The 57,671-nt window shown below is 65.2% G+C and carries 47 protein-coding genes (1 of these 47 running past the window's edge); 32 read left to right on the top strand and 15 right to left on the bottom strand.

All coding sequences use genetic code 11. The features are described 5' to 3' along the window. From yidD to AC50YM_RS05665, 6 genes are all read left to right on the top strand, one after another. Positions 1-358 carry the 3' portion of a membrane protein insertion efficiency factor YidD gene (yidD, locus tag AC50YM_RS05690; protein ID WP_494956003.1) on the top strand. Its footprint begins 38 nt before the window's first position, so only the last 358 of its 396 coding nucleotides appear in the window; its start codon lies off the left edge, out of view; its stop codon occupies positions 356-358. A gap of 16 nt (positions 359-374) precedes the next feature. Continuing rightward, positions 375-1,346 (top strand): membrane protein insertase YidC, encoded by a 972-nt coding sequence (yidC, locus tag AC50YM_RS05685; protein WP_494956002.1) that lies wholly within the window; start codon positions 375-377, stop codon positions 1,344-1,346. Then, a complete protein-coding gene (locus tag AC50YM_RS05680; RefSeq protein WP_494956001.1) occupies positions 1,346-1,966 on the top strand; it encodes a Jag family protein in 621 nt (206 codons plus the stop codon). Before yidC ends, AC50YM_RS05680 begins: the two co-directional genes overlap by 1 nt. 17 nt (positions 1,967-1,983) lie before the next feature. Continuing rightward, complete coding sequence (gene rsmG, locus AC50YM_RS05675) at positions 1,984-2,667, top strand: 16S rRNA (guanine(527)-N(7))-methyltransferase RsmG (RefSeq protein ID WP_494956000.1); 684 nt, start codon at positions 1,984-1,986, stop codon at positions 2,665-2,667. 54 nt (positions 2,668-2,721) lie between these two features. Beyond that, on the top strand, positions 2,722-3,789 hold the full coding sequence (locus tag AC50YM_RS05670) for a ParA family protein (RefSeq protein WP_494955999.1): 1,068 nt from the start codon (positions 2,722-2,724) through the stop codon (positions 3,787-3,789). A gap of 68 nt (positions 3,790-3,857) precedes the next feature. Then, positions 3,858-5,078, top strand: a complete 1,221-nt coding sequence (locus tag AC50YM_RS05665) for a ParB/RepB/Spo0J family partition protein (protein ID WP_494955998.1) — start codon at positions 3,858-3,860, stop codon at positions 5,076-5,078. A 4,823-nt stretch (positions 5,079-9,901) separates the two neighbouring features. Here AC50YM_RS05665 and trxA read toward each other — a convergent pair. The 5 genes from trxA to AC50YM_RS05640 all read right to left on the bottom strand — a co-directional run bounded on the left by trxA (position 9,902) and on the right by AC50YM_RS05640 (position 15,881). Continuing rightward, positions 9,902-10,228 (bottom strand): thioredoxin, encoded by a 327-nt coding sequence (gene trxA / locus AC50YM_RS05660; RefSeq protein ID WP_024366983.1) that lies wholly within the window; start codon positions 10,226-10,228, stop codon positions 9,902-9,904. A 36-nt stretch (positions 10,229-10,264) separates the two neighbouring features. After that, on the bottom strand, positions 10,265-11,221 hold the full coding sequence (gene trxB, locus AC50YM_RS05655; RefSeq protein ID WP_494955997.1) for a thioredoxin-disulfide reductase: 957 nt from the start codon (positions 11,219-11,221) through the stop codon (positions 10,265-10,267). 173 nt (positions 11,222-11,394) lie between these two features. After that, positions 11,395-13,080, bottom strand: a complete 1,686-nt coding sequence (locus tag AC50YM_RS05650) for an ABC transporter substrate-binding protein (RefSeq protein ID WP_494955996.1) — start codon at positions 13,078-13,080, stop codon at positions 11,395-11,397. 173 nt (positions 13,081-13,253) lie between these two features. Further along, positions 13,254-15,299 carry a murein biosynthesis integral membrane protein MurJ gene (murJ, locus tag AC50YM_RS05645; protein WP_494955995.1) on the bottom strand — a complete coding sequence of 682 codons (2,046 nt, stop codon included), beginning with the start codon at positions 15,297-15,299 and terminating at the stop codon, positions 13,254-13,256. A gap of 81 nt (positions 15,300-15,380) precedes the next feature. Further along, on the bottom strand, positions 15,381-15,881 hold the full coding sequence (locus tag AC50YM_RS05640) for an NUDIX hydrolase (RefSeq protein ID WP_494890890.1): 501 nt from the start codon (positions 15,879-15,881) through the stop codon (positions 15,381-15,383). Between the two features lie 219 nt (positions 15,882-16,100). Between AC50YM_RS05640 and AC50YM_RS05635 the strand changes: the two genes are divergently transcribed. The 20 genes from AC50YM_RS05635 (at position 16,101) to AC50YM_RS05540 (ending at position 42,006) form a co-directional block, all read left to right on the top strand. Next, on the top strand, positions 16,101-17,570 hold the full coding sequence (locus AC50YM_RS05635) for a CCA tRNA nucleotidyltransferase (protein WP_494955994.1): 1,470 nt from the start codon (positions 16,101-16,103) through the stop codon (positions 17,568-17,570). Beyond that, positions 17,567-18,151: a histidine phosphatase family protein gene (locus tag AC50YM_RS05630; protein ID WP_494955993.1), complete on the top strand. Its 585-nt coding sequence runs from the start codon at positions 17,567-17,569 to the stop codon at positions 18,149-18,151. The genes AC50YM_RS05635 and AC50YM_RS05630 overlap by 4 nt, the downstream gene beginning before the upstream one ends. A 653-nt stretch (positions 18,152-18,804) precedes the next feature. Next, positions 18,805-18,945 (top strand): hypothetical protein, encoded by a 141-nt coding sequence (locus tag AC50YM_RS05625; protein WP_494955992.1) that lies wholly within the window; start codon positions 18,805-18,807, stop codon positions 18,943-18,945. A gap of 180 nt (positions 18,946-19,125) precedes the next feature. Then, entirely contained in the window at positions 19,126-20,592 is a 1,467-nt protein-coding gene (locus AC50YM_RS05620) for a glycosyltransferase family 87 protein (protein ID WP_494955991.1), read from the top strand. Then, positions 20,585-22,024 carry a phytoene desaturase family protein gene (locus AC50YM_RS05615; RefSeq protein ID WP_494955990.1) on the top strand — a complete coding sequence of 480 codons (1,440 nt, stop codon included), beginning with the start codon at positions 20,585-20,587 and terminating at the stop codon, positions 22,022-22,024. The genes AC50YM_RS05620 and AC50YM_RS05615 overlap by 8 nt, the downstream gene beginning before the upstream one ends. A gap of 181 nt (positions 22,025-22,205) precedes the next feature. Beyond that, positions 22,206-23,621 (top strand): sensor histidine kinase, encoded by a 1,416-nt coding sequence (locus AC50YM_RS05610; RefSeq protein ID WP_494955989.1) that lies wholly within the window; start codon positions 22,206-22,208, stop codon positions 23,619-23,621. Next, positions 23,618-24,274 (top strand): response regulator, encoded by a 657-nt coding sequence (locus tag AC50YM_RS05605; protein ID WP_494955988.1) that lies wholly within the window; start codon positions 23,618-23,620, stop codon positions 24,272-24,274. The genes AC50YM_RS05610 and AC50YM_RS05605 overlap by 4 nt, the downstream gene beginning before the upstream one ends. A gap of 86 nt (positions 24,275-24,360) precedes the next feature. Next, positions 24,361-26,382, top strand: coding sequence for a penicillin-binding transpeptidase domain-containing protein (locus AC50YM_RS05600; protein WP_494955987.1), 2,022 nt, complete (start codon positions 24,361-24,363; stop codon positions 26,380-26,382). A gap of 57 nt (positions 26,383-26,439) precedes the next feature. Further along, positions 26,440-28,122, top strand: a complete 1,683-nt coding sequence (locus AC50YM_RS05595) for an ABC-F family ATP-binding cassette domain-containing protein (RefSeq protein ID WP_494955986.1) — start codon at positions 26,440-26,442, stop codon at positions 28,120-28,122. A 112-nt stretch (positions 28,123-28,234) separates the two neighbouring features. Beyond that, positions 28,235-29,422, top strand: a complete 1,188-nt coding sequence (locus tag AC50YM_RS05590; RefSeq protein ID WP_494955985.1) for an MFS transporter — start codon at positions 28,235-28,237, stop codon at positions 29,420-29,422. 91 nt (positions 29,423-29,513) lie between these two features. Beyond that, entirely contained in the window at positions 29,514-31,010 is a 1,497-nt protein-coding gene (locus tag AC50YM_RS05585) for a bifunctional phosphatase PAP2/diacylglycerol kinase family protein (RefSeq protein ID WP_494955984.1), read from the top strand. 129 nt (positions 31,011-31,139) lie between these two features. After that, the gene (locus AC50YM_RS05580) at positions 31,140-32,084 is read left to right on the top strand and encodes an ABC transporter ATP-binding protein (protein WP_494955983.1); all 945 of its coding nucleotides are present in this window, start codon (positions 31,140-31,142) and stop codon (positions 32,082-32,084) included. A gap of 3 nt (positions 32,085-32,087) precedes the next feature. Beyond that, a complete protein-coding gene (locus tag AC50YM_RS05575; RefSeq protein WP_494955982.1) occupies positions 32,088-32,975 on the top strand; it encodes an ABC transporter permease in 888 nt (295 codons plus the stop codon). A 31-nt stretch (positions 32,976-33,006) separates the two neighbouring features. Beyond that, positions 33,007-34,344, top strand: a complete 1,338-nt coding sequence (locus AC50YM_RS05570; RefSeq protein ID WP_494955981.1) for a sensor histidine kinase — start codon at positions 33,007-33,009, stop codon at positions 34,342-34,344. Positions 34,345-34,354: 10 nt separating this feature from the next. Beyond that, entirely contained in the window at positions 34,355-35,122 is a 768-nt protein-coding gene (locus AC50YM_RS05565) for a response regulator (RefSeq protein ID WP_494956093.1), read from the top strand. A 285-nt stretch (positions 35,123-35,407) separates the two neighbouring features. After that, entirely contained in the window at positions 35,408-36,850 is a 1,443-nt protein-coding gene (locus AC50YM_RS05560) for an amino acid permease (protein WP_494955980.1), read from the top strand. A 229-nt stretch (positions 36,851-37,079) separates the two neighbouring features. Continuing rightward, a complete protein-coding gene (locus AC50YM_RS05555; protein ID WP_494955979.1) occupies positions 37,080-37,991 on the top strand; it encodes an intradiol ring-cleavage dioxygenase in 912 nt (303 codons plus the stop codon). Between the two features lie 40 nt (positions 37,992-38,031). After that, on the top strand, positions 38,032-39,342 hold the full coding sequence (locus AC50YM_RS05550) for a M18 family aminopeptidase (RefSeq protein ID WP_494955978.1): 1,311 nt from the start codon (positions 38,032-38,034) through the stop codon (positions 39,340-39,342). A 393-nt stretch (positions 39,343-39,735) separates the two neighbouring features. Next, a complete protein-coding gene (locus AC50YM_RS05545) occupies positions 39,736-40,623 on the top strand; it encodes a glycosyltransferase (protein ID WP_494955977.1) in 888 nt (295 codons plus the stop codon). 159 nt (positions 40,624-40,782) lie between these two features. Continuing rightward, on the top strand, positions 40,783-42,006 hold the full coding sequence (locus AC50YM_RS05540; RefSeq protein ID WP_494955976.1) for a glycosyltransferase: 1,224 nt from the start codon (positions 40,783-40,785) through the stop codon (positions 42,004-42,006). Between the two features lie 27 nt (positions 42,007-42,033). Here the strand turns inward: AC50YM_RS05540 and AC50YM_RS05535 are convergent, their stop codons facing one another. The 6 genes from AC50YM_RS05535 to AC50YM_RS05510 form a co-directional block, all read right to left on the bottom strand. Then, positions 42,034-43,647, bottom strand: a complete 1,614-nt coding sequence (locus tag AC50YM_RS05535) for a glycosyltransferase family protein (protein ID WP_494955975.1) — start codon at positions 43,645-43,647, stop codon at positions 42,034-42,036. Next, positions 43,592-45,082 carry an oligosaccharide flippase family protein gene (locus tag AC50YM_RS05530; protein WP_494955974.1) on the bottom strand — a complete coding sequence of 497 codons (1,491 nt, stop codon included), beginning with the start codon at positions 45,080-45,082 and terminating at the stop codon, positions 43,592-43,594. Before AC50YM_RS05530 ends, AC50YM_RS05535 begins: the two co-directional genes overlap by 56 nt. Further along, a complete protein-coding gene (locus AC50YM_RS05525; RefSeq protein ID WP_494955973.1) occupies positions 45,079-45,228 on the bottom strand; it encodes a hypothetical protein in 150 nt (49 codons plus the stop codon). The genes AC50YM_RS05530 and AC50YM_RS05525 overlap by 4 nt, the downstream gene beginning before the upstream one ends. Before the next feature lie 31 nt (positions 45,229-45,259). Beyond that, positions 45,260-45,916, bottom strand: a complete 657-nt coding sequence (locus tag AC50YM_RS05520) for an acetyltransferase (protein WP_494955972.1) — start codon at positions 45,914-45,916, stop codon at positions 45,260-45,262. A gap of 339 nt (positions 45,917-46,255) precedes the next feature. Continuing rightward, positions 46,256-48,961, bottom strand: a complete 2,706-nt coding sequence (locus AC50YM_RS05515; RefSeq protein WP_494955971.1) for a helix-turn-helix transcriptional regulator — start codon at positions 48,959-48,961, stop codon at positions 46,256-46,258. Positions 48,962-49,279: 318 nt separating this feature from the next. Continuing rightward, on the bottom strand, positions 49,280-49,963 hold the full coding sequence (locus AC50YM_RS05510; RefSeq protein WP_494955970.1) for a DUF1345 domain-containing protein: 684 nt from the start codon (positions 49,961-49,963) through the stop codon (positions 49,280-49,282). A 241-nt stretch (positions 49,964-50,204) separates the two neighbouring features. Between AC50YM_RS05510 and rpsF the strand changes: the two genes are divergently transcribed. The 4 genes from rpsF (at position 50,205) to rplI (ending at position 51,994) form a co-directional block, all read left to right on the top strand. Beyond that, positions 50,205-50,510 carry a 30S ribosomal protein S6 gene (gene rpsF, locus AC50YM_RS05505; protein ID WP_494955969.1) on the top strand — a complete coding sequence of 102 codons (306 nt, stop codon included), beginning with the start codon at positions 50,205-50,207 and terminating at the stop codon, positions 50,508-50,510. A 55-nt stretch (positions 50,511-50,565) separates the two neighbouring features. Next, entirely contained in the window at positions 50,566-51,159 is a 594-nt protein-coding gene (locus AC50YM_RS05500) for a single-stranded DNA-binding protein (RefSeq protein ID WP_494955968.1), read from the top strand. A gap of 125 nt (positions 51,160-51,284) precedes the next feature. Further along, positions 51,285-51,524, top strand: coding sequence for a 30S ribosomal protein S18 (gene rpsR, locus AC50YM_RS05495; protein ID WP_003800144.1), 240 nt, complete (start codon positions 51,285-51,287; stop codon positions 51,522-51,524). Positions 51,525-51,541: 17 nt separating this feature from the next. Next, entirely contained in the window at positions 51,542-51,994 is a 453-nt protein-coding gene (gene rplI, locus AC50YM_RS05490; RefSeq protein WP_307457021.1) for a 50S ribosomal protein L9, read from the top strand. Positions 51,995-52,170: 176 nt separating this feature from the next. Here the strand turns inward: rplI and AC50YM_RS05485 are convergent, their stop codons facing one another. Beyond that, on the bottom strand, positions 52,171-52,605 hold the full coding sequence (locus AC50YM_RS05485; protein WP_494955967.1) for a DUF1801 domain-containing protein: 435 nt from the start codon (positions 52,603-52,605) through the stop codon (positions 52,171-52,173). Positions 52,606-52,722: 117 nt separating this feature from the next. Between AC50YM_RS05485 and AC50YM_RS05480 the strand changes: the two genes are divergently transcribed. Continuing rightward, positions 52,723-53,349 (top strand): FMN reductase, encoded by a 627-nt coding sequence (locus AC50YM_RS05480; RefSeq protein WP_494955966.1) that lies wholly within the window; start codon positions 52,723-52,725, stop codon positions 53,347-53,349. An 83-nt stretch (positions 53,350-53,432) separates the two neighbouring features. On the opposite strand, the gene AC50YM_RS05475 is transcribed toward AC50YM_RS05480, so the two are convergent. Beyond that, positions 53,433-54,005: a hypothetical protein gene (locus AC50YM_RS05475; RefSeq protein ID WP_494955965.1), complete on the bottom strand. Its 573-nt coding sequence runs from the start codon at positions 54,003-54,005 to the stop codon at positions 53,433-53,435. Positions 54,006-54,009: 4 nt separating this feature from the next. Further along, positions 54,010-54,477, bottom strand: coding sequence for a hypothetical protein (locus AC50YM_RS05470; protein WP_494955964.1), 468 nt, complete (start codon positions 54,475-54,477; stop codon positions 54,010-54,012). Positions 54,478-55,100: 623 nt separating this feature from the next. Between AC50YM_RS05470 and dnaB the strand changes: the two genes are divergently transcribed. Further along, positions 55,101-56,483, top strand: a complete 1,383-nt coding sequence (dnaB, locus tag AC50YM_RS05465) for a replicative DNA helicase (protein ID WP_463873393.1) — start codon at positions 55,101-55,103, stop codon at positions 56,481-56,483. Between the two features lie 3 nt (positions 56,484-56,486). On the opposite strand, the gene AC50YM_RS05460 is transcribed toward dnaB, so the two are convergent. Further along, a complete protein-coding gene (locus tag AC50YM_RS05460) occupies positions 56,487-57,461 on the bottom strand; it encodes an acyl-CoA thioesterase (RefSeq protein WP_494955963.1) in 975 nt (324 codons plus the stop codon). Between the last annotated feature and the right edge of the window lie 210 nt (positions 57,462-57,671).

Here is a 57,671-nt window from a genome sequence, read left to right as displayed (position 1 = left end):
ATCCGCGGCAGAATGGCTGGGCCGGGCAATCTGGAACCTGCCCCGCAATATCCTCATTCTGTTGCTTCTGGCGTACCGCAAGGTGATCTCCCCGCTGTACGGCCAGGTTTGCCGATTCTTTCCCAGCTGCTCTGCCTATGCCCTCGAGGCGGTCACCGTTCACGGCGCGGTGAAAGGGAGCTGGCTGGCGGTCAGACGCCTGATGCGCTGCCATCCCTGGAATGCCGGCGGTGTGGACCACGTCCCCGCCGGTAAATGCGAGTGGCCCGCAGACCGCACCCCCACAATTGTTGTCCTGAATAACCCGGACAAGTACCTGGCTGCTCAGACTGATGGAGAAGGCCGCTCCGCGGCCTGACGAATAGGGATATCGTATGGACTTCTTTGAAACAATCATGTTTCCGTTCAAGTGGCTTGTGTCCGTCATTATGGTGGGGTTCCATGAGGGCCTGAGCGCCATCGGACTGCCCGAGGCGTCCGGGTGGACGTGGACTCTGTCCATCATCGGGCTGGTGCTGGTGATCCGTGCCGCCCTGATCCCCGTGTTCGTCAAACAGATCAAGGCGCAGCGTGGCATGCAGTTGTTGCAGCCGGATCTGAAGAAGCTCCAGGACAAGTACAAGGGCAAGACCGACCAGCTCTCCCGCCAGGCCATGGCGCAGGAACAGATGGGCATGTACAAGAAGCACGGCACCAACCCGTTCTCTGCCTGCCTGCCCATGCTGATCCAGATGCCGTTCTTCTTCGCGCTGTTCCAGGTTCTTTCCGGCATCAGTTCAGCCAAGACGCAGGGCAAGGGCATCGGAGCCATGAGCCAGGAGCAGGTGGTGCAGTTTGATGAGTCGAGCATCTTCGGCGCTCCTCTGTCTGCCGCCCTGTTGCATGGCGGAGCCACCAACGTGTCGGTCGTTGTCCTCTCCATCCTGATGATCCTGGCCATGACGGCCTCGCAGTTCATCACGCAGAAGCAGATCATGGCCAAGAACATGTCCGAAGAGGCCATGGCCAGCCCGTTCATGAAGCAGCAGAAGATGATGCTCTACGTCCTGCCGATCGTCTTCGGCGTGGGCGGCATCAACTTCCCCATCGGCGTCCTGATCTACTGGACCACCACCAACCTCTGGACCATGGCACAGCAGTTCTTCGTGATCCGCCGCATGCCGACGCCGGGTTCCCCCGCCGCCAAGGCCCTGGCCGAGCGCCGTGCCGCCAAGGGCCTGCCGGCCCTGCCCCTGACGGGCGCCAAGAAGGCCGAGGCCGAAGCAGCCGAAGCTGCAGCCGCTGCCGCTCTGGTGGCCAGGAGCCAGCGGGTCCAGCCACAACGTAAGAACAGGAAGAGGAAGTAATGTCCGCCGAGAGCACCGAACAGGCTATTGCCGCTGAAGCCATCGACGAGCAGGACGAGGCCCTGAGCGCAGTCCAGGACGCCGAGGCGGGCACTGAACAGGGCGCCGACGCAGGTGCGGACGGCGCCGAGGACGAGGACAAGGGCACCTCTGCCAGCCGCCTCGAGGAAGAGGGGGACGTCGCAGCGGACTACCTCGAAGAACTGCTGGACATCGCCGACATCGACGGCGACATTGACATTGAAGTCCGCAACGGCCGCACCTACATTTCGATCGTCGCTGAGGAAGAAGCGGCCGGACTCGAAAACCTGGTGGGGAAGGACGGCGAAGTCCTCGAAGCGCTCCAGGAACTGACCCGCCTCGCGGTGCTCTCCGCCACCGAAAACCGCTCCCGGCTGGTGTTGGATATTAATGGCTACCGTTCAGAGCGTGCCGGCGAGCTGCAGAAACTCGCCGAAGATGCTGTCGACACCGTCAAGCAGTCCGGTGAAGCGGTGGCGCTGGCGCCGATGAGCGCGTACGAACGGAAAATTGTGCACGACGCCGTTGCTGACCTTGGTCTCATCAGCGAGTCCGAAGGCGAAGGCGCTGACCGCCATATCGTCGTGTCCGCAGACTGAAGGCCGCGGACAGCTTGATGGTTGAGATAACCGCCGCCGAACTGCAGGCAGCCCAGACGATCTTTGGCGACCGCCTGGACCTGGCCAAACGCTATGTGGAGCACCTGGCCACGTCCGGGACGGAGCGCGGCCTGATCGGCCCCCGTGAAGTTCCCCGCCTGTGGAGCAGGCACGTGCTCAACTGCGCCGTGATCGAGAGCCAAATCGCCGCGGGAAGCCACGTGGCCGACGTCGGCAGCGGCGCCGGCCTGCCAGGCCTGTGCCTGGCGATTGCCCGTCCCGATCTGGAGCTGACTCTGATCGAACCACTCGAACGCCGCGTCATCTGGCTCCAGGAGGTGGTGGATGACCTCGGCCTGGAAAATGTCACAATAATGCGCACCCGGGCGGAGCTGGCCGTTGGGATGGTGGACGCGGACGTCGTCACGGCGCGGGCCGTGTCGGCGCTGTCGAATCTTGCCGGACTGACCATTCCGCTGCTGGCGGGCAAGGGTGAAGTTGTGGCCATCAAGGGCCGCAGCGCCGGCGAAGAAGTCGAGAAGGCCGCCAAGACAATCCGGAAGCTGGGCGGCACCCAGACGTCCGTGGTCCTGGTGGGTGAGGGGCTGCTCGAAGAACCCACGACCGTTGTCCGGATTGTTGTGAATAAGCCTCAAAAGATTGCCAAGCATCAGCCCGGTGCCCGCGGACGCCAAGGCTAAGCGGTTAGGCTAGTAACCGGCAGCTAGAAGCCGAACGAGAGTGAGTGTGTCACAGTGACCAGTAGCGAAGCCTCCACACAGCGGATTCCCCCGTTTGTGTCCTTGGGGTCAGCACGGGCCTTCAGTGTGCCTCCTGTCGGTCGCGATAGCCCTGCAAAACACCCGGTTGTGGTTGCGAAGAAAATCGGAATGATGAACGTTTCACGTGAAACATCAGTGGATGCTAGCTCAAACGTCCTGGACTCGATCGATGACTCCAGCCCCATCGCCCGGGAACTGGCCCGTGAGAACAAGCGTCGCGACCGTCTCCTTGGTCGCGAACTTCCCAAGCCTGAGAAGACTCGAATCTTCACTGTCTCGAACCAAAAGGGCGGAGTCGGCAAGACGACGACCACCGTCAATATCGCGGCCGCCCTGGCCGCCGCGGGACTGAACGTCCTGGTCATCGATATCGATCCCCAGGGAAACGCCTCCACGGCCCTTGGAGTCGAACACCACGCGGACGTTGACAGCATTTACGACGTGCTCATCAACGACTTCCCGTTGAAGGATGTCGTGGCGCCGTGCCCGGACATCGCGAATCTGATCTGCGCGCCGGCTACCATCCACCTGGCCGGTGCGGAGATCGAACTCGTCAGCCTGGTTGCCCGGGAGCAGCGCCTGCGTCGTGCCATAGATGTGTACGCCAAGCAGCGGGCAAAGGACGGTGAGGAACGGCTGGATTACATCTTCATTGACTGCCCGCCCAGCCTCGGATTACTGACTGTCAACGCCTTCTGCGCGGCCAACGAGGTGCTTATTCCGATCCAGTGCGAGTACTACGCGCTCGAGGGACTGAGCCAATTGCTTAAGAACATCGAAATGATCCAGAAACACCTGAACGCCGATCTGGTCGTCTCCACCATCCTCTTGACGATGTACGACGGCCGTACCAACCTGGCTGCCCAGGTGGCCGCCGAGGTTCGCGAGCACTTCCCCGAGCAGGTCCTCGGCGCTGTTGTTCCCCGCTCGGTTCGTATTTCCGAAGCCCCCAGCTACCAGCAGACCGTGATGACCTACGATCCCTCATCCAGCGGCGCCCTGTCCTACCTTGAAGCCGCAGCCGAAATCGCGGAACGTTAGAATCTTTTCAAGAATTGCACTAGCTAGAGTCCGGTGATGCGCGGCTCTTCCAATGGAGGGATTTATCCATGAGCGATAAGCGACGCGGCCTCGGCCGTGGACTTGGAGCACTCATTCCAAGTTCCGCCGCGCCTTCCGGCAACGGTTCAGCGCCGTCCCGTCCCGTGGATTTGTTTTTTCCTGAGTCCCGAAAGCGTGCGCCTTCCGCCGGGATCGCGGTCCCGGACGAGACCGATCCGCATTCCGACGCGGAAATGACCGCGGCATCGCAGCCGGCTTTCCCGACGACGGCCTCCCCCGCTGCGGAAACGAAGATGACTGCCGCGGCCAAGAAGGCAGCTGCGCGTCAGCCGGCTGCCGCCAAGGGTGCGAACCAGGCGGCAGCAACGAAGCAGGGTTCGCCCAAGCAGACCGCAGAGCAGGATCTAACTGTTCGAGAAGACAACGATCCGGGAGTGGAGCTCGTGGAGGTGCCGGGTGTCCGCTTTGCGGAAATCCCGGTAAGCGACATCCACCCCAATCGAAAGCAGCCACGGTCGATCTTCGATGAGGACGACATGGCCGAGCTGGTGCATTCGGTTCGGGAAATCGGCGTCCTGCAGCCAATTGTTGTGCGCACTTCAACCGAAGAAGGTGGAGAACCGTACGAGCTCGTCATGGGCGAGCGACGGTGGCGGGCAGTACAGGCCGCAGGGCTGGAAACCATCCCGGCAATAGTCCGTGACACTACGGATGATGACCTGCTTCGCGATGCCCTCCTGGAGAACCTTCACCGGAGTCAGCTGAACCCGCTCGAAGAGGCAGCCGCCTACCAGCAATTGCTGGAGGACTTCGGAACCACCCACGAACAGCTTGCAGACAAGATCGGTCGCTCACGTCCCCAGGTGTCGAACACGCTTCGGCTGCTCAAACTCCCGCCGCTGGTACAGCGGCGCGTTGCGGCCGGCGTCATCTCTGCCGGCCACGCACGGGCGCTGCTTGCTCTTCCTGATGCCGCAGCCATGGAGCGCATGGCCCAGAAAATTGTGGCCGAAGGGATGTCGGTTCGGGCAACCGAAGAAGCCGTAACGCTGTATCAGAATCCAGCGACCACGCCGAAGAACAACATTCCCCGCCCGGGCGCTCGACACGAGCGCCTTGATTACCTCGCATCCTCGCTCTCTGACCGGCTCGATACCAACGTCAAGATATCGCTCGGTGCACGCAAGGGACGGGTCAGCATCGAGTTCGCAAGTGTCGAAGACCTCAACCGAATTATGGACGTCCTCACGCCCGGGGCCTCCGGCTAGTCCAGTAATTCGTCTCTGAGGGGCCCGTTTCACGTGAAACGGGCCCCTTTCTTATTTCTGTTAATGGGCATCGACGGAGACTGAGAACTGTTCCATTCGGGCCGCTATCGAATGTTCCAGGACAGCGTGGCCGCCTTAGGGACGGACGGGGACCTATGCCTGGCTCCCCTCCGGCGTCGAAGTCGCCGTTCCGCCAGATCACCCGCCGTAGGGACTCACTGATCGGGGCTTCTGCCCTGTATCGCAGTGGATGAGACGCGGACCGTGTGATGAAAGCAGCACATTCGTCGCGTTGGGCCGACAACAGTCCCTTGGGACTGACGGAATGCTGCCCGCTGTCCTGGGCGGAGCCGCCACCTCGTCGGGTGCCCGGATTCACAGGCGCGGGATTCTGCTGCTTATCCCTTTTTACTCGTCCGAGCTCATAGGCACTGGAGCGCAAGGTCAACTGCCTGGGCCTGGGGCGCGCCACTACGTTTCACGTGAAACATCAAACCTTCGGACGAGGAACTCCTGCCCTGGCCTAGGTCAGGAGCGCCGGCGTACCTGCTAGTGCCGGGCATCTGCAATCCACACTTCATCTTGCCAATGATTGTCTGTGTGGAAAGGTTTCGTCGCGTATCCGAATCGACTCCCTGTGCCTGAGGGTCTAGTCACCCCCTTCGCCTTGAGACAGTTGGAGATGCGGTCGCTGCGCCAGGAAAGTGGTCCTGTTTCACGTGAAACATCTGGTCGGGGACAACAGTGATTCGGACATCACCTGCAGGTGTCGAGCCTTTCCGGCCGGACCAGCCCTGGAATCAGATGGCTCCACGCGGATTGGGAGCCGCGCTGAGAGCCTTCTCGTCATCCACGGCTCCCGTCCTCAATCAGTCTCAACAGGGGCGCGCAGAATCCGCTGTAGAGGCCTGAGAGTCGGTCAGAAAGACACTGGCGCAGATCGGCCTTCTCTGTTGTCCACGCGTTGTTCACATCCGGCGGTTTCCCATAGGCCTGCCGATGATGTCGGGCTTGCAGGACTCCCCATTGGGCAAGCACGGTCGCCGGTAGAGGGTTACGACGTCCGGGCGGATCGGAGTTGAGTGGTCCAGTGCGTAAGGTGTCCGCTGAGGTGTCGGCAATTGGGGCCCACCATTCGGATTTCGCCGCACGACGGAATTGGATGCCTCATCCGCCAGCGGCCAACCAGTGGGTGAGCTTCAGGCGGTCTGCAGGGCCGCTGACAGTGGGCGCTCCAGAGATTCCGGTGGGGCTCGCCGTACGTGAGTCACGGACACCGGCTGAGCTGACCGTAGATGTGCCGGTATGGCCTATCAGCTGGACAGCGACGGCCCTGACACGTGGGCCGACATGGGTGGCCTTCCCGGGCCGCATGGGCTCCTCCAGTCCCCGGGCAGTTCTGTCACAGGGAAGGCCTGACCCCCTAGCTTGCGCACACACCCTGGAGAATGCCGAGGCCCCACAAGCCGGGGGCTCGAGATCCTGGGTGTACTACGGCTGCCTGGGGCGGTTTCCTTGGTCGCCTGATTAGGACGGAAGCATCACTCGTCTGACGCGTCCAGCTGGCGACGGGGACAACCGGGGTGGTGAATGCTGGGTCATCAACAGGGACTTTGCCGTCCGCACAAGACCGCGGACCAACGCGGCGCGTCTGGTCGGGACAGCGTGGACCTACCAGGTCCTTCGTCACCGCAAGACCACAGTGTTGCTGGCCCGGCCATGCAGGGTTGGCTGGATCTCCGGCACCGCCACGTGTTTGGCTGGTCGGCCAGAAACTGCTGGAGCTTGGCGGGCCCCGGCATCGGATGGGTACACCTGGACGGGCCGCCGGTCCCCACATTAGTTTTGGAGTCCGTCAGCGTCGCCCCTCAAGGTGGCCGGCTCTGGGTACTCATGCGTGGCTGTCCTTAGAAGACGGACGCGGCCGAGGTTAATTTCGCCGTAGGTTGGTGGGAGCGGCCGAACCAGAATTTCTCTAACACCCTAGTCGAGCGATTTGTGCCTCCGCCGTGGGAGGACTCAAGTGTTGGGGCGGTGGATAGCTCGGTGGATATCGCTGTGGATAACTTTGTGGATTACCGAGCGCGAGTCACCCCTTTCGTGGTCCTGACCTTGGAGGCTATATTGGCCCGGCGGAGAGATCGCACGAGGCAATCGCGTAATGCAATCCTATGTTTCACGTGAAACATGGTCCGCTCCGAAACGCCGACTCGATCTGTACTCCCCTGCGCTTCATAAATCCGCCTTTGCCGGTTAATTTCCGCACGATAGCGGGCTGTCAACTCGGGAACCGCAACCGTGCCGCCTCGTGCTGCAGCCCAACATCAAGGTGACCTAGACCGACCACTGGGCCAAAGCCCTCGGCGTTGCCGGTTCTCCTTGGACTGAAGTCAAACCGGGAGCCCGTGAGAACTGTCGCATCTTCTGTGGATAAACATGTGAATAAGTTCTGTGGAGAACTTTGTGGATATCGCCACAGGCGGCCGAGTGCGGGAAGAATTGTGGACGTGGCAGTCGGCCCCTTCAGTGTGGGGGTGGTGGCGATAGGGTCCAGTCCGAACCGGCCGCCGCGCCCTGGTGTCCTGCCGCGGTCCGGACCCATGGGCTGCATGTTCGTGGGGTCCGTTGCGGGTCCGGTGAAACAGCACGGTTGCCGAGTGGGAAACGCTCCGTGTGTCACCCAGCAGCCGAGCAAGCGCAAGCGCCAACTACTCCCCCGTGTACTTACCGGCCTTCCGGTTCATCAGCAATCGTCGATGTGGAAGCCCTCGTCACGGTCTCTAGTGTGGAGTGCTGTGGATGGGCCAAAGGTGTGTACCTCTCATCGGGAAACTCTGACGCGTGCCAATCCAGTCTCGCAAGCAACATCATGCCATCCCGGGCGGAACACAGGACCGGGCCCTCATGAGCGGGCATCCTTGTGTTGGCGACGGTCCGGCGGGGGGGGGGGGTGTTAGCTACGGTCCCAGCGGGGGCCGGCTGCTCCCTCGGTCTGTCGGCATAGGCGGTGACATCTGGATCATCGTCGATTCTCTTCCTCCCGATTGTCAGCCTTGCAGGGTCCGGCAGGATCGTCCACCCAGCGCCGAAGTGGATCTTCGGGTGTGCCGTTCGCCGCCCCCAGACCCGCTTGAAGGGCCGCAGGTCGTCCCGGGCCCGGAGGTCAGTTATGTTTACCCGATCTCAGTGAACCTCCAGCCCCGGCGGTCCGGCAGAACCTACAGGAGCCCTCCCCCTCGACTGGCCAGTCTTGGAAATGGGCGCTACGCCGTGACCGCCGGTTAGGAACCGGCTGCACAGGACAGTGACTTACGCGTTCCGGTCCAAGTATGAGCATTACCCTGGGTGTAGCCATTTGCTGGGCATTGGATGCTGCTGGCGGTGTAGGCACCTCCTCGGCCGAAGGACGATGCTGTTTCACGTGAAACCTTCATGTCCAGGCGAGGCACCGTGCAGTGGCCACAGCCGCGGATCCCCACGCAGATCGCCTGGGTGTCCATCATGGTAGCGATGGATTCCTCGCTGTGAGGGCGTCCAAGCGGTTCGACCAGCTCTGCGATTCCCTCCGGGCGCCGGCAGTTGGCTTGAGACCACAGGAGACAGATGATGCGAAATGTGAGAGTTGTATATCAAGTGTGCACCGCTCGGGCCTTGCGCACCGAATATCGAGACCGCTGGGGTCTCACGTGATTCGGCAGATCGGAAAAATATGGTTTCACGTGAAACAAAGCCCGTAGCCCGGTCGTCAATTGTCGCCCTTGGGCCCGTTTGCCCGGCACATTTATGGGTCCCCGGGGTAAATGGAGGGAAGTTTGGGGTGGCGCAGCGTTGCATATCGGCGTTGAGGGGAGGCCAGCTGGCGGATCGGCCTCGACCCCCTGGCTGATCGCCCACGAGCCGCCAACTAACAGCCAGTCCCGGAGCATGCTGCCAGCGAGCCCAGGGATCCATCCTTCAGCTGGCTCGCCGCGTTGAGCCATGCTCACGGCTTGGTTTCACGTGAAACATCTCTCGCCAGTGCCGTCGGATAGTCGGGTGGTCTGTGTCGATACCAGGTGAAGCGGGACGGCTCTACGCAGTGCGGCCGGACCCGCGGTCCACAAGCCGCTAAGGCGTTCCTTCTGAATAACGCGCCGACACGCATAGAGGTGGAGCGAGCGCCAGACCTGGAAATACCAAAAGTCGACTGATTCTCGGGGTGAGGCCACGAATGAGGCACGCCCGGATCAACATCGAACCTCAGGAGCCGGGAGGTCGAAGCGGCACTTGAACCACCCCTATCAAGCCCCGGTGTCGGGTCAGGGCCAACCGCCACAGCTCTTGCGCACACGGGGAAACACCGGGTGAAGGCCCGGATCACGTCGCTTGCGAACACGTTTCACGTGAAACATTGCCGGAGCTGCGCCTGGTGTGATTCCCCCGTGGAGCATCCCGTTCCCAAACCGAGCAGCAGTGTTTCATGTGAAACGGTGGACTAAGCTCGGCGGCATGAAACAGAATCGGCATAGGGCGGCCGCGATGGACAATGAGGGCAGTGCCAGCACGCCCCAGAACCCCGGTATGGTCCAGACACAAGAGGTGGTGCCCTTCTCCGATGGGGAAAAACGAAGATGCAGACAGAGGCGGCGATACGGCGCATTTACCGGCCGAAGACAGCCGTGAAGTGGTGATTCCACCGGAACTGGGACGCTCGGCTAAGGATCCGGGCAGCTGGCGTCGGTTCCGCAGCAGGCTGGCAACGGCAGAAAAGAAAGTGGCCCCACTTCCTGGGAAGTGAGGCCACTCGGGCTAGGTCCGCACTGGGTGCAGACCAATCCAACACGTTAGGACAGAACGTCCGCGAATTCCTTTTCGAAGAACTGCTTGGGGCGGGCTCCGATGACGGTACCCTTTACCTCGCCGCCCTGGAACAGGTAGACAGCGGGAATAGATGTAATTCCGTACTGGGCTGCGATCGCCGGGTTGTCGTCAACGTTTACCTTGACGACGTCCACCTTCTCGCTGTACTCCACGGAGATCTCGTCGAGGATCGGTCCGAGCTTGCGGCACGGTCCGCACCATTCGGCCCAGAAGTCCACGATGACCGGCTTGTCAGAAGCCAGTACATCGGTGCTGAAACTAGCATCTGTTACGTCTTTTGCGTTGCTCATTGCCCTGTCTTTCTCTTCGGTTGATTGCTGCGCCGTTTAGGCGTGGAAGTCTGCGAGGTAGTGTTCGACGTCGAGTGCGGCTACACAGCCGGAACCCGAGGCGGTGATGGCCTGACGGTAACTGGGGTCGATGACATCTCCGGCCGCGAAGACGCCCTGGACGCTTGTCTTGGAGGTCCGGCCGTCGACGGCGATCGTGCCCTCGGGGGTCAGGTCCAGTTTGCCCTTGATGAGTTCAGTGCGGGGATCGTTGCCGATCGCGACGAAGACACCACTGACGGCGAGTTCCGTCTCGGCGCCGTCCACGAGGTTCTTCAACCGTAGGCCGGTGACCTTGTCCTCACCGAGGACATCCTCGACGCCGGTGTTCCAGACGAAGCTGATCTTCTCGTGGGCCAGTGCGCGGTCGGCCATGATCTTGGACGCCCGCAGGCTGTCGCGGCGGTGAACCACGGTGACAGACTTGGCGAACTTGGTGAGGAAGAGTGCCTCTTCCATTGCGGAGTCCCCGCCGCCGATCACGGCGATGTCCTGGTTCTTGAAGAAGAAACCGTCGCAGGTTGCACACCAGCTCACGCCGTGGCCGGAGAGGCGCTTTTCGTTGGGCAGGCCGAGCTCGCGGTAGGCCGAACCTGTCGACAGAATGATTGAGCGCGCACGGAAGGTCTCCCCCGTGCCGATGGTTACGGTCTTGATGTCGCCGTCGAGATCCAGGGCGGTGACGTCCTCGAACTGGATTTCGGTACCGAACCGCGCGGCCTGCTTCTCGAAGTTCTCCATGAGGTCCGGACCCATGATGCCATCCGGGAATCCCGGGTAGTTCTCGACGTCGGTTGTGTTCATCAGTTCGCCGCCGGCGGTAACTGACCCTGCCAGGAGCAGAGGCTTAAGGTTGGCGCGCGCCGTGTACACCGCGGCGGTGTAGCCCGCGGGGCCGGAGCCTACGATGATGACATCACGTACTTCGGACGTGGTGTTTTCTGCGTTGCTCACTGAACGGTGAACCTCTTCCTTTGTCTATCCGCCCGCCTGGGTGGCCGGCCACATGGCACAACTACTACTTGTTGCTGAATATTCCGGTCGGTTCGGGCGCAGGACAAGCACACCCCTACTCAGGGGCAGTCCTGGCTGGCAGGCCGTCGGCCGATCCCGTCGTTTCGGACCGGCTACTGGACCTTGATCTCAGCCAGACGCAGGCCAAATCCGTAGCGGGTTTTTGGCGACGCCAGCTGGGGCAGGGCCTTGATCGAAACGATCACGTACTGCGCCGTAATGGGTTCCTGCAGAGGCATCGTCAGATCGGGGGAAGTGAAGCTGTTGCTGCCCACCTGCTTGGCGCCTTCGAGGGAAGGGCGGTCGTTGGTGAAGACACTGATGCTGCCACCTGAGGCTCCCAGCTGGCTCAGGGTCACCGAGGAAACCTTGGCAGGGCTCTTCAGCTTGACGACGAGCGGAACCTCACTGGCGAGGCCACCCCAGTTGTCTGTGGCGAATTCCATGTCCGACCAGTAGCTGGCGGCATTGCCGTCGAAGGTTTTGACCAGGTCACTGTCATATGTTCCGGCGAAATCGAAGTTGCCCAGCCGGGTGACGCCCGCGATCGCCGGCGGACCGGCCGCGGGTGCAGCGGAGGCGGTACCCGACGGTTGTGCCGAGCTCGGGGCCGGGGCACTGCTGGAGGTGGGGCCACCCGCCGCGGACTGCGGCGGCGTCTTGAAGAGACTGCCGAGATTGGTGACCGCAAGAACCAGACCGACCACGAGGACCGCGGCCAGCAGTCCACCCACCAGCCAGCGCATTGAGCGGGGCTCGCGCCTGGGTTCTTCATCCTCGCCGTAGTACTCCTCATCCGCCTCTGCGTCGCTCTCGCTATTTCGGGCCGAACCCGGGAAGATTCCGGGAACGCGGTCCGCGGCGGCTGCACCGCCGGCAGCGGCAGTGAGCTCAGGTGCACGACCCGGGCGGGAAGTCTGGGAGGATTCGGGAGCGGGCCGATCGTAGTCGTCATCGGACCATAGAGACACCTTGGGTGTTCTGGTTTCGGCGGCAGCGGGCGGCGTGGAGTCACGTGCGCCGGAGCTCGGCACGGTTCCCTGCACCGGCTGGGGCGCCGTGACCTCAGGCGCTGATTTGTCCGGCGCCGTTTTGTCCGGCTCCGTTTTGGAGGACTTTGCCGTGGCGGAGGCCGCGGCACCACCGGCGGCACCTGCCGCGAGTCCCGCAACCCCTGCTGCTCCGGCGCGGGCAGCCGGTGACGCCGCCGGACGCAACGGCGCACGCGCGGGCGAAACTGGCGGCACTGCGGGAGAGACTCGCGGGCCGGCGGGTGTGATTCGCGGGCCCGCAGGAGTCACCCGCGGCGCGGCGGGCGTAACACGCGGTGTCGTGGCGCCCGGCTGCTGGTTCTGCCCGTAGTTGATGTACCCGGCGTCTACTTCTTCATCGTCGTAGAGCCCGTCGTAGGTCTCCGGTTCCTGGGAGCGCGGCTGGCCGAAGATTTCACTGCCCAGCGTGTCGGTGAAGAACGGTTCGACGTAGGGCGGATGGGAGGACACAACCAGGTCGAGCAGATCGGCGGCTGAGGTGTGGTTGGTAATTAGGTACGTGGTGGCATCGCTGACCCCCAGATCGAGGATCTGCACGCTGCCGGGACGTTCGCCCGTGGCGACTTCCCGGGCGCTCTGTGCCACTTGCTCGGCATTGTCCGGCCCGGCAACCAGGATGCTCACCGATCGGTTCAGCACCTGGTCCACGCCGTCCAGCACCAGATCCTGGTCATGCGAGGTCAGCACAGTGGCAGTGACCTTGTAACGGCCGCCCAGTACTGATCCGACATCGATCGGGTGGGACACAGGTTCCTCCTAGAACTGTCCGGGAGCTGCGGGACCGATCACTTCATCAGTGGGCGCAGGTCCCCCGGTAAAGCCGGTGGAACCCTGGCCTGCAACTACCCTTGTTAGTCTTCGATCCTAGCCGATGCGGTGTCCCGGCCGCGGAAGCGCGGCGCCGCGTACCCGGCTGGAAACTATTTTTTCTTCTTGCCGCCGAAGGGGAAATAGGGGTTGCGACCCGCCGGTCCCTGGTAGGTCCTGCGACCGGGCAGCGGGACATCGCCGCGGCCCAGGCCGCCCTCTGCCGTGGTGGGCTGGTCCTCGGCCGGCAGGTAGCCGGCCTCCGGTCCCGCGTGCCCGGCCCGTTCGTCCTGTTCGTCAAGGTCCGGGCCGGCCCGGAAGGATGCGGCGTCGAACTCCCCTGAGATCCTGGGAATGAGGCCGGTGTCCACCGCAACAGTTGCCCGGTCCGGCCTCGTCCGTGTCGCAGCGGCGCCGGCGGGTGCATCCGTGGTGGGCTCCACGGCCGGGCGGCGGCGCAGGCGGCCCAGCAGCGGCTGCAGCAGGTCGCTCAGCTCGGTCACGCGGAAGAGCTTCAGCAGGAGCAGGTAGGCCGCCAGCATGACGGGTCCGACGACGACGATCGTCACCAGCGCGGCAAGGGGTGTGCTCCAGGCGAACCCATCCGGGGAGTAGCTCCCGAGCAGCCACAAAGCCACAGCACCTGCCAGCGCGGATCCCAGCGCGGCGTATCCCATCCGGATGTAGGCGTTGACGATCCGCGGACCGTCCAGATGCCCCAGGAGCCGGCGCAGGAAGATGACGCTGAGGAGCACGGACAGGATATTGCCGCCGGTGTAGAGGGCAGCGATCGCGAAGATGATCTGTTCGAACGGAAGGAACTGGATTATGAACGCGGCAACCAGGTTTACCAGGGCCAGCACCAGCTGGATGAAGAACGGTGTCCGGGCGTCCTCGTTGGCGTAAAAGACGCGGGACATCATGAAGTTGGCGCTCATGAACGGCGTGCTGAGCGCCAGGATGGTGAGGGTCTGGGCCAGCATCACGCCGTCCTGTTTCTCCCCGCCGGAGAAGAACATTCCCAGTGGTCCGGCCAGTGCAAAGAGCGCCAGCGCGCCGAACACCGTCGCCACGGCCATGGTCCGCAGCCCGTGGGAGAGCGCGCTGCGCAGTGCGGCCCGGTTACCGTCCTGGGAGGCCCGGGTCATCCGGTTGAACAGCACCGTGGCCAGCGAGAGCGCAATGATGGAGTGCGGAAGCAGGTAGAGCTGGCTCGCCACTTCCAGCACGGCGTTGCCGGGCAGTGTATCGGCGGCCGGGTCCCCTGCCTGTTCCAGACGGAGCCGTTCCGCGCCCGGGATCGTGGCGATGCGCATGACGTAGAGGAACGCCAACTGCCCGACGGCGGCCGTCGCCAGGGTCCAGACGCTCAACCTGGCGGCCTGGCCCAGGCCGACACCGCGCCAGCCGAAGCGCGGCCGCAGGCCGAGCCGGAGCCGGAACACCGGGACCAGCAGGATGGCCGTCTGGGAGATCACACCGATCGTGGAGAATCCGGCGATCAGGAGGGTCTGGGTGGAGCCCCACGTGTCCAGGGTGTGCGGGTTGGCCGCGTTGGCGCCGAACGTCCAGATGAACATGCCGAGGCCGGCAATCGCGACAATATTGTTCAGGATCGGCGCCCACATCGCGGGTCCGAAGGCGCCGTGGGCGTTCAGCACCTGGGTCAGCAGGGCGTAGAGGCCGTAGAAGAAGATCTGTGGCAGGCACCAGAAGGCGAAGGCCACCGCGAGGGCCTTCTGCTGCGGTGAATAGCCCTGGGTGGTCAGCTCAATGACCCAGGGCGCCAGCAGCGTCACCAGCAGCGTGAGGGTCAGCAGCACCAGGACCGCCAGCGTCAGGAGCCGGCTGATGTAGTCCGCTCCCTTGTCCGGAGCCTTGCTGGCCTTGATGATCTGGGGGACCAGGACGGCATTGAAGACGCCGCCGGCCACGAGCAGGAAGATCAGGTTCGGCAGGTTGTTGGCGTTGATGAACGTGTCGTTGACGGTGGACCCGAGACCCAGGGCGGCCGCCAGCATCCAGGTCTTGCCGAATCCCAGGAAACGCGAAACCAGCGTTCCGGCGGCCATAATGGCGCTGGAACGGACTTCTCCGGACTGGACAGCTTTGGAATCGGCGGGGCCGGAGGGCGCAGGGGTGGGTTTGGCAGATGACATTGTCTTCATCGTCTCACCCGGGAAAGGCTTTGGGCGCTACCGGCGTCCTATTAAACGGGTTGCGGAGCGTCTGTGGATGCCCTAGCGGCGTTCCGGCAGTACTTCCTTGGCGAGGTCCGCGATGCGGCGTTCGTTCGGGAAGGACAGCTTACGGGCCAGTTCCAGAATGGGAACCCAGGCGACGTCCACGGCTTCCTTGTCAGGATCATTCTCGATCGTCAGGTCCCCGCCTGTGGCCTGCAGCAGATAGTGGTGGACCGTCTTGTGGACGCGGTGGCCGCTGACGGTGAACCAGTAGTCGATGCTGCCCAGCGGCGCGAGGATCTTTCCCTCGATACCGGTTTCCTCCGCGATTTCACGCACGGCGGCTTCCTCGTTGCTTTCCTTGCCTTCCGGGTGGCCTTTGGGCAGGCACCATTCCAGCCGCCCGCCGCGATTAAGGCGGGCAATGATCGCAACGCGGAGTTCGGCGTCGGACGTGTCCACCACAACGCCGCCGGCGGAGATTTCCTCCACCGTGGGGAGCGAGGCCTGTCCGGAGTGCTGCACCGGCGCGACGTGGGCACCGATTGCCGAAGGCAACGGTGCGTTTGTCCTCCTGTCGGGAGCGCTCGGTACGGGATGGGCCATGAAGTCCACTCTAACGACTCTTGTCCGCTCTTGATGACCTAAACATGGCAGGAAAGTGGACGGCCGGGAAAGTGGATCGCCCGGGACGACACCGTCTTCAGCGCCGGCGGCGGGACTCCAGGAAGGATTCAGTGTGGTGCTGGCCGGGATTTCTGACAAGCTTAAGAAACTATGGCGCACGCACATCACGAGACTGACCCGCAAACTGTTGATTTCCAGGTAGACCCTGTGGTTCTGGAGCTTGGGCAGCGATTCGTCGACGCCGGCCATGAACTTTCGCTGGTGGGCGGCCCGGTGCGGGACCTCTTCCTTGGCCGGGTTTCCCCTGACCTGGACTTCACCACCGACGCCACGCCCGACCAGACGGTTGCCCTGATCAGGAAGTGGGCTGACAACTACTGGGAAATCGGGCGGGCCTTCGGCACCATCGGGATGCGCAAGGCCGGGTTCCAGATCGAAATCACCACCTATCGCGCCGATGCTTACGATCCCGACTCCCGGAAACCCGTGGTGGCCTTCGGGAAGTCCCTCACGGACGACCTGCTGCGCCGTGACTTCACAATCAACGCCATGGCGCTGCGCCTCCCGGCGCTGGAACTGGTGGATCCGTTCGGTGGTGTCCGCGACCTCCACGCTTCCCTCCTCGCCACCCCGGGCGCCCCGGAAACCTCCTTTTCCGACGATCCGCTGCGGATGATGCGCGCTGCCCGTTTCGCCGCCCAGCTGGGCATTACGGTGCACGAGGACGTCCGTGCCGCGATGACCCGGATGGCCGAACGGATCACCATGATCTCCGCGGAACGCGTCCGCGAGGAACTGGTCAAGCTCATCTGCGCCGCGCACCCCCGGGCCGGGGTGGACCTGCTCGTGGACACCGGGCTGGCCGACTTCGTGCTGCCCGAGGTCTCCGCCCTGCGCCTCGAATCGGATGAACACCACCGGCACAAGGACGTCTACCAGCACTCCCTCCAGGTCCTGGAGCAGGCCGCCGCGCTTGAAACCGGGGGCGACGGCGCCGTCCCCGGTCCGGACTTCGTGCTGCGGTTCGCGGCGTTGATGCACGACGTCGGGAAACCCGCCACGCGCCGTTTTGAGCCGGGCGGCGCGGTCAGTTTCCGGCACCACGACATGGTCGGGTCCAAACTGACGTCGAAACGGATGAAGGCGCTGCGCTTCGACAACGACACCATCAAGGCCGTGGCCAAGCTGGTGGAGCTGCACATGCGCTTCTACGGCTACGGCGAGGCCGGCTGGAGCGATTCGGCCGTGCGCCGCTACGTTACCGACGCCGGGCCGCTCCTGGAGCGCCTGCACCGTCTCACCCGTTCGGACGTCACCACCCGCAACCAGCGGAAGGCCGAGCGGCTCGCTTTCGCCTACGACGATCTGGAGACCAGGATCGCAGCCCTGCGCGAGCAGGAATCCCTCGAGGCCGTCCGCCCCGACCTGGACGGCGGCCGGATCATGGAACTCCTGGGCCTCAAGCCGGGTCCCGTCGTCGGGCGCGCCTACAAATTCCTGCTCGAGGAACGGATGGAACACGGCCCGCTGGATCCCGCCGTGGCCGAGGCCAAGTTACACGAATGGTGGGCTATCCAACCCGAGTCCGCCGATGCACTCTCAACCGAGGAGTCCAAGTGACTGCACCTTCCAACGGCCCCCGCCCGCAGCTGTGGATCCTCCGGCACGGCGAAACGGAATGGTCCAAGAGTGGCCAATACACCGGCCTTACCGACCTCCCGCTGACCGTGGAGGGTGAACAGCAGTCCGTGGAGGCACGCAAGGTGCTCGACGGCGTCGACTTCGACCTCGTGCTCACGTCCCCGTTGCGGCGGGCCCGCCGGACAGCTGAACTGGCCGGGTTCCCCGACGCGCAACTGGAACCGCTCGCGGTCGAGTGGGACTACGGCGACTACGAGGGCATCAGCTCGGACCTTATCCGCAAGGACAATCCGGAGTACCTGATCTGGACCCACGGCGTGCCGAATGGCGAAGCGCTCGATGACGTCGCCGCACGGGCTGACAAAATCGTCGCGCGCGTGCTGGAATCCGGTCTGGACAATGTGCTGATCGTGGCGCACGGCCACTTCTCCCGGATCCTCACCGCGCGGTGGCTGGGGCTCGACCCGCACGAGGGCCGGCACTTCATCCTGGGAACCGCGAAAGTCTGTACGCTCGGCTGGGATAAGAAGACCCCGGCAGTAGTCCGCTGGGGACTATAAATAGGGTTTAGAAAATAACCGAGAAAAGTTTATGAATGCGGTAGTCAGGGGCCGCATTGATGGTGTATTTTTATGTCTGACCCCAGAGCGTTCTGCCGGGGTCGAGGAGCGCGTCGCCCGGCAAATCAGCCGGAGCCTCGGAAGACAGCAAAGGAGGTTGGGAAAAATGATTACTTTGACTAGCGGATGGATGTATTTCATCACCGCCACCCCGGCCTCTGCTGCTGAACCGCGCCCAAATTTCGGCCCGCCTGCCTCCTGACCCTCCACTCCGGCCTGGTTTCTCGTTCCCAGGACCCCGGAGCCGCGGCGATACCGGCACCCCCGTTAGCGGGAGTGCCGTGACAGCGGACCGGCCCGGGCGGAACAACGCGGTCGGAACAGCATCCCCAAAATTCGGAACCAGCTTCTTGTCGGGGTTGCGGCCTTCCCGCGTTCGGTAACCGGCCTTTCGCCAGCGCGAAATCATTTAATGAGCGCCGGGTAATTCCCTGCCAAATTTAGGCCTTTTCTTCCTCAAATATTCAGAGGCCCTAATTGTCATGCCCAATTGCGCCGGCATCGCCGGCACAACCCATGAAAGGTCCATTGTGACCCTTGCCAGCAGCACCGACCGACGACGCTCCGCGAGCCACCGGCGGGAGGTGACCACCATGATGCAGAGACTCCAGCGAATCCTGCGCCTGAGCCTCCGGCAGTCCCCCAGGCGCACGACGCTGTTCAATGGACAACTCCTCGACCAGAAGCGTGAGGACGTCTATGCCGCTATGCACCAGACGGGGTTCATCCGCTGATGCAGTCCAGACCGACTGCAGTCCAGACCGACAGTCCCGATGACCACATCAGCACTGACCGCAAGGGTGCCCACGCGGCGACGCGTGGGCACCCCCTTTTAACCGCCCCGGCGACACCGGCACCGCCACTGGGCAACCCCGGACCAGGACAGCCGGAGCCGCCCCGGTATGCTCGGGGGCATGCAGGAGACAAAGCCGCCGGAGCACCGCCGACGGGTCCGATTGGTCATCCCGAGCCGCAGCGATCCCCTGCTGAGGAATTTCACGGAGGTGATTGGCGGACCCCTGGGCCGTCGTTCGGCCCCCGGTATCGTCTCCCCCGGGTTTTTCACCGTGGAACGCGTCCTGATCCTGCTGACCGTCCTGGCAGCCGTCCTCGGAATCCTCCTGAAGTCGTATTGCCGCCTCAGCGGCTGGGAAACCCCGGGCCAGTTCTACGCAAGCTGCTATTCGGACTTCCCCGAACTGTTCAAGAACCGCGGGCTCGGCGATGGCGCCTTCCCCTTCATCACCGGAGGAACGTTCTTTGAATACCCCGTTCTCATGGGGTTCATCGCGGGAGCCACGGCCCTGCTGGTGCCGGGCGACGGCGTCTCCGCCGGCCGGATCCTGGCCTACTTCGACATCAACGCCACCCTCATCGCCGCCGTCTGGATCGTCACGGTACTCGCCACGGCGCGGATGGCCCGCCGCCGGCCGTGGGACGCCGCAATGGTCGCCGTGGCCCCGGGCATCATCCTTGCCGGCACCATCAACTGGGACATGTGGGCTGTTGGGTTGCTGGCCCTCGGGATGTACTGCTTCTCGCGCAACAAACTTGTGCACGCCGGGATCTTTATCGGCCTCGGCACGGCAACCAAGCTCTACCCCGTGCTGATCCTTGGCGCTGTGCTGCTGCTGGCCCTGCGGACCGGGCGGATCCGGGCCATCCTGGTCACCGCAGGCGCCGCCGCGGCCGCCTGGCTCGCCGTCAACGTCCCGGTCGCCGTCGCCAATCCGGAGGGCTGGAAATACTTCTACCAGTTCACCGAGGACCGGCCCGCCGGCTACAGCTCCCCCTGGTTTGCCTACAACCTCGTCGCCGGGCGGCTGGGCTGGGTTCCGCTGCAGCCGGAGGCGATCAACACGCTCGCCCTGAACCTCTTTGTGCTGGCCTGCGTGCTGATCGGGATCCTGGCGCTGGCCGCGCCACGCCGTCCCCGCCTCGCACCGCTTGTCTTCCTGATCGTCGCCGCGTTTATCCTGACGAACAAGGTCTACTCGCCGCAGTTCGTCATCTGGCTCATCCCGCTCCTTGCGCTGGCCCGGCCGCGCTGGCGGGACTTTCTGATCTGGCAGACGTTCGAGGGGCTGCACTGGGCGGCCGTCTGGATGTACCTCGGGCAGGTGACGAGCGGCGGGGTGGCCCAGCACAATATTGATATGCCCTACTACGTCCTCGCCGTGGTCTTCCATATGATGGCCACCGCCTATCTGATGGCGCGGGTGGCATGGGATATCTGGGACCCCGGCCACGACGTCGTTCGCGTGTCCGGGCTGGATGATCCGCAGGGCGGGCCGTTCGAAGGTGCTCCGGACCGTTTGCGGGTGGACCTGCTCAACCCCTCCGCCTCCTTGCTGCCCTGGCGGAAGGCCGCTGATGCCTGACGTCGCAGTCGTGGGATCAGGGCCGAACGGACTCGCCGCGGCGGTAACCCTGGCCCGCGCGGGACTGAAAGTGCACGTGTACGAGGCGGCACCCACCGCGGGCGGCGGGCTTCGGACCACCGAACTGTTGGAGCCCGGCCACTTCCACGATGTGTGCTCGGCGGTGCACCCGATGGCCCTGGCCTCGCCATTCTTCCGGCAGTTCCAGCTGTCCCGGCGGATCCGGCTCGAAGTTCCCGAGGTCTCGTACGGCACTCCGCTCGACGGCGGCCGGGCAGCGCTGGCGTACCACTCACTCGAGCGGACGGTTGCCGGCCTGGGGCGGGACGGCGCCGCCTTCGGGCGGCTGATGGCCCCCCTCGTGCAGCGGGCGGATGGCATCACGGACCTGACGTTGAACCAGCTCCTGCGGATATCGAAGGACCCGCTGGCGGCTGCCCTGTTCGGCGCCCGGGTCCTGGAGCAGGGCTCGCCCCTGTGGGGGATCAGATTCCGGGAGGAACTGGCGCCCGCGCTGCTGACCGGCGTCGCGGCGCATGCGGTGGGGCGGCTCCCGGCCCCGGCGACGGCCGGCGCGGGCCTCCTGCTGGCGACGCTGGCCCACACTGTGGGCTGGCCGGTCCCGGAAGGCGGCTCCGCAGCGATCGCGCAGGCCATGGTGGCGGACATTGAAGCTCACGGCGGAGCGGTGGAAACCGGGGCGCGGATCGGATCCCTGGCCGAGCTGCCACCGGTCCGGGCCACCCTGCTGGACGTGGCACCGCCCGGGCTGCTGAGGCTCGCTGACGGCAGGCTCCCGGACCGGTACCGCCGCGCGCTGGAATCCTTCAGGTTCGGCAATGCGGCCTGCAAAGTCGACTTCATCCTTTCCGGCCCGGTCCCCTGGAGTGCGCCGGGACTGGCCGACGCCGGTTCGATCCACGTGGGTGGCACGCGTGCGGAGATGGCGGCGGCGGAGTACCAGGTCGCCACCGGACGGCATCCGGACCGGCCCTATGTGCTGGTCTCCCAGCCGTCGCGCTTCGACGCCGGACGTGCACCCGCGGGCCGGCATATCCTGTGGAGCTACTGTCACGTGCCGGCCGGTTCCACCGTGGACATGGCCGAGGCGGTGATCGCCCAACTGGAGCGCTTCGCCCCTGGATTCCGCGACCTCGTCGTGAGTTTTCACGTCACAACGGCGGCCGGACTGGCGGAATACAACGAAAACTACGTCGGCGGGGACTTCAGCGCCGGCCGGGTGGACCTCCGGGGCATCATCCGGCGGCCGGTCCTGGGCCCGGTCCCGTGGCGGACTCCGCTGCGCGGCGTCTACCTGTGCTCGTCCTCGACCCCGCCGGGCCCCGGCGTGACCGGCATGGCAGGGTTCCACGCAGCGAAATATGCCTTACGGGACATATTCGGACTCCGGGTGCCGGCGCTCGGGATCTAGGTCCTCAAATCCGGCCCGAGGCCTCAGGCCTGAGGTCAGAGGCCAGTGCCGCGCTGACCAGTCCGGGGCGGGGTGCCGGCCGGCCGGAGCGGGTGACCCGCGGGTCAAACAAAAGGTTGATCCTGCTCCGGCGGCACGCATTTAGACCGGAATCGGTTCCGCCCGGCACTACGCTGAAAGCATGGATGACAAGGACCGCAGTGCCCTGGCAGGGAACGCCGTGGCAGGCACGACGGAGGCCGCGGTGATCCTGCGCGTCCTGCGGGTGTGCCTTCACAGCGGGTTCGCCGTACTGCTGCTTGTCGCCCTCGTACGGCTGCTGGGGACGGGACCCCAGGGCGCGAACTGGCTGACCCTGGGCCTTGCGCTGATCCTTGCCGCCGTCTACGTGCTCGGCACCGTCCTGGAGAAGCGGCACTCCTCGGATCCGTCCCAGTTCGACCCCATACCGTATTCGCACCTGTGGCTCGGTGCCGTCTGCCTGCTTTGGCTGCTGCTGATCTGGGCCAGCGCCGACTTCGTGTGGCTGGCCTTCCCGCTCTTCTTTCTGCAGTTGCGAGTGCTCCCGCTGCGCCTGGCGCTGCCGGCGATCGCCCTGAGCACGGTTTTGGTCATCGTGGCGCTGTGGTTCCACAACAACGGAGCGGACGGGGAGGCCCTGCAGTTGCCCATGGTGCTGGGGCCGGCGTTCGGGGCAGCCTTTGCGGTGGTCACCGGTCTGGCGTACCGGGCGCTCTATATGGAGGCGGAAAACCAGCGGCTCGCGGCGGAAGAGCTGCGCCGCACCCGCGCCGAACTAGCGCGCAGCCAGCACAACGCGGGCATGCTCGCAGAGCGGGCCAGGCTGGCCCGCGAAATCCACGACACCCTCGCCCAGGGTTTCTCCAGCATTGTGCTGATGGGCCGGTCGGCGGAAAAGTCCCTCGACGACGGGGACACCGCCACAGCCCTCGACCGGCTCCGGACAGTCCAGGAGACGGCCTCGGCCAACCTGGCCGAGGCCCGCAACTTCGTCCGGGGCTTGCAGCCGCCCGCATTTGCGGAAAGCCAGCCGGAGAACCCAGCAGAGCAGCCAGCGGGGAACCCGGCAGACAATTCGGCTGAGATCCAGCCGGACAACTCCCACCGGGAGACGCCAGCGGATCCCCTGGTGAGCAGCCTGCGCCGGCTCTGCGAAAAAACCGAAACCGAGGCGGCCGCCCGCGGCGCCCGGCTGCGCTGCCGCTTCGACCTTGAAGGAACACCGGTGGAACTTCCCAACCCGTACCGCACCACCCTGCTCCGTGCCGCCCAGGCAAGCCTCGCGAACGTCTGGGTGCACGCCAAGGCGGGCACCGCCGTCGTGACCCTGTCCTTCCTCGGCAGCGAAGTTGCGATGGATATCTACGACGACGGCGTGGGCTTCGATCCCTCGGCGGCCACCGGCCACACCGGCCACACCGGGCGCCCCGACGGCTCCGGCTACGGGCTGAAGTCGCTCCAGGAACGGGTGGCGGCACTGGCGGGCAGCCTGGACGTCGAGTCCGCCCCCGGTGAAGGAACCGTGGTGGCCATCCGGCTGCCGCTCGGGGACTCCCCGGCAGGGAACGAACCGTGAGCGATATCCGGGTACTGCTCGTTGACGACCACCCGGTGGTCCGGGCCGGGCTGAGGGCCATGCTGAGCGATTTCGAGGGCATCTCGGTCGCGGCCGAGGCGGCCGACGGCGGCGCGGCCCTGGCCGAGCTCTCCCGGCTCCACACCCTCGGCGAGCCGGTCGACGTCGTCCTGATGGATCTGCAGATGGGCACCGGCATGGACGGCGTTACGGCGACAGGCCGGATCACGGCAGGCGATGCCGGCCAGCCCGCCCCGCCGGTGCTCATCCTCACCACCTTTGACTCCGACGCCGATATCCTCGCCGCGGTGGAAGCCGGCGCCAGCGGCTACATGCTCAAGGACGCACCGCCGGAGCAGATCCGCCGGGCGGTGCTTTCCGCCGCGGCAGGCCAGACACCGCTGGCACCCGAAGTCGCCGCGCGGCTGATGGGCCGGATCCGCAATCCCGAGCCGGTCCTGTCCGCCCGTGAGATCCAGCTGCTGGAGCTGCTCGCCACCGGCCTGGGCAACCGGGCCATCGCCAAGCAGTTGTACATCTCGGAGGCCACGGTCAAGACCCACCTCGTGCACATCTACGGCAAGCTCGGCGTGGACAACCGCACGGCCGCGATCTCCGTGGCCGCGCAGCGCAGGATCATCCGGCGTTTCTGAGTGCGGCTGCCGCAGGGGCCACCAGGGGCCCGCGGCCAACGCTGTGTGACAACGGAATTGTCTGCGGCACGGTGCATAATGGCGCGGTGGGGAACATATCAAAAATTTCAGCTGTCCTTGTTGGTCTGGTTCTTGGCGTCTCGCTGGTGGCCTGCGACGACGGCCGCGCCGGCGCCCGGGAGGCGGCCAAGCAGCTTGCTTCCGGTGTTGCGGCGCTCGACGTCGGGGCGGTGCCGTTCAACGGCAGGGACCCGGGCGCCGCCAGCGACCAGCTCAAGGAGATTTTCAAGGCACTGGACCCGGTTAAACCCGCGGTGGAAACCGGCGAGCTGACACTGGAGAAGGACACCGCCACGGTCCCGCTGAACTACAGCTGGAAGATCGGCTCCGGAGAGTGGAAATACACCACCTTCGCCGAACTGAAAAAGTCCGGCGACAAGTGGCTGACCGTCTGGAACCCGGCGACGCTCGTCCCCGGGCTGGCCGAGGGTGAAATCCTCGGCACTTTGTCCCAGTCCCCGCAGCGGGCGGAGATCCTCGGCGCCGGCGACGCCAAGCTCGTCACCTACCGCCCGGTCGTGAACGTCGGCATCGACAAACCCCTGCTGGCCTCCGCCGATCCGGCGGCGTCCGCCACCCGGCTCGCCCAGCTGGTCGGGGTGGACCCCGCGGCCTACACCCAACAGGTCCAGACGGCCGGCCCGGAGGCCTTCGTCACCGCCATCACCCTGCGCGAGGACGGCCGGACCATCACCGACAATCAGATCGGCGAGATTCCCGGCGCCCGCGCCATCCACGACTTCCTCCCCCTGGCACCCACCCGCACCTTCGCCCGCGCCCTGCTGGGCACCGCAGCGGAGGCCAACGCCGAACAGATCGAGAAATCCGGCGGAACGCTCAAAGCCGGGGACACCACCGGAACCGGTGGCCTGCAGCAGCAATACGACGCGCAACTGCGCGGCAGCAACGGAACCCAGGTTTTTGCCGAAAAAGCAGGCCTCACAGCCGAGGAACGCCAGACCTTGCTCAACGGTGGCCGCCGTGTGCTCTTCCAGGTCGAGATGAAGGTGGGGACGCCCCTGAAAACCACCCTCGACCCTGCCCTCCAGCAGCTGGCCGAGGACGTTCTGGGCAAGGTGGGTCCCGCTTCGGCCATCGTGGCGCTCCGGCCCTCGACCGGCGCCGTCCTGGCCGCAGCCTCCGGACCGGGCAGCAACGGCTACGACACCGCGTTGCTGGGGCAGTACGCCCCCGGGTCGATCTTCAAGATCGTCGACTCGCTGGCCATGTTCCGCAACGGCATGACCCCGGAATCCACGGTGGAATGCCCCGCAACCCTGACAGTTGACGGCCGGACCTTCAAAAACGCCGAAGGCTACCCGGCCTCCTCGCTGGGATCCGTAACTTTGCGCGATGCCTTTGCGCACTCCTGCAACACCGCGTTCATCAACGCCCGCGACACCGTCAGCCAGGCCCAGCTGGAAGCCGCAGCCACCTCCCTCGGCGTCGCGGTGGAAGCCCCCCTGCTGGGGGCGTCCGCGTTCCTGGGCTCCGTCCCGGGCGACGCCACGGGAACCGAGCATGCCGCCTCGATGATCGGCCAGGGCAAGGTGCTGATGTCCCCCCTGGCCGCCGCCATCATGGCGGGATCGGTCGCCAAGGGTGCGCCCGTGTCGCCGCAACTCGTTCTGAACCCAGGAGCGGGCGAAGCCGCAGCGGGCGCCGACCCCGCCGGCGCCACGGCAGCCCCGTCAGCAGGCGCCACTTCGTCAGGCGCCACTACGTCAGGCGCCGCGCCGGCGTCGTCGGCCCCCGCACCGGCGACCCCGCGCACTCCTGTCACCGTGGCGGAATCGGCCGCCCTGGCCGACATGATGCGTGCCGTCGTCACCTCCGGCCACACCGGCTTCCTCGCGTCCGTTCCGGGCGCCCCGGTGGGAGCGAAAACCGGAACCGCCGAATTCGGCTCCGACGACCCGCCCAAGACCCACGCCTGGATCGTGGCGGTGCACGGGGACCTGGCGGTCGCCGTGTTCGTCGAGGAGGGCGGGCTCGGCGCCACCGTCTCCGGCCCGCTGCTGAAGCAGTTCCTCACCGCTGCGGGCTAAACCTCAGCTGGCGCGCGGGCGCGCGGGCCTGCTTAGTGCCCGTGGGAGGATGGAAGCGTGGCTCATATTGACGTTTCCAACATCGATTACTTCCTCTCCGACGGCACCCAGCTGCTCAACGGTGTGACCTTTAAAGTCCCGGACGGGACCAAAACGGCGCTGATCGGGCCCAACGGAACGGGCAAGACGACACTTTTCCGCATCATCTCCGGAGACCTCATCGCCGACGAAGGCGTAGTCGGCCGTTCCGGCAACATGGGCATCATGCGCCAGTTCGTCGGCCAGGTCCGGGATGACTCCTCCGTCCGCGACCTGCTCGTCTCCGCCGCGCCCCCGGCGCTGGCGGCCGCCGCGCGCGCCGTGGACGCAGCCGAGCTGGCCATGATGGAGCACGACGACGAGCCCACCCAGATGGCCTACGCCCAGGCGATCGTGGACTGGGGAGATGCCGGCGGCTACGACGTCGAGACCGTCTGGGATGAGGTCTGCATGGCCGCCCTGGGCCTGCCCTTTGACCGCGCGCAGCACCGCCCGGCGTCGAGCCTCTCCGGCGGCGAGCAGAAACGCCTGGTCCTCGAGGCACTGTTCGCCGGCCCCGATCAGCTGCTGCTCCTCGACGAGCCCGACAACTACCTCGACGTCCCGGGCAAGCGCTGGCTCGAGGGAAAGCTCAACGAGTCGAAAAAGACCGTGCTCTTCATCAGCCACGACCGCGAACTGCTGAACAACGCCGCGGGCCGCATCGTGACCCTGGAACCGGGCATCAACGGCGCCGGGGCCTGGATCCACGGCGGCGGCTTCGGCTCCTACGTGGACGCCCGCGCGGACCGGAACGCCCGCTTCGAGGAGCTCCGGAAACGCTGGGACGAGGAGCACGTGAAGCTCAAGGAACTCGTCAACATGTACAAAAACAAGGCCGCGTTCCGCTCGGACATGGCCAACCGGTACCACGCCGCGCAGACCCGGCTGGCGAAGTTCCTCGAAGCCGGTCCGCCCGAGGCCCTGCCGATCGAGCAGAACGTGCAGATGCGACTCAAGGGCGGCCGGACCGCCAAACGGGCCGTCGTCGCTGAAAAACTGGAACTCACGGGCCTGATGAAACCGTTCTCCACCGAGGTCTGGTTCGGTGACCGTGTCGGGGTGCTCGGCTCCAACGGCTCCGGCAAGAGCCACTTCCTGCGCCTGCTCGCCACCGGCGGCACCGACCCCGAACGCGAGCACCTGCCGGTGTCCGACGTCGACATCGCCGAAGTCCCGCACGAGGGAACCGTGAAACTCGGCGCCCGGATCCGGCCTGGTTTCTTCGCCCAGACCCACGTCCGGCCTGACCTGCTCGGCAAAACCCTGCTGGAAATCCTGCACCGCGGTGACGAACACCGCTCGGGCATGGGGCGCGAGGCGGCCGCCGGTGCACTGGACGGGTACGGCCTGGCCCCGCAGTCGGAGCAGAAATACGAATCCCTCTCCGGCGGGCAGCAGGCCCGGTTCCAGATCCTGCTGCTGCAGCTCTCCGGCGCCACCCTGCTGCTGCTCGACGAGCCCACGGACAACCTGGACCTGCACTCGGCCGAGGCGCTGGAACGGGCCATCGACCACTTCGAGGGAACGGTCCTGGCTGTGACGCACGACCGCTGGTTCGCCCGGACCTTCGACCGGTTCCTGGTCTTCGGCTCGGACGGCAAGGTCTACGAATCCGCCGAACCCGTCTGGGACGAAAAGCGCGTCCAGCGCGCCCGCTAGCCACTCCAACGCGGGGTCACCTCGCGCCCATTCCCGCCGTGGTTATGGGCTCGATGTGACCCCGCGTTGAAATTGTTCAGCTCGACCAACACTCGGTGGAAGTAGTGATCGTATGACCAGGACAGCAACCCGACCGCAACTTAATGCCGCTGCCGCCGCGACCTTCCTGATTTTCGGAATCAACGGGCTCGTGTTCGCCAGCTGGGCCGCCCGGATTCCCGCGGTGACGGACATCCTGCACATCTCCTCAGGCCAGATGGGCACCCTGCTGCTCTGCGTCGCGGCCGGTTCCCTGATCGCGCTGCCCACCGCCGGCACCGTCGTGGCCCGGATCGGGACGGCCAATACCGTTCGCGGTGCCGGTCTGGTCGCCGCCCTGGCCGGGGTCGGGGTTGCCCTGGCGCTGCTGGCCGAGTCCGTGCCCGGGACCGGCATTGCACTGTTCTTCTTTGGCATGGGCATCGGGCTCTGGGACGTGTCCCAGAACATTGAAGGCGCCGACGTCGAACACCGGCTCGGCCGCACCATCATGCCGCAGTTCCACGCCGCCTTTAGCGGCGGCGCGTTCCTGGGGGCCCTGATCGGCGCTGGCCTGGCGGGACTGGGAGTCGGGCTCCCGGCGCATCTGCTGGTGATCGCCGCCATCGTTGCCGTGCTGACCATGTTTGCCCCGCGCTACTTCCTGCCGCACCTCCCGGCGCCCGTGCCGGCGGCCGGGGAGCCGAGGGAAGCCAGGGGCGCCTCGGCCTGGCGGGACGGACGGACGCTGCTGATCGGTGTGGTGGTGCTGGGTGCGACGCTCACCGAAGGCGCCGGCAACGACTGGATCGCGAAAGCCGCCGTCGACGGACTGGAGGCCACAGATTCCACCGGTGCGCTGCTCTTCGCGGCCTTCGTGCTGGCCATGACCGCGGTGCGCTTCTTCGGCGGCCGGGCAATCGACGCCTACGGCCGGGTGCCGGTGCTCCGTGCCAGCATGGCCGCCGCCGCCGCCGGGCTGGGGCTCTTCGTGCTGGCCGATAACCTCTGGCTGGCCACGGCCGGAGCGGTGCTCTGGGGCGCCGGGGCCGCCCTCGCGTTCCCGATGGGGATGTCGGCCGCGGCGGACGACCCCAGGCACGCCGCGGCCCGGGTGTCGGTGGTGTCCACGATCGGGTACGTCGCGTTCCTGGCCGGACCGCCGCTGCTGGGCTACCTCGGGGACCTGATCGGTATCCGGCTGGCCCTGCTGACCATCATGATTCCGATTCTGGGGGCGCTGCTGCTCGCCGGTGCCGCGAAGCCCCTGCGCACCAACTGAATACCCGGCGGGGAGTCCCGTGCGGGAACGCCGCTTCAGGGTCCCCGCCCGTCTGACTGCGCTCCGGTCGTGCCGGCAGTAAGGTGGTCGGATGCGCAGCATGCTGAGGAAGGCACCGGGACGGCTGGGGAAACTCGACCGCAAACTCGTCCGCGCCGTCTCCGGCTTCCCCGGGGGCCACCACGACGATTTCTTCCGCCGGCTCTCCGCCGCCGCGAACAAAGGCAAACTCTGGTTCGCCATCGCCGCCGTGATGGCCCTGTTCAAAGGCCGGACCCGCCGCGCCGCCCTGCACGGACTGCTGGCGCAGGCCGTGGCTTCCGCCGTCACCAATCTGGGGTTCAAGACGCTGCTGCCACGTGCCCGGCCGCTGCCGGAGCACCTGCCGGTCTTCAGGTTTGTCCACCCCCAACCCACGAGCTCCTCCATGCCCTCGGGACACTCCGCCTCGGCCGTCGCTTTCGCCCTGGGCGTGGGCCTGGTGCGGCCCGCGATCGGCGCCGCGCTGGCACCCCTCGCGGCAGGTGTCGCCTACTCCCGCGTCCACACCGGCGCGCACTGGCCCTCGGATGTCTTCTTCGGCTCGGCGATCGGCGCCGGAGCGGCCATGATGACACGGAAATGGTGGCCGGTCCGGCCGCCATTCCCCGCGATCCGGCGCACCGCCGTGCAGGCAGCAAAGCTGCCGGAGGGGGCCGGCCTGGGCATCGCCGTCAACACCCTGGGCGGCTCCTACGCGGAGGAGACGGCGGCCGCCCTGCAGGAAGTATTCCCCAAAGCGTACATACAGGAAGTTGACCAGAATAACGACCTCGCGGCAGAGATCGACCGGATAGCGGGCCGGCCCGGCATCGTGGCCCTGGGGGTCTGGGGCGGGGACGGCACTGTCGGCACGGCGGCCGCGGCCGCCGTCGAGCACAGCCTCCCGCTCTTGGTCCTGCCTGGCGGGACGCTGAACCATTTCGCCCGCGACGCCGGAATCCCGGATCTCTCGGCCGCGGTGGAGGCCGCGACCCGCGGCGAAGCGGCCCGGGCGGACGTGGGCCGGGTGTCCGTGCAGCGCGGCCTCCCGGACAGCCCCGAACAGGCGCAGCTGACCATGCTCAACACGGCGAGTATCGGCCTGTACCCGAACCTGGTCCGCCGGCGTGAACTGCTCCAGCCGGCCTTCGGCAAACCCCTGGCCGGTGTCGTTGCCATGTTCCGGACCTTCGCCGCCGAGAAGCCCACCACCCTGATTGTCGACGGCGTGCGGCATAAACTCTGGATTCTGTATGTCGGCCGAGGCCGCTACTACCCCCGCGACCATGCCCCGCTGGTCCGGCCGGTGCTCGACGACGGCGTCTTCGACCTCAGGATGATCACTGCCGACGAATCGTTTGCCCGGCTCCGGCTGCTGTGGTCCGTGCTGACCGGAACCGTCGCCACCTCCCGGATCACCCACCTCAGCGAAACACGCAGCATCCGGGTGGAGCCGGGGGACACCACCATGGTGCTCGCAGTGGACGGAGAGGTCATGCCGGGGGTCCGCGCCGTCGAATTCACGGTCACGCCCGGGGCCCTGACGTACTACTCGCCGGCCTCCTGAACTGCGCCGTCATCCTCCCGGACTACCCTGATTCGACCCTGAATCATCCCTGAGACCGGCGAAATCAGCTTCCCGGCTCGGTAGCGTGGTGGGTACACCACTCCCACAGCTAGCCAAAGGAACGCTTCCATGATCGAAGCAAGAGCCCTGACCAAGGTTTACGGCGACAAGACGGCCGTCGCCGGCGTCAACTTCACCGTCGAGGCCGGCCGGGTCACCGGCTTCCTGGGCCCGAACGGAGCCGGGAAATCCACCACCATGCGCATGATCATGGGGCTGGACCGGCCGACGTCGGGCACCGTCACCGTCAACGGCGCTCCGTTCGCCCGGCACGCCGCGCCGCTGCGCGACGTCGGCGCCCTGCTCGACGCCAAGGCCGTCCACACCAGCCGCTCGGCGTACAACCACCTCCTGGCGATGGCCGCCACGCACAGCATCCCCAAGAAGCGCGTGCACGAAGTCATCGAGATGACGGGACTGGCCGAAGTGGCCCGGAAGAAGGTCGGCGGATTCTCGCTCGGCATGGGGCAACGGCTGGGCATCGCCGCGGCGCTGCTCGGCGACCCGCAGACCGTCATCCTGGACGAGCCGGTTAATGGCCTGGACCCGGAAGGTGTGGTCTGGGTCCGTAACCTGGTCAAGTACCTGGCCTCCGAGGGGCGCACGGTGTTCCTCTCCAGCCACCTGATGAGCGAAATGGCCGTCACCGCGGACCACCTGATTGTGATCGGCCGCGGCAGGATCATCGCCGACGCGCCGATTCAGGACATCATCAACGGCAAGGGCCGGATCCGCACCCGCGTCCGGACCGACCAGCCGGACCACCTGATGCACCTGCTGGCCGGGGAGGGCATCTCCGTGGAGCTGCAGGACAACGAACTGCTTGAGGTCGCGGGACTGGATCCACGCCAGATCGCCCGCGCGGCCCTTGACAGCCGCGTCATGATCTACGAACTCACCCCGCTTCAGGCCAGCCTCGAGGAGGCCTACATGGAACTGACCAAGGATGAGGTCGAATACCACTCGCTGATCACCACGGGCGCTGCCGCTCCCGTCCAGTCCGGAGGCAACTAAGCCATGAGTTCCACGACCCTTGATCCCTCCCGCAGTGCGCCCGCCGGCTCCGGACACACCCCGGCCGGCAAGCCCTCCAGCACCGGCCCAGGCCCCAGCTTCCACCGGGTGCTGAACTCCGAATTCATCAAGTTCCGCACGCTCCTGTCCACCCTGATCCTGCTCGGCTGCACCGTCCTGGTGGTCGTGGGCTTCGGCGCCCTCTCCGGCTGGGGAACGGGACAGTTCGCTGAGGCCGCGGCCACCGACCCGGAAGCGGCCGCTGCCTTCGCCGCCCAGGGCGGGGACCTCGCCGTCGGTGTCCCCACCTCCGGCATCGTGTTCGCGCAGCTCATCCTGGGCTCACTGGGTGTGCTGGTGATGAGTTCCGAGTTCACCACGGGCATGGCCCGTTCGACGTTCGCGGCCGTCCCCAAACGGCTCCCGGCGTTCGCCGCCAAACTGCTCGTGGTCATGGTGACGGCGTTCGTCCTCACCGGCGCCTCCGTGTTGCTGGCCGGCCTGGTGGCGCTGCCGATTCTGGACAATTACGACCTCAAGCTGGACCTCAGCAGCTCTCAGTCGGTGAAGCTGCTGCTCGTCAACAGCATCTACGTTGCCGCCGTCGCCGCAATCGGCATGGCCCTGGGCGCGCTGATCCGCAACTCCGCCGGCGGCATCATGAGCCTCGTCGGGCTGTTCTTCGTCGCACCGATCGCCTTCCAGCTGATCCCTGGTGACTTCTTCGTCGAGGCCCGCAAGTACCTGCCCGGCAATACGGTCGAACCAATGACAGCCGTGCAGCATCTCCCGGACACGCTGGAGGTCTGGCAGGCCGCCCTGGTGCTCGGGGCGTGGGTCGCCATCCCGGTGGTCCTGGCCGCCGTGCTGCTGAAAAGGCGGGATGTCTAGGGCTCGCCGGGCCGCCGTCTAGGCTCAAAGCATGATCGACGCAGTTCCAGTCAGGGGCGCGCCGGCCGACCAGGCCGGCGCGTCCTTCGCTGAAATCACCGCCCGACGCCGGGGGCGGATCCGGCGCTACCTGTTCCAGCATCCGCGGGCCATGGACGCCGTTGTCGTGGCCTGCTACCTGCTGCTGGTGACCCCCGCCGCGGTGGGATCGGTGCTCGACGGCGTCTGGCCGGCCGCCGTGCTGCTCGCGGCGGCCGCGGCGGCGCTGCTGTTCCGGCGGGGCCATCCGGTACCGGTGGTTGCCGTGGTGGCTGTGCTGGAGGTGGGCGTGACCATGCTGCACCCCTGGGGGTCCAACGTCTCCGGCGGGCTGTGGTTTGCGCTGTACTCCGTCGCGGTGGTGCGTGGCCAGCGTTTCGCCCTGGTCTGCCTGGCCGCGGCCACTGCGCCGCTGATGGTCCTGTACCTCCTGCTGGCGGTCGGTCCGCTGGATGGCCGGGTGCCGGACCTGGGCGTAAACACTCCGGAGAACTTCCAGCTGATCAGCAGCATTGCCGCCGGTGTCAGCATTGCCCTCTCCAACATCATTGCCACCGGGATCGGCGTCTCGGTCCGGCAGGGACGCGAGCACCAGCAGGAGATGGCCGCCTGGGCCGCGGGTGCCACGCGGCTCGGGTCGGTCACGGAACGAAACCGCATCGCCCGCGAAATGCATGATGTCGTGGCGCATTCGCTCACGGTGATGATCAGCCTTTCGGACGGCGCCGCCGTCGTGGTTCGGAAGGACCCGGCGCGGGCGGCCGAGGTACTTGGGGAACTCTCCCGCACCGGCCGCACCGCCCTGGCGGACATGCGGCGCGTCCTCGGCGTCCTGCGTGATGATTCGGCGCCCGGGCCGGCTCCGCGTGAACCGCTCGGTGCAGCGGACAGCCTGAACAAACTGATGCAAGGCTTCCGAACGGCGGGCCTGCCGCTGCACTACACGCACACCGGACCGTCGCTGCCGGACGATGCCGCGTTCCAGCTGACGGTGTACCGGATCGTGCAGGAGTCACTGACCAACGTGCTGCGCTACGGACGTTCCCTGGGCCGGGTGGAGGTGGCGATTGTCCGGGACGGGTCAACGGTCACCATCGACGTCGACGACGACGGCAAAGGCTCCGTGGGTTCCGACGGCTCGTCCGCGCCGCCGGGGGCACGGGATTCCCCACGGTCCGTGGGCACCGGCCAGGGACTCGCCGGAATGCTGGAGCGGGCTCGAATCTACGCGGGCACCGTGGCTTCAGGACGCGCCGCCGATCACGGCTGGCGCGTGCACGCCGTCCTGCACTGGAACGGCGATAACAGGGAAATGAGGGCGAATGAGTGAAGCGGACCCGATGAGCAGGACCGGACGGATCCGTATCCTGCTGGCGGACGACCAGCCGCTGCTGAGGATGGGCTTCCGCCTGATCCTCGAAGGCGAGGAGGATCTGAGCGTTGTGGGCGAGGCGTCCAACGGTGCGGAAGCGGTCGGCGGGGTGCGTGACCTCGCGCCCGACGTCGTGCTGATGGACGTGCGGATGCCGTTGCTGGACGGGATCGAGGCAACGAGGGCGATCACCGCGTCCGGAGCCCACGCGAAGATCATCATCCTTACGACCTTCGACCTGGACGAATACGCCTTCGCCGGGCTGCAGGCCGGGGCCTCGGCCTTCCTGCTCAAAGATGTCGCGCCCGCCGAACTGGTCAGCGCCGTCCGGGTGGTGGCGAGCGGGGACGCGGTGGTGGCGCCGCGGATCACGCGGCGGTTGCTGGAAACGTATGTCCGGGGCAACTGGTCGCACCCCAGCGGGTCCGCTGGCTTTCCTGCTGGGGCCCCATCCGGGTCCGGCGGCGTGCCGTCAGGAGGGGATTCCCGTCACGAGGACCGTCCTGACAGGGATCCGCTGCTGGAAGACCTGACTCCGCGCGAAACCGAGATGCTGGGGGCGATGGCCGAGGGTCTTTCCAACGCCGAGATCGCGCACCGGTACTTCCTCTCCGAGGCCACCGTCAAAACGCACGTGCGCCGGATCCTCAACAAGCTGCATCTGCGCGACCGGGTCCAGGCAGTGGTCTACGCCTACGAGACCGGACTTGTGGTGCCCAGCAACCCGGACTACTGAACCCGTGCGCTGGCAACTGGCCAGGTGGCTGGGCCAGCCGGCACGGGCAGCAGATTGCCTGAAGCAGTGGTTTCAGGCACATTACAAAATTGCCCGTGAAGCAACTTTCGTTGCTCCACGGGCCGTTTCCCTGGAAGGGTGCCCGGACATCGGGTCAGTCATTTGTGGGATCGCACAGGACGCGCGGCCCGCGCCCCGGTTTAGTGTGAAACGTCAATGTGGTCCGCAACACAAGTTTTCACGATCCATCCGCGGACCCGCACAATCCACAAAGGACGGCGCCTTATGCAGGCAGACCAGCAGCTCTCCAAGTCTCTGAAACCCAGACACTTGTCCATGATCGCCATCGCTGGCGTGATCGGCGCCGGCCTGTTCGTCGGCTCCGGCGCTGCAATCCAGCAGGCGGGCCCCGGGATCCTGGTCGCCTACGCGGCGGCAGGCCTCGTGGTCATCCTGGTCATGCGGATGCTGGGCGAAATGGCGGCGGCCAACCCGGAAACCGGTTCGTTCTCGACTTATGCCGACAAAGCCCTGGGCCGGTGGGCAGGGTTCAGCATCGGCTGGCTGTACGCCTGGTTCTGGATTATCGTCCTCGGCATCGAGGCCACGGCGGGCGCGGCGATCATGCACCGCTGGGTCCCGGGGATCGACCAGTGGGTGTGGGCGCTGCTGCTGATGGTGCTCCTGACCCTGACCAACCTGGGTTCGGTTAAGTCCTTTGGAGAGTTCGAATTCTGGTTCGCGTCCATAAAGGTTGCGGCGATTGCGCTGTTCCTGCTCTTCGGCGTCGCCGCAATCCTGGGCCTCGTCCCGGGCGTTCCGGCGCCCGGAGTGAGCAACCTGCTGGAAAACGGTGGCTTTATGCCCAATGGGCCGGGCGCCGTGCTGGCGGGCATCCTCGTGGTCGTCTTCTCCTTCTTCGGTGCTGAAATCGCCACCATCGCCGCCGGTGAATCCGAAAACCCGGTCGATGCGGTCAAGAAGGCCGTGAAGTCCACCGTCTGGCGCATCCTTGTCTTCTACATTGGCTCCATAGCGGTCGTGGTTACCCTCCTTCCCTGGAACTCGGCCTCCGTGGCCAAGAGCCCCTACGTTGCCGTGATCGAGCTGTTCGGTATCCCCGGCGCCGGCACAATCATGGACATCGTGGTGCTGACCTCCGTTCTGTCGTGCCTTAACTCCGGCCTTTACACCGCCAGCCGGATGCTGTTCTCCCTCTCCCGGCGCGGCGACGCGCCCCGGTCCTGGATGCGGATTTCCCGCCGCGGCGTCCCGGCCGCAGCCGTCCTGGCCTCCACCGTGGTGGGCTTCGTTACCGTCGGCCTGAACTATGTCGCCCCGGACACCGTGTTCCTGTTTCTGGTCAACACCTCAGGGGCCATTGCCCTGTTTGTCTGGCTCGTGATTGCCGGCTCACAGCTGATCCTGCGCCGCCGGATGGGCGAGGCCGCCAAGGATCTCCAACTCAAGATGTGGCTCTTCCCCTACTTGACCTGGGTGGCCATCATCAGCATCGTCGCGCTGCTGATCGGCATGGTGGTCCTGGATTCCACCCGCGAATCCCTGCTGCTCTCCCTGGCCCTCGCCGCCGTCGTCGTGGGTATCGGACTGTGGCGCTACCGCAAAAACGGCGGGAAGCCGGCGGCTTCCGGCGCCGGCGACACCCGGGCGGACGAGACCGCGGCGCCAGCCGAGGAAGCCACCGTGGGCGCCAGCCCGGCGTCGTAGCTCCCTGAGGGCTCGGCGGGTTGCGTTGACCGGCGGGCCCGCCAAGCACCATGGGACATGCCCCCTCCTGCTGCGGAGCGTTGGACACAGTGGCACTATGTCCAATCGCCGCCGCCAGGGGAGGGCATGTCCCGCACCGGGGCGGCGCCCGGGCCGCTCCTGCGCAGGCCACAGCTCCTGCACAGGACCGGCCTAGTCAAGGCATACTGCCCCGGGGTTCCATAGACGCATGACCACTTCCCCGCAGCCACCGCACGAGCCCCACCCCAACCATGACCGCGGCCTGGAATTCGATCTCTCCACCCTCATGAGCCGCCGCTCACTGGGCATGTTCCTGGGTGCCGGAACGGCCGCCGCCCTGGCAGCCTGCACCCCGGGCGGCTCCTCCCCTGGTGCCGTGTCGTCCACCGCCGCCGCGACCGGGCCGGCGCCGGCATCCGCCGGAACTGCGGCTGCCACCCCGACGCCGTCGTCCTCTGCCTCGCCCACGCTGACGCGCGCCATCGCCGAGTGCGGCGTCGAAATACCCCAGGAAACCGCCGGACCCTACCCCGGCGACGGCTCCAACGGCCCTAACGTGCTGGCCGCCTCCGGCGTGGTCCGGCAGGACATCACCTCCAGCTTCGGGACCTCCAGCACCAGGGCCGGCGGCGTGCCGCTCACCGTCACGCTGACTCTGCTGGACAACACCAACGGCTGCGTGCCGCTGGCCGGGGCCGCCGTCTACGCCTGGCACTGCGACAAGGACGGCAAATATTCCATGTACGACGCCGGACTCAAGAACGAGAACTACCTCCGCGGCGTCCAGGAGGCCGACGCCAACGGCCAGGTCACCTTCCAGACCATCTTCCCCGGCGCCTACAGCGGCCGCTGGCCACACATCCACTTCGAAGTCTTCGAGTCCATGGACAACGCGACGGCGGCCGGGCAGGTCCTTGCCGTGTCGCAGATCGCGCTCACGGACGCCGCCTGCAAGGACATCTACGCCTCGGCCGGATACGAATCCAGCGCCCGGAACTTCCCGCGGACCATGCTGAAGTCGGACAACGTCTTCGGCAACGACGGCGGCATCTACCAGCTCGCCACCATGACCGGGTCCGTGACTGGCGGATACACAGCCGGACTCAACGTCACCGTGTAGCAGCCGTCCGGCCCAACTGCGCGGCGCTAGACTCGAAGCCATGCCTTCAGAGTCCAGCGCCGCAGCCCACATCCAGGACCTCGGCGCGTACGTCACCGCGTCGCCGTCGAGCTTCCATGCCGTGCACGAGGCGGCCCGCCGCCTCGACCAAGCCGGATTCACCGCCCTCGACGAACTGCAGGCCTGGACCGGGGCCGCCGGCACCGGGAAGTTCTACGTCGTCCGCGACGGCGCGATCATCGCCTGGGTGACGCCGGAGGCGGCGGGCCCCACCACGGGCTTCAACATCCTGGGCGCGCACACCGATTCGCCGTCGTTCAAGCTCAAGCCCAAACCGACCACGGGCAAGTTCGGCTGGCTGCAGGCCGGCGTCGAGGTCTACGGCGGCCCGTTGCTCAACTCCTGGCTGGACCGCGAACTGCAGCTCGCCGGACGCCTGGTGATGCGGGACGGCACCCAGCACCTCACCGCTACCGGGCCGCTGCTGCGATTCCCGCAGCTCGCCATCCACCTGGACCGCGCGGTGAACGAGGGACTGGCTCTGGACAAGCAGCAGCACATGAACCCCGTTTACGGACTCGGTGACCCGGCTGGGGAAGACCTGCTGGGCCTGCTGGCGGACCGGGTTGCGGGCGCGGACGTGGACGCCGCCCTGATCGGCGGTTACGACGTTGTCATTGCGGACACCCAGGCGCCGGCGGTGTTCGGCGCGAAGGGTGAGTTCTTCGCCTCCGGCCGGCTCGACAACCTGTCGGCCACCCACGCCGGGCTCACCGCGCTGATCGCGCACGCCGCCGCGCCGCTGCCGGCCGGATCACCGATTGCCGTGCTGGCCGCGTTCGACCACGAGGAGATCGGCTCCGCCTCCCGGTCCGGCGCCAGCGGACCCATCCTCGAGGACGTGCTGGTGCGGATCTCCGACGGGCTCGGGGCCTCGGCGAGCCAGCGGCGGCAGGCCTTCGCGGCGTCGTTCTGCGTGTCCGCCGACGCCGGGCATGCCGTCCACCCCAACTACGCCGAACGGCACGATCCGGCCAACCGGCCGGCCCTGAACGGCGGCCCGCTGCTGAAGATCAACGCCAACCAGCGCTACGCCACCGACGCCACCGGCGCCGCCCTCTGGGCCCGGCTGTGCTCGGACGCCGGCATCCCGTACCAGGAATTCGTCTCCAACAACGTGATGCCCTGCGGCTCCACGATCGGGCCGCTGACCGCCACCCGCCTCGGGATTAGGACGGTCGACGTCGGCGTGCCCCTGCTCTCGATGCACTCGGCCCGGGAACTCTGCGGCGTCCAGGACCCCTACCGGCTTGCCAAGGTGACCAGGGTCTTCTTCCGCACGTCGGCGTAACAGGGGCCTTGTCCGGGGTGTGGCCGAACACGAGGTTGCTGGTGCAACTGCGCCGGGACCGGTCTCAGCGTGGCGAAAATCCGGAGCAGATTGGGCTTGACGGGACCGGAGATGAAGCATCTAGGCGCTTCATCAATCCACACTGATTCTGCGGATACCCACAGACTTCCGCCTGCAGCGGGGTGGGGCCCCCGGACCAGCCGTATGGTTCTAGGCACACGGCAGTTTCCCAGCGTGCGGTGCCTTGGCTTGGTGCGGGTCGTCGCACTTCGATTATGGAGCTCTATATGAAGACCGCCACAGTGTGTGGGCCCCGCCTGATTCCCGGACTGCCTCCTTGCTTTCGGGAGCGAGACCGCGGTCGTGCGGATCGGAGAAGCGGGCGGAGGCGCGATGAGAAACGATAATCCGGTTGATCATGTTCTATTGACTAGGTTCAACCTGCCGTCCCCAGGAGTGGAGCGGATGGTGCGGGCTCAGGACGGCTGGCTTGAAAACAGAGTCGAGCTTTTCGAGAGATATTGCCTCACATCCGTCAAGGCGCAAACGGCTGAAAACATCCATTGGATCATCTACTTCGATCCGGAAAGCCCTGGTTGGTTGCTGGAGCGCATTCAGGAATGGTCCGCAGGCAATGTCTTTGTGCCAATCTTTCGGGCAGAAGTCAGCAGCTCAGAGCTGTGCGCCGACCTTCGCGAAGTTGTCAGTCACCCTGGGGAAAGGTTGATCACAACTAACTTGGACAACGATGACGCGCTGGCGGTTGACTTCGCACACCGCCTCCAGCTTTTCTCCGCTCAGCCGCATCGAACTGCACTCTATATGACGGAAGGTCTCATAGCTTTTGATAAGCGGCTGTTCAGACGGACAGACCGGCGCAATGCGTTCTGCTCCGTTGTGGAGTCGTGGGACAGCCCCGTGACTTGTTGGGCTGATTGGCATAATCTCCTCGGCAAGCACATGCCGGTCGTCGAGATCGGGGGAAGACCGGCCTGGTTGCAGGTAGTCCACGGCGGAAATGTGAGTAACCGCGTGCATGGAAAATTGACCTCACCGGCGGCATATATTGACCGGTTTCCCGGGCTATTGGCTTCAATGGTGAGTCCGTCCACAATTGACTTCTTGCGGGACACAATCTGGTCCTCGCCCATCCGCATCGGCACGGAGCAAGTACGGAGGGCAATAAAGGGCATTGCCATGGCGCTTCTAGGCAAGAACGGCTTGGACCAGGCAAAGAGGCTTCTCGCTTCCGGAGTCGCTGCGTCAAGGAGAGGAGCCTAAAGCGCGTCCACCCATGAGCCCCAAAGGCAGGCAGATACTATTGCGGCCGTCGGCGCCCGGTGGGGCAGAAGGAAACCTTGGGAAACCTGACGTGTTGGCAATTTCAATACGAAGGCTTCATAGAAGCGGCCTCGCAATTCCCCACGCGAAAGGCGAAAAATGAACGGGAATCAGATGTACATGCCCGATTCTGGTCAGCCACGGCGGTGCCCCGTATCCGTCATCTGTGTTTTCAACAACCTCGCCGTCTTGCGTGAGTGCCTTATCGCATCTTTGCATGCCGGGACCTCTGAGGCCCCGCAAACGGAATTCATCCCGGTAGACAACACGGCAGGGCAATTCTCCTCGGCCGGTGCGGCCCTAAACCATGGCGCCTCGTTGGCCCAAAATGACGTCCTGGTCTTTGTGCATCAGGACGTCTATCTCCACTCTCTGCCTGCAGTGGAAGCGGTCGCCGCTGCGTTGTTGGACGATGACTCCATCGGGCTCCTGGGCGCTATTGGGGTCACGAAGCGGGGCCAGTTGCTCGGCAGGATCCGGGACCGGATCATACTCTCGGGAGAGAGGCGCGACGGGTTGTCGGATGTCGACAGTGTGGACGAAGTGCTCTTCATGGCCTCACGGGAGCAGATCCTCCGGCAGCCGCTCTCCGAGGATCATGATTTGTCCTGGCATGCCTATGCCGTGGAATATGGCGTCCGCATGCGCACCATGGGCCTGAGGGTCGCCGTGGCGGACATCCCGCTTACGCATAACAGCCTGACCGTGAACCTGGACCGTCTGGCTGAGGCACATTCTCGGATAGTCGAGGAATACCGTGATCATATGCCTGTGGTCACAACATGTGGCACCGCACGGCTGGCTTCCCGCGTCAGTTCGCACCCCTTGATATCGGTGGCCTTGAGAGCCCAGAAGTGGAGTTGCCGGTGGTTGCGGGACTCATTGGTTGCCCATCGGCTGCGCAAACGCGCAAAAACGGCGACCGTCCTGGGTGACATCCGCCGGGACATCGATGAGATTTGGTCATCCGCCGGCCTGACATCTGCGCTGGTAATAAGCGGCATTCCTGATGACCAGGATCCTATGTGGGTGGACGGTCCTCTGCAGCTGAACCGGCGGGGTGTCTGCTTCAGCTTCCTCACTGTGGACGAGTCGGCGATAGCCGCCATGGCCCGCTCGCACCCCGAGGGTCAGTCCATGGCGCTGACGAATATCAGTTTCGACGCCGTGGCCGACATCGCCGCTGCGATGGCAGGCCGGTCTGTCATGGCCGGTTTCCATGACAACACCGGTGCGTGGCTGCTAACGGGCCCGGCTGTGACGGCAGCGGAGACGTTCTACCGCGCCCGGAGATCGACGCCGTTCGCCATGAAGCCTATCTAGGCGTGCCGGGTCGAGGCTCACCGGGAACTATTTGCGGAGCCCTGCGACACTGGCACGGGTCCACTCGGGCAGCAGGAGTGAAACGCGCATAGGTCGGGACTTTCTTAGCTCGGCCCACAGCCTGAGGCGCTGCCCAGCCGGCCGGAGCGACACGACGTCGGCTTCGGCGGCGTCTACACCGCCGCCGAACCCGGTTTGTCGCTGGACGAGGGCCACAAGTTGATCGAGAGGACCGTCCTGCCACGGGGCCATCCGGGGGGAAAGCTCAGGCGCTGCCCGCTGGGCCTGGTTATAAATCTCCCTGACGGTGTCGCCCCACGCGACAAGGCTGTGCCCGGCCAGAACGGCGGACCGTGTGGTGTCGCCGCTCAGCGCTCTGAATGACGGTGATTCGGCCAACGATGTCATTGTTGTCACGAATTCATGCCGTGACGAGGGGGTAAAAAGGGCTGCCTCAAGTCCCGGGGAGTCAGCGCCGAGGACGTCGCACTCAGCGGGATGGCCCCGATAGGTCACCAGGGGGAGTCCGTGGACTCCGGCCTCAAGCAAGGAGGTGAGGGAAGCGAACGGAAAAGAGTCCAGGTAGGCGTCGGCCGCCGACAACAGGGTGGCTACCTCGGAAAGCCGACCGAGAGCCCGGATCCGTCCATTTGTTGCCAAGGACGCCTCGGCCCACTGGCCCTCGCAGGAGGGCCCGGCCACGAGCAGTTTTGCACGTGGTTGCCGTTGCAGGAAGGTCTCAAACAGGTCGATCAGGGATTCTGTTCCCACTGAATCATATTTGGTGGCCGCCGCCGCAGAAACGACCAGGAAATCGTTGTCGGTGACGCACCATCGGGACCGCAGCTCCGAACGTCGGGCGCTGGACGGGGGGGTGCTTGGCGCCAGTTCAAGAGGGCGATTGGCCACCATGCATCGGCTGGGATCGACGCCTCGTCTGGCAATGCTGAGCTGCTCCCCGCTCCTGCGGAGGTTCAGAACGACGTCCGCGGCCGAGGTGCCAAGCCAAAACACGTGATCCGCATGGTTGACGTACACGGCCGGCGGAGAGCTTCCGGTGCCCAAGGCGATGGCCGGGACGACGTCATCCGGGTGCGCATGCACGATCACGACGTCGGCGGTTTCAACTGCCGTTCGGAGAGCGGCAGCCCGTCGTAGGAGACCGCCTGGCATGCGGTCCAGGTACTCCACTGCGCGGGACCCAGGGAGGCAACGGGAGATTTTCTTAGGTAATGCTGCGCTGCCTTGCCGGGTCAGAACGAGCCGGTGGCTCGAAGAACCATCCTGACGGATCCAGCACGCAATCGTCTGGGTGTGGCCTCCGGCACCGTACAGCTGCGTCGCAACATGAACCACATTGAGCATCCCGCCGCGATGTGTCGGTCGCTCGGGCTGCTTTCCGGGCAATGACTTCCGGATCTGGTCCACAACCGTTTCGAGTTCGGTGCTGGCGAAAAGTCCAGTGTGGTCCAGCCAGGCAAACCGGGCGGCTAGTTGTGACTGAACGGCGGCCTCCTCCAGGGCTCCGGCCGCCGACAGCGATGCCGCACGCTGAACTAGACCCGTAAAGATTTCGAGGTTTTCCCTAATGCAGGTCAAGGCTGCCTCGCTTGCCGAGAAGCCGCAGAGCGGCGACGTCATCGCGTCGGAGCCATAGAAGTCCTGCCGTAATGGCCAGCGCGGCGACGGCGGCTACGACGAGCGCGATCCACCCGGGAAGCCGGCCGGCCGACAGGGAACCGGTGACAAGAACCAGTGCTGAACCTACGGCGGGCAGCCAGAGTTGGCGCGCAACTTTCAGCGGCGCGATTCCCGCGACATTGAGTCGCCATAGGTAGATGGGGAGCACCACGGCTGCCACAATGAGCAGCTGAGCCATCGCCACGCCCGAGATTCCGCCGCGCGCGCCGAGAAGTAGGGCCGGAACCAGGGCAGCGAGCCATAGTAATTGAGTGGACAAGATGGAGCCGGTCATGCCCACGACCACGAGGTAGTCATAAATCAGCTCGAAGAGGATTCGAAAACCGGCAAGGATTGCCAGCCAATAGAGGGCTCCCGAAGCCGCCAGCCAAGGTTGGCCATATACCAGCCCGACGATTGGACCGGACGCCGCAGCAAGCAGGGCAACCATGGGAAACGTCACTGACGCCAGCACGCCGATCAGGGCCGCCATCGCGGAGCGCATACTTTCGGGGTCGTTCTGAAGCCTGGAAAAAACGGCCGGTGCCACGCTACGGAGCGGTTGCGAAAAAACGGTCACCGGCCAACTGGACAAGTTGAAGGCAAGAACGTAGAGACCGAGCATGATCGGGCCGAGCAGATTGCCGGTGAGGAGCTGGTCCAAGTAACTGACGCAGAACACTATGATGCTTGCTCCGGCCAACGGCAACCCGAACCGCAACAGCGGCATCAATACGGTTCGGTCAAGCCCTGCCCGGAAGGGCGCCGGCGACTTCATAACGAAAAGAACGCCTGAAAAGACCGTGCCCGTTAGCCGCCCGATGGCCAGGCTCATGGCGCCTAGTCCAACCAAGACCAAAGCGACCGACACGATGGTACCGACCCATACGTTAGCCTGATCAATCATCATCTTGGTCTTTTGATCGAATCCACGCTGCATTAGGGCCGCGGGTGTAGCCACCACGCCGCTCACCAGCACGCAACAAACCATCACCCTCACAACGTCTGTTGCTTCGGGATCACCCATGGTGGCTGCGAACCAAGGTGCGGCTACGAGGCCCGCGCCGCAAAAGAGTAGGCTGCTGGCGATGGATATCGTCGTCACCGTCGGCGCAATGATAAGGGGATCTCCCGGCCAGCGGACGATCGCGAGGCTGACTCCGAGTTCGTTGAACGTTAGGACAGCCAACAAAGCAACCATGGCGACCGCGAATGTTCCGTAGGACTCGGGTCCGAGCAGCCTCGTCAGTACTATTCCAATACCTAACGTTCCCAGCTTGGCGACGCCCGTGTTGAGGAGGCTCCAGCCCAGGGCAGCATTGGCGCCGGAGCCCTGAACCGGCCCCGTGATGGCACCCCCGTCCGTGCGTGTGGCCGGTGTCTTCCCGTTGTTCACGGCATGCCCAGCGCTGAAGACATTCGTTCGACGATATATCCCTGCCGCGCGGCGGTGACGTGCGGATAGATCGGCAAGGAGATCAGGGCGGTTTCCTCTTGTTTCGCTCCCGCCTCAACGACCGGGCTCGCGATCGGAAAGTTCATGCTCGATGCCCTTCTGCAGATGCTGTCTGGATCACGCGCATGCATTCCTAAACCGTCCGCGATCGACGCCGTGCGCAGGCACACCCACCCAGGTCTCGCCGTCGGGGACATTGTTCAGGACAGCAGATCCCATGCCGACTGTCGCGTAGGCGCCGATTGATGTCCGTTCCCGAACGCTAGAATTCATCCCGAGGTAGGCGCCCCGGCCAATTCGGACACCGCCGCCCAGCGAGGTTCCGGTCGCCAAAGTCGCGAAGTCCGCCACGACGTCGTCATGCGTGAACGTGACCCCCGGCATGGCCACCACGTGCGACCCTAAGGTTACCGAGGCCGTCAGGGTCACGTTCTGCAGCAGGATGCTGCCGCGGCCGATCCGACAGCCCTCAGGCAGCCGGATCGTCGGGTCGATCAGTGTCGCGTACCGTGAGGCCGAAACACCCTGTGCTGACAGCCGTTCCACGACGGACTGCCGCCTCCTGCCGGAATCCAGGCAGACCAGCACGAGTGCGTGCAGGTAGTCGGCCGCTTTGTCGGTGGGCCCGAGAATGGGGGCGCCATCCACGTCAGCCCCGAAGATCGCTTCCTCGTCGTCGAGGAAGCCGGCGATGTCATACCGTCCACTGCTGCGGACAGCGGCCAGTACCTCGCGGCCCAGCCCGCTCGCGCCGATCAGCAAGAGCTCACTCACGTGGTTGCCCTGTCCGGACATGCCACTGCAAAGACCGCCATCCTCCACCTTCTCCCTGGCCGGCCTTCGCGGTGCGACACCGTTTCTTTCGGGTCGTGCCGGCGGTGGCCGGTCGCGTTGACCTGACCAGCCGGTCACGTTGCGCTTAGGAGAAAACTAGCGCTTTCCTGGACCACAAAACCGGGATTCGCGACTACATGTGGCTGGACCCGGGGATGTGTGCGGGATTTGCGGGATTGCGGATATGGAGTCCCCGACCGTTGCCCGCGGCGCGCAGGGCCCGCCGGGCGCGATACAGCGCGCCCGGGCACAACCGGCCTCGTCGGACTTGGGAGGCGATCACACAGCAAGCGGGGATCCCTCGCGGGCCAGCGCGTTCGGTGCCGAAGTCCTGCCGGTCGACACAAGGCACGTCAGTTGGGAACGCGACTGAACTCCCAGCTTCCGATAGATGGCAGTCAGGCGCACTTCGACCGTCCTGACGGACACGAACAGCGATGCGGCAATTTCCTTGTTGCGCCAGCCGCGGGCCACCAGCTGCACCAGTTCGCGCTCCTGGTCTGAGAGTGTCAGTACGGCCGGGCTGTGGGCCTCTGGAACATCCCGCAGGTGGTCGCCGAGCAGCAGCGCGTCCACGCGCTGGGTCCACGAGGCGGCGCCGGACTCATCGAACAGCGCCTTTGCCCGCAGCAGGGAGTTCTTGGCCTCTTTCGTTAGGCCGGACGTCTCCAGCCGCTCCGCGTAGCAGAGCAACGTCCGGGCGCGCTCGAACAACGAATCATCCTTTTGCCACAAATCCAAGGCCCGGTTGAAGAGCTCCAGGGATTGACCTCCCTCCGCAACCAATGCCCGGGACCGGGTTACCGCCATCCGCAGCCATCGGGATTTCAGTCCGACTGACCGGGATTCCAGCCTGGTGAGGGCGCGGGCGGCCTCCCGTCGGCGGCCCGACCTCACCAGCACCTCCACTAGGTCCGCCTCGCAGCGCAGGAGGGCGGGATTGCTGATGTCCATTCCGATCTCGGTGGCCCGCGCCAGCAGCGTACAGGCCTCGTCTACGTCGCCCCGCATCAGCGCAAAATGCCCCTCGCAGGCGAACAGTTGCGCTGCCGCCTGCCGGGGCGCGTCGGCGCTGACAAACGTCTGGGCCTCTGCAAGACAGGCCTGGGCCTTCACCGCGTCCCCGACTGAATGGGCCCGCCAGAGTAAGAGGTAGTTGCGCATGCCGCGGTGGTACTTCTGGCTGGTTGGGGAACCGGCGATTTCGTCGATCAGGGCTGAGGCGGAACGAAAGTTCCCGGCGCGGATTTCATTGTCGGCGGCGAAGTAGCGTGCGGTCTCACTCCAGTTCGCATCGCTGGCCGCGCTCAAGTTCCGGACCAGGGAAAAATGGTCACGGGCTCCCTCGTAATTCTCGGCGTATGTCATGGCACGCCCCTTGAGCAGGAGGGACGCCGGGGAACTGTTGCCGCCGTCGGCTGCTCGAGAGATTCGTTCAACCGTCCCTTGCGCGGCGTTGGCCAGAACTCTGGCGCGCTGGTTAACGGCCAAAGCTTCGCCGGAAGCTTCCCCGATGAATTGCTCCGCATATTCGAGCAACTGCTCCGCGTCCTGCGATTGCCAGCGTTCGGCCAAATGCAGTGCGCCAATGGAGAGAAGGCAGGCAGATTGGGCAGCATCATGATGCCCAAACTCCTTGATCAGCCGAATCATCATGCTCGGCCGCACGGAATTGCCCTGCATCAGCTCCATTTGGAAATTCAGCCCGGTGAGACGCAGCGTCAGGGCCCGGTCTTTCGTGATCCGTTGTGCCCAGTCCACGTAGCGTTTCGCATAGACGAATTCACCCCTGCTGAACAGCACCTCCGCCACGGTGCCCAGCCGGGCGGCCGTCTCTGCCTCCCAAGGGTTGATGGTGAGGGCCCGCTCGACGTACTCGACGGCGGATGGGATCTCCTCTGCCCGCACAAGTTCAACGGCGTGGCGGAGCAAACTGAACGACGTGTCCCTGCGCGCGGCGGCAGTATGACTCAGGTGCCAGGGCCACGCCTGACGATCCGCAGTTTCGGCGACAGCAGCCAAGGCGTTGTGATGGGCGGCTCTTTCCCCCGGTTGCATAGCGGAGGAAATGTGGGCACGCAGCATTTGGTCTTTGATTCTGACGTAGGAACCGGAGCGCACAGCAATTCCTGAGGAAACAATTTCATCCACCCCTGCCCAGAGATCCCCGGGCATTCCTCGCAGAAGAATCGTGCTGCTTCGGTAGGACAGGGAAAGAAAGTCAATTGCCTGCCGTGCTCGTGGTGAAAGCACCGAAATCGATGCCGCCAGTTCAGCCTCGAAGCTCCCGTTCCAGTGCAAGGGGACGGGCAAGGCGTAATTGCCCTGCAGCTGGCGTTCCGATAATTGGTTGTACAGTTCAATCGCCGCCAACGGATTGCCGTGAGTAGCCGCTGCGACAGCGTGCAGGGCTGCTTGGCAGCCCTGTCCTGTCGTCGCGGATTCGAGCAGCTTTACGGTGTCGCCAATGTCCAGGTTTTCCAACCGAAGACTGGCCAGCCGGGCAAACGGGCTGTTGGGCGCCTCATCCCGCATGCCCGCGATCAGCACGAGCCCCGTTCCCGCGAGACGTCGGGCCAGGAAACCAAGAACAGTTTGGCTGGCAGGGTCCAAGTCCTCGGCGTCGTCGATGACCACCACGGTACGGTCCGCAGACCATTGCCGGAGTGCACACAGGAGCATCGCCGACAGCTCTGCAGCCTCGTGGTCTCCGCCGGATGAGGATGCCGCGTAGTCCGCCACGGGCGCGAGTGCTGGGTCATCGATAGCGATGAGGAGGGCGGTGAGGCCGGAGAAGCGCCAGGTGGATTCCGAAGGGTTGGCGCGGAGGAGGACGGTTCGATACTCATGCAATTTCGGGATCGCTGCGAGCAACGACGACTTGCCGGTCCCGTGGCGACCCGTGATGGTCATCGCAGATTCCCTGGGACACCGGATCAGCGCAAGAACCCGCGCAAGTTCCGTGTTGCGGCCGAACAAAACCATAAATGCCCCCATTTCACCCCAAGAGACCATCCATCCGTGGTTTCCGACGAGAAGAGTCGGATCCCGACTGACGTAATCACTGCCGCACGCCCACTGCTTCTGAAAAAACGATGGCCCGGGTCACGCTCGGGGTTGGAGCGGAACCTTGACCAAATTGGCTGTGCTTTTGCAAATATAGGCCGGGGCGCTGTCGGGGGACTAGGCCGCATGGATAGTCAGGTAGGGCATCGACTGAAGTCGAGTAGTTTGTGTCCCCAGTACTCGTTTTCAGTTTCCGGGATGCCTTGAAGACCCAGGTTCCGGTGCGGATGTGCCCGTCTAGAAGGCCAAACTGATCACCAGGCTGATCGTGGTGGCCAGAATGACGGTGCCGAAGAGGTATGACAGCAGGCTGTGCTTGAGCGCCTCCGCCCTGATGCCGTGGTTCTGCAGGGCCGTGTCCGAGACCTGGTAGGTCATACCGAGGCTCGTGGCGAGGTAGGCGAAGTCGGTGTACCGCGGGGGGTCGTCCTGGTTGAAGTCGATGCCGCCCACTACCGGCCCGGCCTTCCCGCCTGTGCTGTAGTACAGCTCGGCATACCGCAGGGTGAACAGCGTCTGCACCAGCAGCCAGGACAGGGCCACCGACGCCAGCGCCAGCAGGCCGCCGCCGAATCGGGACCCGCCGTCGTTCGTATGCGAATCAACGACGACGGCGGCCACCGCACCGAGGCTGGCGACGTTGGCTGCCAGGATCAGCAGGTCGGTGATGCTGCGGGAAGGATCCTCTGTGGTGGCATGCGCCCGGGTCTCGGCCGGGTCGAAGCGGCCGATCGCCAGCCAGACCCAGACAACGTAGGTCAACGAGGCGCTGCCCCAGCCGACCGCGGGAGCCTCCACCCAATGCCCGGCCAGGCCGGCCGCTGTGGCCGCGAGCACCCCGGCGAGGAGCATAACCGCGAAGCGCAGCCGGCTGCGCCGGATCGGCTGGGCGTTGTCGCGGAGCGGGGAGCCGGTGGTCATGCCCCGATTCTGGCACAGGGTTGTCCACATGGAGGCCAGCCTTGCTTCCGGGAACCTGCCGGCCGCGGCCAAGCTGAACGGGCGTGGAATCGCGGAATCCGGCTCCGATGCACTAAGCTATTGAAGTCTGTGCTGCGCCCTGCCTCCGTTCCTGGGGGTGAAGCGGGCACATGGCACCGCAAATGAACCTCCTGTTACGGAAATGCCGTAACCGCTTAGCCCAAAGGAGGTGGGTTCACATATGCGTCCTTACGAATTGATGGTAATCATCGACCCCGAGGTCGAAGAGCGTACCGTTGAGCCAACGCTTCAGAAGTTCCTGAACGTCATCACGACCGATGGTGGAACCATCGAAAAGGTTGACATCTGGGGCCGTCGTCGCCTGGCTTACGAAATCCAGAAGAAGACCGAAGGTATCTACGCCGTGGTGAACTTCACCGCCGAGCCGGCTACCGCCAAAGAACTTGATCGCCTGCTGAGCCTCAATGAGACCATCATGCGCACCAAGATCACTCGCCCCGAAGTGCAGAAGGTCGTCGCTGAGTAATCTCAGCTCCCGATTTTCATTCTTCACCCCGCAGGAACGAACAAGGAGGCAGTAGATGGCAGGCGAAACCACTATTACGGTCATCGGTAATCTCACCAGTGACCCCGAACTGAGGTTCACACCGTCAGGTTCGGCCGTAGCGAATTTCACCATCGCTTCTACTCCCCGCACCTTCGACCGCCAGTCCAATGAGTGGAAGGACGGGGAAACCCTGTTCCTCCGCGCGTCGGTATGGCGTGAAGCAGCCGAGAACGTCGCCGAATCCCTGACCAAGGGCATGCGTGTGATCGTTAACGGCCGGTTGAAGAGCCGTTCCTACGAAACCAAAGAAGGCGAAAAGCGCACCGTTATCGAGCTTGAGGTCGATGAAATCGGCCCCAGCCTGCGCTACGCCAACGCCAAGGTCAACCGCACCCAGCGCTCCGGCGGTGGGGGTGCCGGCAACGGCGCCCAGGGTGGCTTCGGCGCCGGTGGCAACAGCGGTGGCGGCTTTGGCGGCGGCTCTGGTGGAAACCAGGGCGGTAACTCGGGCGGAACCTGGGGCGGCAACCAGCCCGCACAGCAGCAGGATGACCCCTGGGCCACGCCCGGCGTCAGCCCTGCAGGCGGCGGCTGGGGCAACGGCCCGGATTCCGAACCTCCCTTCTAAACAATATTAAAGGTTCGACGACGGAACCCGCCGGAACGCCGCAAGGCGACGGGCGCTGACCGGCGTCGGATCACCACCATCCCGTGGATCAATATCCACGGGCTCCATCGAATAGGAGCTCCACGATGGCTAAGGCTGAACTCCGTAAGCCCAAACCAAAGTCCAACCCCTTGAAGGCCGCTGACATCACTGTCATCGACTACAAGGACGTAGCATTGCTGCGCAAGTTCATCTCCGACCGCGGAAAGATCCGCGCCCGTCGCGTCACCGGCGTCACGGTGCAGGAACAGCGCAAGATCGCACAGGCAATCAAGAACGCCCGCGAAGTTGCTCTGCTGCCTTACTCCGGCGCTGGCCGCGGCTAAGGAAGGGATTAACTAACATGGCAAAGCTCATTCTGACCCACGAAGTAACCGGTCTCGGTGCTGCAGGCGATGTTGTCGAGGTCAAGGACGGTTACGCACGTAACTACCTGTTGCCCCGCAACTTCGCCCTGACCTGGTCCAAGGGTGGCGAGAAGCAGGTTGAGTCCATCAAGACTGCCCGCGCCGCCCGCGAGCACGCTTCCCTGGAAGATGCTCAGAAGCAGGCCGCTGCACTCTCCGCCAAGCCGGTCAAGCTCGTTGTCAAGGCAGGCGAGACCGGACGCCTGTTCGGCACCGTCAAGCAGGGCGACGTGGCCGACGCTGTTGAGGCCGCTGGCCTTGGCCGCATCGACAAGCGCAAGGTTGAACTGCCGACGCACATCAAGTCGGTTGGTTCCTACCAGGCAAACGTCCGCCTTCACGCCGACGTTGCCGCTGTGATCGAACTCGACGTAGTCGCAGGCAAGTAGCCTTCACCGGCTCTGCAGTCCTGAACTGCTGGAAGGCCCCCGCCTCCGGATTCCCCTTGGGAACCGGACGCGGGGGCCTTCTGCTTTAACACCAACGCGGGGTCACATGCGGCCCATGTCGGGGCCCGGGATGGGCCGTAAGTGACCCCGCGTTGCGGGGGGAGCTTGCGGGGAGGCTAGGGCTGGTGCAGCACCGTGGTCACGTGCCGGTAGCCGGTCCGGACGAGCTCGGCCAGTACCGCCTCGTCGACGTCGCCGAGCTTGTTGACGTAGAGACACCCCGCGCCCGTCCGGTGCTTCCCCAGCCGGCCCAGCAGGCCTGCCGACTCGGGACCGTACGTCAGACCGTAGAGCGAAAGACTCGCCTTCCTGGGGGAGAAGCCGACGGCGGGGGCGTCCCCCTCGCGGCCGGTCCCGTATTTGTAGTGGTAAGAGCCGAACCCCACAATCGATGGACCCCACATCTGCGCCGGGTGGCCCGTGATCGCTGACATCAGTTCCAGCAGCCGGAAGCCATCCTCCCGCCGGACGGGATGCTCGACGGCGGCCAGGAACGCCTCGACGGAGGCGCCGGTGGACTGGGTTTTGTTTTGGGATGTGTTCGCAGCCATCCGGGAAGTGTCGCAGTTCGCCGGCGGGAATAAAAGCGGCACGCCACACCTTGTGCAGGTAGATGCAAACGCATGTAACAGCGTTTGTGCCCACGAATCGAATAGAGGAGCATCACCGTGGAATCCCGCCGCATCACCGTTCTTTCCGCCGGACTCGGCGTCCCCTCGTCCAGCCGAATGCTCGCGGACCAGCTGGCCGCCTCCGCGGAACGTCACCTTGCTGCGGCCGGCTACGCCGTCGACGTTCAGGTGGTCGAACTGCGCGACCTCGCAGTGGACATCGCGAACAACTTCGTGACCGGCTACGCGGCACCGAAGCTGGCCGAGGTGATCGCCGGAGTCGAAGCCTCGGACGGTATTATCGCCGTCAGCCCCGTCTTCAGCGCTTCCTACAGCGGGCTCTTCAAGTCCTTCATCGACGTCCTTGACCCCAAGTCGCTCGAGGGCACAGCCGTCCTGCTTGGCGCCACAGCCGGCACGGACCGGCACCAGATGGTCCTGGACTTTGCCATGCGGCCGCTGTTCACCTACTTCCGGACCCGGACCGCCAACACGGCCGTCTTCGCCGGCCCCCAGGACTGGGGCAACAACGACGACGGCGGCTCTCCCCTTTCGACGCGGATCGACAGGGCGGCAGGGGAGTTCACTGCACTACTGCAGGGCCCACAGCCACAGCACAATGCGGCTGCGCTGGAGTCGCTGCCGTTCGAACAACTGCTCGCCGGCATTTCCGCCCGGAACTGACCGGCCCGGCCGACAGGCCGGCCTCTGCCTGCAACAGTAGGAGGGCCGGTTGCCGGGCGGCGTTCCGCCCCAGTGGGAGGAATTCAATCCTCCAGGAGGGCGATGAATTCGCGCGCCTGCTTTATGGAGATGTCCGAATGGCGGGTCAGGGCTTCAGCGGCGGCTTCCGTGTCCCCACTTCGCGCCAGGGTACGGATCCGGCCGTAGATCTCGTCGTTGAGCATATTGCTGCTGACCTCGCGGGTGACATCTCCCTTGCTGGCGATCGCGCGGTAGCGGTAGGGGAAGCGCTGCGGAGAGTCGTCGTCGTCGTCACTGGGCGCCTCGTCGGAGGACTCCGGCCGGAAGGGCTGCGGATGGGCGGCGAGGGCGCCCACGGCGTCGCGGGAGGCCCGCAGGCCGTCCCCAGTGGCCTCGAGGTACAGCTTGATGGCAGCCATCGCCTGTCCTTGGGCGATCAGGGCGTAGAGGCGGCGGTGTTGTTCCTGGCTGAGTTTCGCCGCCGCAGCGCGCGCAAGCTCGATCGGGTCCTGGCCGGTCCGGGGGGACGCTTCGGGCCGGGGCCGGGGGCCGCGGCGGCCGAGGAAACGGACGCCCAGCAGAACGCCTGCGCCGACCAGCGCGAGAATCAGGAGGGGGATAAGCAGGGATTCCATGAAACTACAGCCGATCTACATATTTCTTGGCGGTCAAAAGATCTGAATGGGTGGCCTGGCGCAACAGCTTGATGGCCTGGATCTTCTTACCGTCCCTGGCCAACGACTGGAGTTGCAGCGCGAACTGCGGATTTAACTGGCCGCCTGGCAGTACGGGCCCCTGGTAGCCGTGCTGCCCGACGGCGGGGGCTGCCCCCGTCTGGGCGCGCAGCGCCTGACGGGCGTGATCGGCCTGCTGCGACTGCTGCTGTTCATTCTGGCTGGGGCGGGTGGCTGCGTCCACGCGGGCGCGGGCGGCAGTGGCGGCCTGAACCTGGGCGGCGTAATGGGCCTGCGAACGGACAGCAAGTTCCTGCTGATAACGTTCCGCGTCGGATACGCCGAAGTCGCGCGGTTTGAGGGCCGTGACGAACGCCCAGAGGACTCCTGCCAGCATAAGGGCAGGCAGTATGACTAGCAGTACATCGCCCATGGGAAGAGCTTATGCCAGATCACAGTTATCCACAGCACATTCCGCGAATGGCATACAGTGCGTCGCAGGACAGGCCTGTCCCGGGGATCCGTGTGAAATACATCATGAAATGCGCATATTTTGGGCCGGCTGTGCCGCCGCTATCCCCAGCCGCAGTCCACAGGCTGTGGATGAACCGGGACGAAAATTCTTTTGTGTCCACAAGGTGAACTCAGTGTTTCCGCAGGTCAGCACCCGATTGTGGGTCCAAATAATTCTTTATCCACAGCTGTTCCCACAGGCTGTGCACAAGCACAGGGTAGTAGTGCACAGCTTATCCACAGGGGCGACACGGCACCGGGTTGGTGCCTGCCCCGTCGGCGGCTAACGTTGCTGGATATCGAGCCGTGGTTATCGAACCACTGCCGCTGCTGCTCCACGGAACTCCTCTCAACCCGGCCCCTGCAACTGCCGGGCCCGGGCTGTGAATAAGGGCGTACGGAGCGGCAGCAGAAGTGTCGCAGCTGGCTGATAGTACTTAACCCGTCGGACCTGCGCCGGCGTCGACGCCACCGGGCAGCAGCCCGCAGGGACGTCGCCGGCGCACGGACGTCCGCCGCGGCACACAATGGAGGACGGCAGTTTTGTCAGTAACGCATCTGGACTCAGTCGAGGGGACTCGAGGAGCCGAAGGCAGCCGCAAGCCGCCGCAGGACATTCCCGCCGAGCAGTCTGTTCTGGGCGGCATGATGCTGTCCAAAGACGCCATCGCCGACGTCGTCGAGATCCTTCGGGGAGTGGACTTCTACCGCCCCGCCCACGAGACGATCTACGAGGCCATTATCGACCTCTACGGCCGGGGCGAACCCGCCGACGCCGTTACCGTCTCGGACGAACTGACCAAGCGTGGCGAGATCAACCGGATCGGTGGTCCCGCTTACCTCCACGAGCTCATCCAGACGGTTCCCACTGCCGCCAACGCCGGCTATTACGCCGAAATCGTGGGCGAACGCGCCGTGTTGCGCCGCCTGGTCAACGCCGGCACCAAGATCGTCCAGCTCGGCTACGGCCAGGATGGCGAGGTCGAGGACCTGGTCAACCAGGCGCAGGCCGAGATCTATGCCGTCGCGGAGCGCCGCACCGCGGAGGACTACGTTGTCCTCAAGGACGTCATGGAGTCCACGGTGGACGAGATCGAAGCGTCCGGGCACCGCGAGGAGGGAATGACGGGCGTTCCCACCGGCTTTTACGAGCTCGATGAGCTCACGAATGGACTGCACCCCGGCCAGATGATCGTCATCGCGGCCCGCCCGGCCGTCGGAAAATCCACTTTTGCTCTGGACTTTGCCCGCTCCGCCGCGATCAAGAACAACCTCGCCACCGTGATGTTCTCGCTGGAAATGGGCCGGAACGAGATCGCCATGCGCCTGCTGTCCGCGGAGGCCACGATCGGCCTCCAGGACCTGCGCAAAGGCACGATCAAGGACGAGCAGTGGTCCAAGATCGCCACGACGATGGGCCGGATGAATGACGCCCCGCTCTTCATCGACGACAGTCCCAACATGTCGCTGATGGAAATCCGGGCCAAGTGCCGCCGCCTGAAACAGCAGCACGATCTCAAGCTGGTTATCCTCGATTACCTCCAGCTGATGAGCTCGGGCAAGAAAGTGGAGTCCCGCCAGCAGGAAGTCTCCGAGTTCTCCCGTGCGCTGAAGCTGCTGGCCAAGGAACTGCAGGTCCCCGTCATTGCCCTCTCGCAGCTGAACCGTGGGTCGGAGCAACGCCAGGACAAGCGCCCGATGGTCTCCGACCTGCGTGAATCCGGCTCCATCGAGCAGGACGCCGACATGGTGATCCTGCTGCACCGCGAAGACGTGTACGACAAGGAGTCACCGCGCGCCGGCGAGGCGGACATTCTCATCGCCAAGCACCGTAACGGCCCCACCAAGGACATCGTGGTCGCGTTCCAGGGCCACTACTCGCGGTTCGCCAACATGGCCGCCGACGCCGGCGGCGGCGGCTTCTAACCGCTACTGGCCGCCTGCGCCCAGCAGGTGGTTGGGCAGGCGGTTCCCCGGCGCCCGTCCCCGGATCTCCAACAGTTCGCGGGCATGCGCGTGGAGCCGCTTGTCCTCCTCCGCGACCGGAACCCACTGTGGAACCGGGACGGACGTTCCGTGCTCGTCGCGAGCCACCATCACGGTCAGGCAATACGTCGTGAGGTCCAGCTCCCTGCCCTTCGGATCCCCGGAGCGGACATGGACCGCGATGTGCATGCCCTTGGTTCCGGTATAGACCAGCCGGGCCTCCACCTCCACCACGTGCCCAATCAACAGCGGCCGATAAAAGCGCACGCCGCCGGAGAAGACAGCCACCGTGTCCATGCCGCAGTACCGCGACGCGCAGACGTAGGCCGCTTCGTCGATCCATTTCATCACGATGCCGCCGTGCACCTTGCCGCCCCAGTTCACATCCGTGGGTGCGGCCATAAAGCGGAGCACCACGTTCTCGGCGGTCCCGGCGTCGGTATATTCCTGGCCGCTCATGGCCTGGACGATATCTTCACGGACCTTGATCCGTGCCAGGGCATGGTTGCGCTGTTCGATTTCCTCCGGCGTTGTCGGCTCAAAGCGCGGCACCGGGATGGGTTTGCCGTCCTCTCCGACAGCCACGAAGATCACCATGCACTGGCTGCGCATGGTGGCCGGACCGCCCCTGGGATCGCCCGAGGACACCACGGTGCGGATGTGCATGGAGGACCGGCCGGTATAGACGATTGTCGCTTCGACGTCGACCATGTCGCCGCTGTTGACCGGGTCCGCGAAATGGATGTTGCCCACGTACGCGGTCACGCAATAGGACTTCGCCCAGCCGACCGCCGCGGCGTAGGCGGCCTTGTCGACCCATTCGAGCACCGTGCCGGCGTCGACGGAACCGCTGTGGCCGACATCGGTGGGTGCCGCGAGGAAGCGAAGGGTTACGGTGTTGGCGGCTGGCTCAGTCATGGTGCGAGTTTACTGACCCGCCAGGAAGGCGTCGCGGCTTCCCGACACAATCGCGGACCGGGACGCCACACGCGGCGGTCCGGCGGAGGGCTCCCGGAGATCCGCCGGGCGGCGCCGCGTTAAGGGGGGGTTGCGTTAAACGCGGAAGGGGGGGGGGGGGCGTCACCTCCACCCCCCCCCCCCCCCCCAACCCAAGGGATAGGACAAGAA

It is taken from the genome of Pseudarthrobacter sp. RHLT1-30-1 (genome assembly GCF_059383415.1).
This window is presented reverse-complemented; position numbering and strand designations above follow the sequence as displayed.

Coding starts and splice junctions, on each gene's coding strand:
- AC50YM_RS05610 (WP_494955989.1), top strand. CDS start 22,206: ATGGATGACAAGGACCGCAGTGCCCTGGCAGGGAACGCCGTGGCAGGC.
- AC50YM_RS05485 (WP_494955967.1), bottom strand. CDS start 52,605: ATGGCTGCGAACACATCCCAAAACAAAACCCAGTCCACCGGCGCCTCC.
- AC50YM_RS05525 (WP_494955973.1), bottom strand. CDS start 45,228: ATGAACTTTCCGATCGCGAGCCCGGTCGTTGAGGCGGGAGCGAAACAA.
- trxA (WP_024366983.1), bottom strand. CDS start 10,228: ATGAGCAACGCAAAAGACGTAACAGATGCTAGTTTCAGCACCGATGTA.
- AC50YM_RS05665 (WP_494955998.1), top strand. CDS start 3,858: ATGAGCGATAAGCGACGCGGCCTCGGCCGTGGACTTGGAGCACTCATT.
- AC50YM_RS05570 (WP_494955981.1), top strand. CDS start 33,007: ATGATCGACGCAGTTCCAGTCAGGGGCGCGCCGGCCGACCAGGCCGGC.
- murJ (WP_494955995.1), bottom strand. CDS start 15,299: ATGTCATCTGCCAAACCCACCCCTGCGCCCTCCGGCCCCGCCGATTCC.
- AC50YM_RS05470 (WP_494955964.1), bottom strand. CDS start 54,477: ATGGGCGATGTACTGCTAGTCATACTGCCTGCCCTTATGCTGGCAGGA.
- AC50YM_RS05590 (WP_494955985.1), top strand. CDS start 28,235: ATGACCAGGACAGCAACCCGACCGCAACTTAATGCCGCTGCCGCCGCG.
- AC50YM_RS05510 (WP_494955970.1), bottom strand. CDS start 49,963: ATGACCACCGGCTCCCCGCTCCGCGACAACGCCCAGCCGATCCGGCGC.
- AC50YM_RS05620 (WP_494955991.1), top strand. CDS start 19,126: ATGCAGGAGACAAAGCCGCCGGAGCACCGCCGACGGGTCCGATTGGTC.
- rsmG (WP_494956000.1), top strand. CDS start 1,984: ATGGTTGAGATAACCGCCGCCGAACTGCAGGCAGCCCAGACGATCTTT.
- AC50YM_RS05575 (WP_494955982.1), top strand. CDS start 32,088: ATGAGTTCCACGACCCTTGATCCCTCCCGCAGTGCGCCCGCCGGCTCC.
- AC50YM_RS05555 (WP_494955979.1), top strand. CDS start 37,080: ATGACCACTTCCCCGCAGCCACCGCACGAGCCCCACCCCAACCATGAC.
- AC50YM_RS05550 (WP_494955978.1), top strand. CDS start 38,032: ATGCCTTCAGAGTCCAGCGCCGCAGCCCACATCCAGGACCTCGGCGCG.
- AC50YM_RS05475 (WP_494955965.1), bottom strand. CDS start 54,005: ATGGAATCCCTGCTTATCCCCCTCCTGATTCTCGCGCTGGTCGGCGCA.
- AC50YM_RS05540 (WP_494955976.1), top strand. CDS start 40,783: ATGAACGGGAATCAGATGTACATGCCCGATTCTGGTCAGCCACGGCGG.
- AC50YM_RS05680 (WP_494956001.1), top strand. CDS start 1,346: ATGTCCGCCGAGAGCACCGAACAGGCTATTGCCGCTGAAGCCATCGAC.
- AC50YM_RS05580 (WP_494955983.1), top strand. CDS start 31,140: ATGATCGAAGCAAGAGCCCTGACCAAGGTTTACGGCGACAAGACGGCC.
- AC50YM_RS05460 (WP_494955963.1), bottom strand. CDS start 57,461: ATGACTGAGCCAGCCGCCAACACCGTAACCCTTCGCTTCCTCGCGGCA.
- rplI (WP_307457021.1), top strand. CDS start 51,542: ATGGCAAAGCTCATTCTGACCCACGAAGTAACCGGTCTCGGTGCTGCA.
- AC50YM_RS05625 (WP_494955992.1), top strand. CDS start 18,805: ATGATGCAGAGACTCCAGCGAATCCTGCGCCTGAGCCTCCGGCAGTCC.
- AC50YM_RS05515 (WP_494955971.1), bottom strand. CDS start 48,961: ATGGTTTTGTTCGGCCGCAACACGGAACTTGCGCGGGTTCTTGCGCTG.
- rpsF (WP_494955969.1), top strand. CDS start 50,205: ATGCGTCCTTACGAATTGATGGTAATCATCGACCCCGAGGTCGAAGAG.
- AC50YM_RS05615 (WP_494955990.1), top strand. CDS start 20,585: ATGCCTGACGTCGCAGTCGTGGGATCAGGGCCGAACGGACTCGCCGCG.
- AC50YM_RS05565 (WP_494956093.1), top strand. CDS start 34,355: ATGAGCAGGACCGGACGGATCCGTATCCTGCTGGCGGACGACCAGCCG.
- yidC (WP_494956002.1), top strand. CDS start 375: ATGGACTTCTTTGAAACAATCATGTTTCCGTTCAAGTGGCTTGTGTCC.
- AC50YM_RS05585 (WP_494955984.1), top strand. CDS start 29,514: ATGCGCAGCATGCTGAGGAAGGCACCGGGACGGCTGGGGAAACTCGAC.
- rpsR (WP_003800144.1), top strand. CDS start 51,285: ATGGCTAAGGCTGAACTCCGTAAGCCCAAACCAAAGTCCAACCCCTTG.
- AC50YM_RS05500 (WP_494955968.1), top strand. CDS start 50,566: ATGGCAGGCGAAACCACTATTACGGTCATCGGTAATCTCACCAGTGAC.
- AC50YM_RS05535 (WP_494955975.1), bottom strand. CDS start 43,647: ATGACGTCGCCGCTCTGCGGCTTCTCGGCAAGCGAGGCAGCCTTGACC.
- AC50YM_RS05635 (WP_494955994.1), top strand. CDS start 16,101: ATGGCGCACGCACATCACGAGACTGACCCGCAAACTGTTGATTTCCAG.
- AC50YM_RS05560 (WP_494955980.1), top strand. CDS start 35,408: ATGCAGGCAGACCAGCAGCTCTCCAAGTCTCTGAAACCCAGACACTTG.
- AC50YM_RS05545 (WP_494955977.1), top strand. CDS start 39,736: ATGAGAAACGATAATCCGGTTGATCATGTTCTATTGACTAGGTTCAAC.